Source organism: Deltaproteobacteria bacterium (assembly GCA_019309545.1).
GTDB lineage: Bacteria > Desulfobacterota > Desulfobaccia > Desulfobaccales > Desulfobaccaceae > Desulfobacca_B.
The window spans coordinates 1-57,491 of the sequence record JAFDGA010000011.1 but is presented as its reverse complement, the minus strand read 5'-3'; the positions used below and the strand labels follow the sequence as shown (position 1 = coordinate 57,491).

The following is a 57,491-nucleotide window of genomic DNA, read 5'->3' as shown; positions in this document are numbered from 1 at the left end:
GACCTTTACCCTGGCCCTGATCGAGGCCTGGTGCGAAGCTACCTCTGATATGAATTATCGAGAGGAAAAACTGGCCGCGTTAGTGGCCTTTATGGAGGAGGCATTGGGAGGGTAGACCGGAGAGGTAGATAGTGCCCATTCTGCCTTTCGAAACTAGTCAGCGTATTTCATGTTCGATTTCAGCAAAATTTCAGACCAGTTTTTTGGTCAATCAATTTATCAACGGCTATCCTGAGTTGACTATAAGAAATTGGCTTACCGATTTCTTTGCACAAAGAATTATAAGTGATCGAATGCTGGCTTCTAGCTCTATTATCAAAGAATGATGTGTCTACAACCCAAAATTGCCATTGATCAATATTTAAAGGATCTATTTTTTTGCGGTCTTTTTCAGCCAAGAGGCTTAATATGTAGATATCCGCTTGTCTTTTTGACACTGTGTCAAGCTTATTGGTATCTGCATCCCAGCCCTTACGCTTTGGAACAGTAAATGAAATTTTTGATAAACTTTTTTGGTACCATCTCTGATGATAAGATGCTGATTTTACCTCAATCCCATGACTTCTATAGGTTAGGTCAAATTTTGACCAGGCTTCACGTGGTTGCTTGATGTCAATACCTATGGCCGTAGCAATAATAAATTCAGCAACAATTCCACGGGTTATATTAGTTAAAACGTCTGAAAAGGCCCAGGCCCAAAAGTCTAACAACGTGTACTTAGTGGGAGTACCCTTGAGCATAAAAGGTTTATCACCTCTGTTATATTCTACAGGGATTATATCCATATTAAGTGCCTGAAATAGTTTCTCAATTGGATTTTACTCTTCGGCGTTAGATACAAAAATAGCATGATCGAGTGGTAATGTCAAGAATCCCAAAATCTTTATTAAGTTCAAATATTGTAAAAGTAGTATGGTTAGGTCAAGACAAAAATCTTCCTGAGATCGCACCTATGCAATATTTTTCTTCCCTAGCCGAGGCTACGGCCTGGGCCTTTGATTTGCAAAAATTCGGCATCAAGTTCGGGCTGTCTTCGACCCAGCAATTGCTCGCCGGTTTGGGCAATCCGCATCTGGGCCGACGCTTCCTGCACATTGCCGGGACTAACGGCAAAGGCTCGGTGGCAGCAATGTTGTCGGCTATTTTAACCCAGGCCGGTTATCCGGTCGGACTTTACACCTCGCCGCATCTGATCGACTTTGCCGAACGTTTCCGCTTGCGGGACCAGGAGATATCACATAAACGGCTGCTGGAGTTGATCAACCGGGTAAGGCAGGTGGTCGATGAGCAGGAGTTGCCGACCTTTTTTGAGTTCGTCACCGCCATGGCGCTGCTTTACTTTGCCGAGTCCCAGGCCGATCCGATAATTCTGGAAACCGGCATGGGCGGGCGGCTGGATGCCACCAACATTGTCCAGCCCCTCCTGACGGTGATCACCAATATCGCTATGGAGCACCAGGAACACCTGGGCACCAACCTGAAGAGCATTGCCTTTGAAAAGGCCGGGATCATCAAACCCGGGGTGCCATTAATCACTTACGCCCGGCAAAAACGGGTGTTGGCCCTATTCAAGACCCGTGCCCAGGAACTGGGTGCGCCGATTTATATCGGCGGCGTCGATTTTCGGGTCCGAGGCCAGGGCCAGGGCCGGTTCCAGTATCAGGGCTGGTCGGTCCGCCGGAATCATCTGGTCATGAACCTGAGCGGCCGGTATCAGTATCGCAATGCCGCGGTAGCTCTGGCGGTCATTGAACTGTTACAGGCCCAGGGATTTGAAATCCGGGAAGAAGCAATCCAGAGAGGATTACAGCGCACCTACTGGCCAGGGCGCTTGGAGGTTATGGGCCAGCGCCCCCAGATAATGTTGGACGGGGCCCATAACCCGGCCGCGGCTGCGGCTCTGGCTCAGGTCCTGAAGTCGGGGCTGAAGTTCCGGCGGCTGCTGCTGGTGCTGGGGATCATGGCCGATAAAGATATTGGTGCCATCCTGCATCACCTCTTACCCCTGGCCCAAGTGGCCATCTTTACCCGTCCGCGTTATCCCCGGGCGGCCTCTCCGGAGGTTTTGGCCCGGTGGGCTGATGGCTTTTCCCTGGAAAAACAGGTTATTCCTGAACTGGAGGCCGCCATCGACCAGGCCCGCAAGCTGGCCCATCCAGATGATTTGGTGTTAATTACCGGGTCGTTGTTTACGGTCGGCGAAGCCAAGGAATATCTTTCCCGGTCCCTGAGCGCGAAAAATTGACCTAAATTTCATCTGATATTTCCCGCCAGGCAGATTTGCCGCCCCTCCCCATTAAAACAACTTGACAGCGATTAAGCGGATTGTTAAAAATTATTGATTTTATAGAAATATACGCGGCTGACCGGTCAAGAGCAAAAAAGTGAGTTGATTATAATGCTTGCCATAAGTTTGTTGCCCTTGCTTAGTATGGCTGGGCCAACTTTATCTTCATAACCGGAATTTTTGGGTAGAAGCGACCCGGCGGGCCGCCTACCTCACCTTCGTAAAATTTTTTTATAACCCTGGCCGAGGGCTACAGGAGGGCAGAGATGACATTTCAGGAATTGTTGATGACCCTGGAACGCTACTGGGCGAATCAGGGCTGTGTGATCCAGCAACCCTACGATCTGGAGGTCGGGGCCGGGACTTTTAATCCGGCTACCCTGTTACGGGCGCTGGGTCCCGAACCCTGGAATGTCGCTTATGTGGAGCCTTCCCGCCGCCCTACCGATGGCCGCTATGGAGAGAATCCCAACCGCCTGCAGCATTACTATCAATACCAGGTGATTATGAAACCCTCACCCCATAATATCCAGGACCTCTATTTGCAGAGCCTGGAGGCGCTGGGGATCGATCCTTTGGCGCACGATATTCGCTTTGTGGAGGATGACTGGGAATCCCCCACCCTGGGGGCCTGGGGCCTGGGCTGGGAGGTATGGCTGGATGGCATGGAGATCACCCAGTTCACCTATTTCCAGCAGGCCGGTGGCATTGACCTGAGTCCGGTAAGTGTCGAACTTACCTATGGGCCGGAACGGATCGCCATGTATCTCCAGGGTATTGACAATGTCTTTGATCTGGTCTGGACCGAAGGCATCTGTTATGGCGATATTCACCACCGCGGGGAGGTGGAGTTTTCAATCTATAATTTCGAACAGGCCGACGTGGAGATGTTGTTCAATCTTTTTGACCAGTATGAAAAAGAATCCGAGCGCATCATTGGTTTAGGGTTGGTATTGCCGGCCTATGACTATTGTCTAAAGTGTTCCCACACCTTCAATCTGTTGGATGCCCGCGGGGCGATCAGCGTGGCCGAACGTCACCGCCTGATCGGGCGGGTTAGAAATCTGGCCCGGCTGTGCGCCGAGGGTTATTTAAAACAGCGCCAAGAGATGGGCTTCCCTTTGCTGAAGAGGGCAGCTTGACCAGAGATATTGCGCTGTTCATAAAATAACTGAATTAGAAGCAGATAAAAACCGATCTTGGGGAATGGCGGGTGGCTGGCGGTCCCCCGGCTCTCCCCTCTGATTAAACTTTTAAAGGCTCGGAGTAATAAAAGAGAGGCAAGATGGCGACGCGACTGCTAGTAGAGATTGGCACCGAAGAAATACCAGCCGGTTTTATTCCGCCGGTCCTGGAAGAAATGAAATCTTCTCTCCGCAAACGCCTGGAGCAGGAACGCCTTAAGGGGGGAGAGATAACCACCATGGCCACTCCCCGTCGGTTAACTGTGGTGGTCCAAGACCTGGCAGAAAGGCAGGAGGAATTTACCGCCGAGATTATCGGCCCGCCGCAAGCAGTGGCCTTCGATGCCGAGGGACGGCCTACCCAGGCAGCTCAGGGATTTGCCCGGGCCCAAGGGGTGGCAGTGGAGGATTTGGTAACGGTAGCTACGGACCGCGGTCCCTATATGGCGGTAAAGAAACGCACTCGGGGCCAGCTTACCCGGGACCGTTTACCAGAGATTTTGCCCGAATGGATTCTGAGCCTGTCTTTTCCCAAATCTATGCGCTGGGGCTCGGAGACCATCACCTTTGCCCGCCCCATTCACTGGATTGTCGCCCTGCTGGGGGATGAAGTAATCCCTTTTACCCTGGGTGGGGTTGCCAGTGGTGCCGTAACTTATGGCCACCGTTTCCTGGCCCCGCAGGCCATTACCTTAGCGGATGCGGGTCTTGAGTCTTATGTCAACGCCCTCCAACAGGCGTATGTGCTGGTCGACCCAGCGTTGCGTCAGGGAAAATTAGTCGAGGGACTGGAACGCGCCGCGGCCCAGGTTAATGGTCAGGTGGTCCCGGACCCGGATTTAATACAGGAAAATACCTTTTTGGTCGAATATCCTTCTACCTCCTGCGGCAATTTTGAGGAAAAATTCTTGGAGCTTCCCGATGAGGTTTTAATTACCGCCATGCGGGAGCATCAGCGTTATTTTTCTTTGCGAAATGCCTCTGGGAAACTGCTGCCGCATTTTATTGCCATCAACAATACCCTGGCCCGAGATCCCCAGGTGGTGCAACAGGGACATGAGCGGGTGCTGCGGGCCCGTCTCAGTGATGCCATGTTTTTTTTCCAGGAAGACTCGAAAGTCCCCTTGGATAACTGGGTGGAAGAGCTTAAAGGGGTTGTGTTCCATTCTTTGCTGGGCACTTCCTATGAGAAAATGGACCGTTTTCGGGCCTTGGCCCGCTATCTGGCCGAACATTTGCTGCCCGATAAAGTGGAGCAGGTGGCCCGTGCCGCGACCTTGTGCAAGGCCGATCTGGTCAGCGGCATGGTGGGGGAATTTCCCAGCCTGCAGGGAATCATGGGGCGAGAATACGCGCTTCGGGCTGGCGAGTCTCCAGAGGTGGCAGAGGCGATTTTTGACCACTATTTGCCCCGTCATGCCGGGGATCGGCTGCCGGACAATCTGGTCGGAGCGATGGTGGGCCTGGCCGATCGCCTGGATACCATCTGTGGCTGCTTTGGGGTGGGGCTGATCCCCACGGGGGCCGCCGATCCTTATGGTTTGCGGCGTCAAGCCCTGGCCATCATCAATATTTTGGTGAATAAAAAATTCTATTTAGATCTGTTCGGGGCCATTGGCTACAGCCTCGCCCTTTTGAAAGACAAGTTGACTGAACCGGCTGACCAAACTTTAGAAGAAGTACTGGAGTTCTTCCGCACCCGTCTGCAGCATCTGCTGACCGGGGAAGGCTACAGCTTCGAGGTAGTCGATGCAGTGTTATCCACCGCCTTTACTGATGTGGTGGAGGCCATGGAGAAGGTCCGGGCTCTGGAGGAAGTGCGCCGCAGCGCGGATTTCCCGGCCCTGGCGGTAGCCTTCAAACGGGTGATCAATATTTCGCGGGGCACTGCACCCGGCCCGGTAGATGCCGCCCTGTTCGAACACCCGGCGGAACATGACTTGCTGGCGGCCACCGAACAGATGGAAGCGACCGTCAGCCAGGCCTTGCCGGCCCGCGATTATCCTCAGGTCTGCCAGGCCTTAGCCGCGCTCAAGACGCCGGTGGACCGGTTTTTTGATGATGTCTTGGTGATGACCGAAGACCTACCCCGGCGGCATAATCGGCTGGCGCTGCTGGTGCGCATCAGCCAGACTTTCTTGAAAATGGCCGATTTTTCCCGGATTACTATCTGAATGATAGTTTTCGGCTTGCGGTTTTCTATAGAAAAAAACCAACAACCAAAACCACCAACGAAAACCAACAACTTCTGAAAGAGGATTTGGATGGAAAAAACCAGAAAATTCACCGGTAAAATCCGAGATAATCCCATTACTGCGTTGGAGCGGGGTAGTTGTGAGGTGATGGCCAGTCTCTGGAAGGAATATTTTACCGAGCTGTTGGGGATGGAACCCAAGTCGGGGCGTTTTCGAGAGTTGGAGGCACGGATTAAGCAGGAAGCCAATTTTCAACGCTTATACCGGGAGTGGAATGACCTGCGGGTTCCTGAAAGAAGCTTCCGTTGGTATCAATTACTGGAGATCACTAAAAAACATAAACGCAACACTGAGGGCCTGTGCGTCCGTTGCGGCGAATGTTGCCAGCGGCATACCCCTACCTTGATGTCCAGCGATCTGTATCTCTTTCAGAACAATGTCTTGACCTGGACGGATGTTTATACCTTGAGGAAAGGGGAAAGGGTGTCCTCGCCCCGGAGCGGTGAGGTGTTCGCCCTGCCCGAGGAACGCCTCAAGATCCGGCACCTGCCCGGCACTCGCCAGTGTCAGTTCTATCGCGAAGAACCGAACCGCTGCCTGATCTATGATCAGCGCCCCCAACAGTGTCGGGACCAGGCCTGTTGGCTGAAGGAAGAGGAACAGCCGGCGCGGTCGGAAACTCCACTCAGCCGCCAACAGCTATTTGGAGATCTCCCTGAGTTATGGGAACTGATTGAAGCCCACGAACAGCGTTGTGCCTATGACCTGTTTGAGACTGCGGTGCGGGAACTCCCGCAGGGCGGCGAAGAGGTACACAAAACTCTGTTTGACCTTCTCCATTTCGATCATTATCTGCGTCAGATGTTAATCGACGACTGGGAGGTCCCGGCTGCGGCCACCGAATTGTTGTTGGGGCGGTCGCTAAGCCAGCTTCTGGGTCAGCTGGGCATTAAGGCCAGTATGACGCCAAACGGAATTTTCCAGCTGGAACTAGCTACTTAACCTTGTCCAGCCCCCTATCGCTGCCAAAATCTTCTCGATAGCAAAATTAATGACAAATTGGGGAGGGGCCGGGACTGATAGCCCCTGCCGCATCCCCAACCCCTCAAATGGGGGAGAGGGGATAAAGGATAAAATTACTCATTTGAAAGCTAATCGGTATTAGAGACCATTCTAGAGAAAACCGGAAAATTTTTCTTGGGAGCCTATTGATTACCAGTTTGTAATAATAATATATTTATTACTCATCCAAAATCCGCTCAGCAGGAAAACCCATGTGTGAATGCGGTTGTAAAATGAAACAACCAGATAAGAACGAGGAAACCCTGCGCTATTACTGCCCGCAGTGTAATGCCTATAAGGAAACCAAAAAAAGGCGAGCCCCGACCTGAGTGCTGCGGTAAGAAGATGTTGGAAATGGACTAGAGCCATCCTCTAATTCTGTCTAGGCCGGGTCGATATACGATCCGGCCCAGATTTCCAGGCTCACTGCCAACTTTGAGCCTCACCCGTCATTTGATCCAGCCATGGAAATTTTCCTCTCTTCTTATCTAAAAGTTTAACATTTTATTGCAGCCAGCAATGAGTTTGACAAATCGGGGTTTTTTGATGTAATTATTATTAATTCAAAAAAATTATGGCGGCCGCTGACGGCCCTAAAGGACAACGCAATGGAAGAATTTCCCCGCATGCAACGGTTGCCTGAGTATGTTTTCGCCACCGTCAATGCTTTGAAAATGGAGGCCCGGCGGCGGCAGGAAGACATCGTCGACCTGGGCATGGGCAACCCTGATCTCCCCACTCCCCAGCATATTGTTGACAAGCTGATCGAGGCGGCGCAAAAAGCTCACAACCATCGTTACTCGGCCTCCCGGGGCATTACCAAACTCCGGGGGGCCATTGCTGATTGGTATAAACGCCGCTTTAATGTCGATATTGACCCGGAAACCGAAGCCATCGCCACCATCGGGGCCAAGGAGGGGCTATCTCATTTGGTATTGGCCACTATCAGCCCTGGCGAGGTGGTTTTGGTGCCCAACCCCACCTATCCGATCCATGCTTATTCGGTGGTCATATCGGGCGGGGACCTGGTGAGCATCCCCCTCGATCCGGAACGGGATTTCTTTGAGGATCTGGTGACCATCACCCGGCTGATCCGGCCCCGGCCCAAGATGCTGATCATCTCTTTTCCCCATAATCCGACTACCGCGGTGGTCGAGCGGGAGTTTTTCGAAAAAGTAGTGGCTTACGCGCAAGAATACAATGTTATGATCGTCCACGACTTCGCTTATGCCGATCTGGTCTTTGACGGCTATGTGGCCCCCAGTTTTCTGGAAATTCCAGGAGCCAAGGAAGTCGGGGTGGAACTGTTTTCGCTTTCCAAAAGTTACAGCATGCCGGGCTGGCGTTTAGGCTTCACTGTGGGCAACCCCAAGATGGTGCATGCCTTGACCCGCATCAAAAGCTACCTGGATTATGGCGTCTTTCAGCCCATCCAGATCGCCGGAATCATCGCCTTAAACGGTCCCTATGAGCCGGTCCAGGAGATCGTCAATGTTTACAAAGAACGACGTGATGCTCTGTGCCGGGGTCTACAGCGTATCGGCTGGCGGGTGGAGTCCCCCAAAGGGACCATGTTTGTCTGGGCCAAGATTCCCAAGAAATTTCGGGACCTGAAATCGGTAGAATTTTGTAAAATGTTGATCCAGGAGGCCAAAGTGGCCGTCTCTCCCGGCCTGGGGTTCGGCGAATATGGTGATGACTACGTCCGCTTTGCCCTGGTCGAAAACGTCCACCGGATCAACCAGGCGATTCGTGGTCTCAGAAAGGTTTTGCAAGGGAAAAAGCAGTGAAACCCGTCCAGGTGGGGATTATTGGCTTGGGCACGGTCGGGTGTGGAGTGGCGCGTCTGCTCACCGAAAGTGGCAATCGCTTCCACCAGCGTCTGGGGGCCCCGCTGATCCTGAGGAAAGTGGCAGATCTGGACCTCGAGAGACCCCGACCGGTTCAGCTTGATCCCCGGCTTTTGACTAGCCAGGTTCGGGACATCCTCGATGATCCCGAGATTGATATCGTGGTTGAACTAATCGGCGGCGTTGACGCGGCCCGGGAACTGGTGATGGCCGCTATTGCCCGGGGTAAACACGTGGTCACTGCCAACAAACACCTGTTGGCCTTGCATGGCAACGAGATTTTCCAGGCCGCGGCCCAGGCCGGGGTGGAGGTGGCCTTCGAGGGCAGTGTCGGCGGGGGGATCCCGATGATTCTTTCTCTGCGCCAGGGACTGGCGGCCAATCGCATTAAGGAAATGTTTGGCATCTTAAATGGCACCGCCAATTATATCCTGACTCGCATGTCGACCGAGGCCGCCTCCTTTCAGCAGGCCCTACAAGAGGCGCAAGATCAAGGTTATGCCGAAGCCGATCCCACTCTGGATGTCGAAGGTATTGATACCGCCCATAAACTGGCCATTCTGATGGCTCTCGCTTATGGGGCTCCGATCGATTTTACCGCCATTGCCGTAGAGGGCATTTCTGAACTTGAGTTGGTGGATCTGCAGTTTGCCCGAGAGTTCGGCTATCAGATCAAGCTATTGGCTATTACCCGAGATGATGGCCAGCGTGTGGAGGCCCGGGTTCATCCCACCATGATTCCGGTGGATCATATCCTGGCCAATGTCAACGGCCCTTACAACGCCGTATACATCATCGGGGATGCTGTCGGTCCCATTCTGCTCTATGGGCAAGGGGCCGGGATGATGTCCACTGCCAGTGCTGTAGTCGCTGATCTGATTGAGCTGGCCCGCAATCTGACCCACGGCATTAAGAGGCGCATGCCGCCTTTGGGCATTGAAAATTTCAGCCAGAGAAGACGGGTGATCAAACCCCTGGACGATCTGGTCACCAATTACTATTTTCGCTTTGCGGCCCAGGACCGCCCCGGGGTTCTTTCCCAAGTATCTGGAATATTGGGTAAAAACCAGATCAGCATTGCCGCCGTGATTCAAAAGGGTCGAGGGTTGCAGGAATCGGTGCCGATCGTGATGATTACTCATGAGGCCCGCGAAGCCGATGTCAACCAGGCCTTAGCCGAAATTGACCAACTGCCCGAGATCAGTCAAAAGACCGTGCTCTTACGGATTGAAGATCCTGGTCTTGATTCCGCCCAGATCTGAGCCTTTGCTAGCTGCCCGCAAGATTGATAATTTTACCCAAGGGCTTGATGCAAAGAAAGTTACGGTAGATGAAATAATGGAAAAAGTCCCTGATAATTTTAACTGAGCCTTTGGTGGCACCGAAACATTCATAAAAAAGCGCGCTGCCAATGAAATAACAGGATGACTTAAACCAAATCACCAACCAGAGCTAATCGTGACCTGAGGGTTAAATGAAATATGTAATCCTGATCGGCGACGGTATGGGGGATTATCCCCTGCCGGAATTAGAGGGGCAAACTCCGCTGCAGGCAGCGCCGACCCCGAATATGGATTTTTTGGCCACCCATGGCGAACTGGGACTGGTGCGCACCATCCCGCCAGGAATGGAACCCGGCAGCGATGTAGCCAATATGGCCATCATGGGCTATGATCCAGGCCGCTACCATACCGGCCGGGCCCCCCTTGAAGCAGCCAGTATGGGGGTCTATCTGAAACCGGAGGAGGTGGCCTTTCGCTGCAACTTGGTCACCCTGCGCCATGCCCCGGGCGGCGACATCTTGATGGAGGATTATAGCGCCGGGCATATCAGCAGCGAAGAGGCCCGGGAGCTGATCGTCACCATCAATCAACATCTGGGGAATACCACCCGGCGCTTTTACCCGGGGGTGAGCTATCGTCATCTGCTGGTCTGGCAGGGAGGACAGGATAACTGGCGCACTTATCCGCCCCACGATCTCACCGGCCAGAGCGTCCGGGACTATCTGGCCGGCAAAGGGCCAGAGAAGCCAGTGCTGGATCTGGTCAAGGCCTCGTGGCCGTTATTGGCGGAGCATCCCATCAATCGTCAGCGTCAGGAACGGGGTCTGAAGCCTGGCAACTCGATCTGGCTCTGGGGGCAGGGGCAAGCCCCACAAATGCCCACTTTGAAGGAACGTTTCGGTCTCCAGGGCGCAGTCATTTCTGCGGTGGATCTAATGCGCGGCCTGGGCATCTATGCTGGCTTGCGTCCGGTTCAGGTCCCTGGGGCCACCGGCTACCTGGATACCAATTACGCCGGCAAGGTAGCCGCGGCCTTACAGGCCTTGGAAACTCTGGATCTGGTTTATTTGCATGTCGAGGCTCCGGATGAAGCCGGCCATAGCGGGGAATTGACCGATAAGCTCAAGGCCATTGAAGACTTCGACCGCCAGGTGGTGGGCCCCATGCGGGCAGGACTGGCCTCCTTGGGGGTGCATCGGATTCTGCTGCTCCCCGACCATCGCACTCCCGTCCGGGTGCGGACCCATACCACCGAGCCGGTGCCCTTTACCATCTATGACTCCCGTCAGGCCCGAAGCAGTCAGCCCCGGGGCTTTGATGAATTCAGCGCCCAAGCTACCGGCCTGTTTCTCGATCGGGCCGAGATCCTGCTGGAACGCTTGGTCGTCCAAAAATCTTAGGGCAGGTTCCCCCCCCTTTTTATTAAGCATTGAAAGCTAATCGGTATAAGGGCATTAACGGTGGGTAGGACGAGCCTTATCGATGAGATCAGGCCGGGGAGGCGGTAAAGGTTTCCTCCAGATAATTAACCGCGTTGCGGAATAATTGCATGCCGGCCCCTTCCAGATGGGGAGGGGGTTGATGCTGCCGCCGCCAAGTTTCTTTCTGGCGGGTCCAGGTCGGATGTTGGACGAAGCTGATATGGGCCTCAGGGTGAGGCATCAGACCCAGGACCCGGCCGGTGGGATCGCAGATGCCGGCGATATCGCCCAGGGAGCCATTGGGATTGTCCGGAAAGCGTCCGTGGGCCAGTTCACCCGCCCGGTTTGCATATTGCAAGACTACTAGTTCCCCGGCAAATAGTTCGGCCAGAATATCCGAGGGAGCAAAAAACTTGCCCTCGCCGTGGCGCACCGGCAATTCCAGATGATTGATGCCACGGGTAAACACCGAACGCTCGGGGTTGACCCGGAGATGCACCCAAGCATCCCGGAAGTTGCCGCAATCGTTGGGAATAAAAGCTACCTGGCGCTGATCGTAGCGTCCGCCCAAGCCGGGCAGCAAGCCCATGTTGACCAGCACCTGGAAACCGTTGCAGATGCCCAGGATCAGTTTCCCGGCCTGAATGAAGTCAACCACCTCGGATTGTAAGGCCAGCTTCAGCCGCAGCCCCAGAATGACCCCGGCGCCGTGATCATCGCCCCAGCTAAAGCCGCCCACCAAGGCCAGTAGATGAAAATCAGTGAGCCGCGCCTCGCCGGATACCAGTTCGTTGACATGCACCCGTATGGCCTCGGCCCCGGCCTGGGCCAGGGCAAACTGGGTCTCATAATCACAGTTCAAGCCGTAGCCATAGAGGACCAGCGCTTTGACAGGTGACATCGGTCTAACGCCGTGAGCCTTTCTTACGGCGGTTGGCGGTTTCCCGCTTCTGGGCCTTTTTCTGTTTCTGGGCCGCCAGTTCGATGACCTTTTCCTTTTTGACTGTCACCTTCTTGCTTTCCTGGCGCCAGCCATAGATGATCGGGCTGGCTACAAAGACCGAGGAATAGGAGCCGACGATCACGCCGATCAACAGCGCCAGGGCAAAATCGTGGATTACCACGCCCCCGAAGAAGAGCAGGGCTACCAGCACCAGAATAACAGTAAGGGAGGTGATGATAGTCCGGCTTAAGACCTCGTTGATGCTGTTATTAATGGTATTATACAAATTTTCCCGCCGCCGGGCCAGGTTTTCCCGGATGCGATCAAAGACCACCACGGTGTCGGTGAGGGAGTAACCGCCCAGGGTAAGCAGCGCAGTGACCACCAAGAGGGAAATCTCTTTATTTAATAGGTAAAAAATCCCTAATACGGCCAGGACATCATGAAAAGTAGCGATGGCCGCGGCGATCCCGAAGATTAATTCAAAACGCCAGGCCAGATAAAGGATGATGCCGATCAGGGAAATGCCAATGGCCAATAGCGCCCGATTGCGTAAATATTTGCTGACCGAAGCCCCGATCTCGGAAGTGCCTTCGATCTTGAAATTATTGCCGGGCAGACTCTGGTTGAGTACCGCGCCGATATCCTCAGCCATCCGGCCTACCGACTCGTTAGATTTTTTTAACTTGACCATCAGGCCGCGGCCGCCCTCGATGGACTGAATCTCCGCCTGTCCCCAGCCTTTTTGGTCCATGGCCTGGCGCACTTCACTCACCGTAAAGGGCTTTTGAGCTTTAAACTGCACCATGGCCCCGCCCGCGAAATCGACTCCCAGATTGCCGTGCCCACGGCAAAGCTGGACAAAGGCAAACAGACCCAATAAACAGATCAAGGCGGAAAACCCAAAGGCAAATTTCCGATAGCCAAGAAAATTGATATGCGGTCGTTTGAAAAATTCCATAAAATATAGTTTTTGGAGCCAACGTTTGATCAGCAGGTAGTCATAGACCACCCGGGTGCCGAACAGTGCGGTAAACAGGTTGAGGGTGACGCCGAGGCTGAGGGTGACGGCGAAGCCTTTGATAGGCCCGGTGCCAAACAAAAACAGCGCCAGGGCGGTAATCAGAGTGGTAACATGGGAGTCGATAATGGTCCAAAAGGCCTTGTCATAACCCCCGTCAATCCCGGACTTTAAAGGCTTGCCGGCGTGAAACTCCTCTCGCATACGTTCATAGATGAGCACGTTGGAGTCCACCGCCATGCCCACCGAAAGGATGATCCCGGCAATGCCAGGCAGGGTCAGGGTGGCATTAAACAGGGATAGGGCACCCAAGATCATGATCAGGTTCAGGATCAGGGCATAGTTGGCCACCAGACCGGATATCCGGTAATAAATAAACATGAACAATACCACCAGAAAGGTTCCTAAAAGCCCAGAGAAAATCCCTTTGTGGATGGAGTCCAACCCTAAGGTGGGGCCAACGGTGATATCCTGGACGATCTTGACGCTGGCCGGCAAGGCCCCGGCGCGCAGCACGATGGCCAGGTCAGAAGCCTCTTCGGGCGTAAAGGAGCCGGTGATCTGACAGGTACCACCGGAGATTCTTTCCTGGATTACCGGGGCCGATTGCACTACGTCATCCAGGATGATGGCTAACCGGCGTTTGACATTGGCCCCAGTAATCTGATCGAACCGCCGGGCTCCCTGACGGTTAAAATCGACTAAGACTTCCGGCTCATTATACTCGCCATAGCGCACCCGGGCCCCTTTAATGGCGGCCCCGGTGAGCAGCACTTTCTTTTCCAGCAACAGCGGGGTCCATTTAATGCTGCCGGTCTGGCGATCGATGCGTTTCCATTTGTAGATTTCATCGCCAGGGGGAATCTTATCTGCTAAGACTCGGTTAAGTTCGTCGCTGCTATAGCCTGGCTTTAAGCGGCCGTCGGCCAGAGCCTGCTCAACCAATTCTTCTAAATTAACCTGAGCCTGATCATCGACCAGTTTAAATTCCAGTTGGGCGGTCTTGCCAATCAGGTCCATGGCCCGCTGCGGGTCCTGGATGCCAGGGAGCTGGACCACGATCTGATAGGCCCCCAGGATAGTCTGCGGGGCAATCACCGGCTCCCGGACCCCGAATTGGTCAATACGGTTGCGCAGCACCTCCAGGCTCTGGGCCTGGGTGCGCTTTTCCAATTCTTCCCGGGCGCTTTCCCGCATGGCTAGCAGATATTTGACGCTGGTCCCTTCCCGCTCGGTGCTTTTGACCTCTAGTTGACTGAACTCCTCTTTGAGCAAGCGGTTAAAAACCGCCTGTTCATCTTTATTCAGGAGGGTAACCGCCAGAGTCTCCGGGGAGACTGCCCCGATCTGCAGACTTAAGCCCCGTTTTTCACCGAGTTCTTTCAGGTCCTGAGAACTCATGGACAGAAAATTCTGCACCGCCTGCTCCACATCCACTTGCAGGATGAGATGCATGCCGCCTTTTAAATCAAGCCCCAGGTTTAGACCCCTGCCCACGTAAGTTTCCCACCATCCCGGCAACCGGCTGGTAAAGGAAGGCAATACAAAGGCTATCGAAACCAAAGTCAGAGTTAATAACAATAAGAACTTGAGACGGATTTTTCTCAACATTTTATGGACTCCTGAGTCGAATTTCCCGGGTCTTTGCGGGGTCTAACGAGACCAGTAAAAGATCTCTTCCGGCAGTTTTAAGCAGGTCAAGTAATTGCCATAAACGGCCCCGGTATCAATGCCGATTTTATTGGGCCAGACAAAGGGCTTAGGAAACGGCGTATGGCCAAAGATCACCCGTTTACCGAAGTCATCCAAACAAATCAGAAATTCCTCGCGGATCCAGAGGACATCCTCTTCCTGCTGCTCGGCCAGGGGAATCCCGGGCTTGAGACCGCCATGCACAAAGATATAATCTTCTGTTTCATAGATTAACTTAAGTTGCTGGAAAAATTCCCAATGCTCAGAGGGCAATTGCCGGGGTTGGTTTTCCCAATTCTCCCCCCAATAACTCTCCAGCGTTGCTCTTCCCCCGTTGATAAGAAACAGCAGTTGGTTGTCACCATTTAGAAAATCCAAAAACATGCGCTCGTGGTTGCCCATCAGACAGATGATATTTTCCGGGGGATAGTGTTTCTTCAGATGGATGATGTAATCGATCACGCGGCGCGAGTCAGGACCGCGGTCAATATAATCGCCGATAAAGATTAGCTTGTGGTGATCGAGATCCGGTTTAACTTTGGCCATCAGACGTTTCAGGGGTCCCAGGCAACCATGAATGTCGCCAATGACATATATTTGAGACACTTTGCGTTCCTAGAGCCAGCGGAACAGCTTTTCCCGCTGATCTAACCGGGTCAGCCCGGCTTCCCGAGCGATTTTTTGGGCTTCGAGGTGCTCCAGTCCGGTAATAAAGCGATTCAACGAGGGATGTTCATGGGCCCGACCACAAGGGCGATACTGGCCCATGACATTGATATAGGTGTTGGGAGAAATTTCCTCCGCCAAAAACTTCATGATCTCTCGGGTCCCGGCCAGGCCATCCGGCAGCACCAGATGCCGCACCAATAGACCCCGGTAGGCTATACCCTCCTCGTCCATCACCAGATCCCCGACCTGGCGATGCATCTCTTTTAAGGCCGCCCTCGCCACTTCCGGATAATCCGGCGCCGAGGTCAGTTGCGCGGCAATCTTCGCATCCCAGAATTTGAAGTCAGGCATATAAATGTCAATAACCCCATCCAGGAGTTTCAGAGTAGGCACTGCGTCGTAGCCGCCCGAGTTATAGACCAGAGGGACGTGCAAGCCTCCCCGGATAGCCGCAGGCAGCGCCGCCAGAATCATCGGCACCTGGTGGGAGGGGGTTACGAAATTTATATTATGGCAGCCCCGCTTTTGCAGGGCAAGCATAATCGCCGCCAGATTCTCCACCGAGATCTCGGTTCCCTCGCCGCCATGGCTGATTTCCCAATTCTGGCAGAAAATGCAGTATAAATTGCAGTTAGTGAAGAAAATCGTCCCTGACCCGTTTTTGCCGACCAGCGGGTCTTCCTCGCCAAAATGCGGCCCATAGCTGGCGATAATGGGCTTATCCCCGGTTTTGCAAAGGCCCAGCTCGCCGTGCAACCGGTCCACATGGCACTGATGCGGGCAGATCTCGCACTGGGACATGATCTCATACGCGGCACTAATGCGCTGCTCCAGGATGCCCCGGCGATAGGTCTCCAAGTAGGCAGGTTCCCAGTTGTTCATGGATCTATCCTCATCTTGGTCAGAATCCAATCCGGCAAGTCCTGGACAAAGCGGGAGACCTCGTTATAGGTGGTCCCCAAATATCTATTATAACTAACCGCGGGGAAAATGATAAATAGGTACGTGCGGGCCCGAGTGGCGGCGACATACATCAGCCGCCGTTCCTCCTCCAGGTCTTCCTCATTATCCTGTGAATAGCTGGACGGGAAACGTCCTTCCGCGGCCCAGATGATTAATACCGCCTCCCACTCCAGGCCCTTGGCGGAATGGATGGTGGACAGGTTTAAATAGTCCCCCCGTTCCTGAGTAACATCGGCCAGGCTGGTGGGCGGCTCCAGGGTAAGGTCGTTTAACAGATTACCCAGTTGCCGATATCGGGCGGTAATGGTCACCAGATGTTCCAGGTCTCGGAAACGCTTGGGATAATCGTCAAAACGGCTCTTGAGAATCGGCTCATAATGGGCGAGGGCCAGGTTGAGCTGGGTAGCCGGGCTGAGCGTCGGCTCGTTCAACTGGGCCAAAAGTTCGGCCAATGATTTAAGACCCTGCCTGGAACCTTTCTGGGCATTCAACCAGGCTAGGGCGGAGAGTAGGGTAAAATCCTCCTGCTTCAGCAGGGTCAGCAATTTCTGGCTGGTTTTTTTGCCTACCCCCGGGACCAGTTGCAACAGGCGATTCCAGCTGATGGGGTCGCGGGGGTTGGCCACCACCCGCAGATAGGACAGGAGATCTTTGATATGGGCGCTTTCCATGAACTTAAAGCCGCCGAACTTCATGAACGGCACCTGATGGCGCAACAGTTCGATCTCCAGATCAAAGGAATGATAAGCGGCCCGAAACAGCACTGCCATCTGGCTCAGCGACAGGCCCTGGTCCAGCAGTTCGGTAACTAAGTTGCAGACCTGTTGGGACTGCTCGTTTTCGCTGCCCGCCCTTAACAGGTACGGTTTGGGACCTTCTTTCTTCTGGGTGAACAGGCACTTGGTATATTTCTCATGCGCCTGGGCGATGATGGTATTGGCCAGATCCAGAATCGGCTGGGTACTGCGATAATTTTCCTCCAATTTGATGATCTGGGTGCCGGGAAACAGGCGCGGGAATTCCATGATATTCCTAAAGTTTGCCCCCCGGAAGGAATAAATCGACTGGGAGTCGTCACCCACCGCCATGACATTATCGTGGCTAAAGGCGACCAACCGCACCAGTTCGGCTTGCAGGTGGTTGGTGTCCTGATATTCATCAACCATGATGTAGCGATAACGTTCCGATAACCTCTGGCGCAGGTCGGGATGCGCTTCCAGCAGGCGCTTGCCTTCCACCAATAGATCATCGTAATCCAATAGCTGATGTTCCCGTTTATGACGCCGATATAATTCCTGCAGTTGTTGTAAGGGCTCGGCCAGATGCAAAAACTGAGGATAATTCTGAGCCAACAGGGTTTCTAAAGGAAGATTTTTATTGACCATGGCCCCGAACAGTTCGGCAATGGTCTCTTTACGGGGAAACTGGCCGGGACCGGCCTTAATTTTTAATGGCTCCCGCAGCAGTTGCAGCAGGTCGCCCTGGTCGCTGCGGTCTAAAATGGTAAAGCCGGAGTCATAGCCCAGCCGTGTCCCATAGCGCCGCAGCCAACGATGACAGACCGAGTGGAAGGTGCCGCCTGCCACCTCGTGAAGCGGCCGGTCAATCAACTGCGCGGCTCGAGCCAGCATTTCTTGAGAAGCCTTGCGGGTAAAAGTGAGCAAGAGAATCGCCCCGGGGGGCACGCCCGACTCCACCAGATAAGCCAAGCGGTATACCAGGGTCCGGGTCTTGCCGCTGCCGGCACCGGCAATCACCAAAACCGGCCCTTCCAAAGTGGTCACCGCCTCAAATTGAGCCGGGTTCAGCTCCCGGCGATAATCGATATGGGGAGGAGACGGCCCAATGATTGGGCCAGGCTGGTTACCTCTATTACTCAAAGACTTAAGGTGTTTCATCCCTGGCCATTTTGAAAATAGGCGACGATCGCCCTGGTCAGGTCCGGAATGGTGTAGTTCTGGGGCTGAATCTGAGCATGCAGACCATATCTTTCCAGAGTCTGGGCGGTGATCGGACCGATTGCCGCGATTATCGTATCCGCCGCCAGTTCGGGAAAACGCGCCTCTCCGACCAGGGCGGCAAAGTGGGTCACCGTTGACGAACTGGTAAAGGTCAAAACGTCCACCTGGCTTTGCTGAAACAGGACCTCGGCTTCGGGAGGTAAACCCGGCGCTGGAACGGTTTTATAGGCTGGCACCACATGTACCAGCACCCCCCGTTTCTCCAGTTCCTGAGGCAATAGTTCCCGGGCTACCTGGGCCCGCGGCAGCACGATCATACTGCCAGGGCGAATCTGGGGGGTCAGGCTTTCTACCAGACCCTCAGCCCGATAATCAGTGGGCACACAATCCGCTATCAGCCCATATTCCCTTAAAGCCTGGGCCGTAGCCGCGCCGATGGCAGCGATTTTCAGGCTGCCTAAAGCCCGGACATCCTGTCCGGACTGGAACAGGCGGACCATAAAGGCCTTGACCCCGTTGGTGCTGGTCAGAATCAGCCAGTCATAGCGGCTTAGCTGACGCAAGGCCTGATCCAGGTCGGCATAGCTATCCGGGGGTTGAATCTGGATGGTGGGGACCTCCAGGCAGGTTGCTCCCTGTTCCGCCAGGAGTTTGACAAAGGCGCTGGCCTGGTCCCGGGAGCGGGTCACCACGATGCGCTTGCCCCACAGCGGCCGCGTTTCGAACCAGTTAAGTTGCGGCCGCAACTGCACTACCTCGCCGACCACCAGAATGGCCGGGGGCGCCAGGCCCGCGGCCTGTACTAGGTTGGCGATGTCTTCAAGCGTGCCGGTTACCGTGCGTTGCGCCGGTGTCGTACCTCGCTGAATCACCGCGGCCGGGGTCTGGGCCGATTTGCCCCTGGTTTGTAATTGCCGGGTAATTTCCGCCAGGTTTTTTACTCCCATCAGAAAGACCAGGGTGCCGGGGCTTTGGGCCAGAACCTCCCAGGGGATGGCGCTTTCCGGTTTGGCGGGGTCTTCGTGGCCGGTAATAAAAGATACTAAAGAGGCATAGCGCCGGTGAGTCAGGGGAATGCCGGCGTAAGCCGGTACCGCTACGGCTGAGCTGATTCCCGGCACCACTTCAAAAGGGATGCGGTGTTGAGCCAACTCCTCGGCTTCTTCTCCCCCGCGGCCAAAAATATAGGGATCGCCGCCCTTGAGGCGCACGACTTTCATACCAGCCCGAGCCTTTTCCACCAATAACTGGTTGATTTCGTTCTGGCTCCGGGTATGATCGCCGCCGCGCTTGCCGACAAAGATGATTTCAGCCTCGACAGGCGCGGCCGCAAGCAGGCCCTCGTTGGCCAGATAATCATAAACCACACAGTCGGCCTGCTGCAGCACCTCTAGCCCCCGCCGGGTAATCAGCCCCGGATCGCCCGGACCAGCGCCCACCAGATAGACTATGCCTTTAGTGTGTTCGGTCATTTCCGCTTACGCTAACACGCCAAGGGGGTTAGAATCACTTCTCCTCATGGCATCTTTGCGACTTGGCGTCTCGGCGTGAAACTATCCTTTCGGGATGATAGTACCGATCCCGTTCGCTGTAAATACAACCACAGTAACTCTGGCGATAAAGCCCGAGTCGCTTAGATTCCTCTATGCCTTGCTTCCAGCCCGGTCGAAAATCCTGATAGTAAAAGGGCACCCCCAATTCTTGGCCGACCTGTTCGCCGATCTCCCGGATCAGCTCATGTTGCTGCTGTTTGCTATAGAGCAGGGTGGTGGTAAAGGCATCGAACTTGCCATGCCGGGCAATGTGGGCAGTACCCTTGAGTCGCAAATGGTAACAGATCCGGCAGCGCTGGTGTTCCCGGAAAACCATGAGGCGCAGAAATTCCTCCAGATCATAACGCCGATCAACGATCAGGGGCAGATGCGAAGACATCGCGTAATCTTCCAGAGCTTTCAGTCGCCGCTCAAACTCCTGATAAGGCTGAATGTTAGGGTTATAAAAATAGCCGTGCACCCCCATCCCGGCGGCGCTGAGCACCTGCTGCGGGTAAAGGGCGCACGGCGCGCAACAGATGTGTAAAAGAATTTTCATGCAGCGGTCAGGTGCCCATTACCTTCTTGCAGATAGCCCCTAGTTCGCCGATATTGCGGACTACGCTAACCCCGGCGGCTTCCAGGGCGGCAATTTTATCCGCGGCCTTGCCGCTGCCTCCGGAAATGATGGCCCCGGCGTGGCCCATGCGTTTCCCCGGCGGTGCGGTCTGCCCGGCAATGAAGGCCACCACCGGCTTGGTGACCTGCGTCTGGATTAAGGCCGCGGCCTCTTCCTCGGCCGTGCCGCCGATCTCGCCGATTAAGACAATGCCCGTGGTCTGGGGATCGGCCTGAAACAATCGAAGCATATCAATAAAGCTGGTGCCGATGATCGGATCGCCGCCGATGCCCACGCAGGTAGATTGCCCCAGCCCCTGCAAAGTCAACTGATAAACCGCCTCATAGGTCAGGGTGCCGCTGCGGGAGACCAACCCGATGGGGCCCGGTTGATGGATCGGACCGGGCATGATGCCGACCTTGGCCTGACCCGGAGAGATGATCCCCGGGCAGTTGGGGCCGATCAGCCGAATATCGGTGCCCTCCAGATAGCGGGCCACCTTTACCATGTCCAGGGTGGGAATGCCCTCGGTAATGCAGACAATTACCCTGATCCCGGCCTCCGCCGCCTCCAGGATGGCGTCAGCGGCAAAGGCCGGCGGCACAAAAATCATCGAAGTATTGGCCCCGGTCTGGGCCACCGCCTGCTTCACGGTATTAAAAACCGGGATGTCGTCCATCTGCTGGCCGCCTTTGCCCGGCGTCACCCCGGCCACCACGTTCGTGCCATATTCCACACACTGCCGGGTATGAAACGACCCTTCCTTGCCGGTAATCCCTTGCACCACCAGTCGAGTATCTTTATCTACCAAAACGCTCATTTTGTCGCCTTCTGCTCTTATCCAATAGTCGTTAGAGAATGCGCCCCACGACACCGGCTATTTCGCCAACGCCGCCACTTTATGCGCCGCGTCCAGCATATCGCTGGCCACCGTGAAATTCAGGCCGGAGTCTTTCAACAGATCGCGGCCGATCTCGCAGTGGGTGCCTTCCAGGCGGATGATGATCGGCACCTGGACCTGGACCTGTTTGACCGCCTCCAGCACCCCCTGGGCCAGGACATCGCAGCGCAGGATGCCCCCGAAGATATTGATTAAAATGGCTTTGACCCGCGGATCGCCCAGAATAATCCGGAAGCCGTTGGTTATCATATCGGCACTGGCGCCGCCGCCGACGTCCAGGAAGTTGGCCGGTTCGGCTCCGGCCAGCTTGATCAGGTCCATGGTGGCCATGGCCAGGCCAGCGCCGTTGACCATCGCCCCCACTGTGCCATCCAACCGGATATAGTTGAGATTGTGTTTTTTGGCCTCCAGTTCGAGGGGATCCATTTCATTCGGATCTTCCAGCTCCAGCAGTTCCTTATGGCGATACAGGGCGTTATCGTCGAAATTGACCTTGGCGTCCAACGCCAGCATCTGACCGTCAGTAGTGACTACCAGTGGGTTGATTTCCACCAGGGAGCAGTCGTAAGCCATAAACATCCGGTAGAGATTGGTGATAAAACCGGAGGCGGTGCGAATCAGGCCGCCTTCCAGCCCCACCCCAAAGGCCAGGTTACGGGTCTGATAGGGCATCAGGCCGACTGCCGGGTCGATGGCTTCTTTGATAATCAACTCCGGGGTGCGGGCCGCCACTTCCTCGATCTCCATGCCACCGGCGGCGCTAATCATGATGACCGGCCGGGCCTGGGCCCGGTCGATGACGATCCCCAGATAGAGCTCCTGCTTGATGTCCAGAGCCTGTTCCACCAAGACCTTCTTGACCACCCGGCCTTCCGGGCCGGTCTGATGGGTTACCAGGGTCATGCCCAGGATGGATTCGGCCAGTTGTCGGACCTCATTTAGGTCGGCCGCGACCTTGACTCCCCCCCCTTTACCGCGGCCGCCGGCATGGATCTGGGCTTTGACCACATAAGTCATGCCCCCGATGGCTTCGGCAACCTGATAGGCCTCGTGGGGATCCGCCGCCACCCCACCCTGGGGGATGGGAACGTTGAACTCTTGAAGCAGCTGTTTGGCCTGATATTCGTGTATTTTCATGCTTAATCGTCTCCCCCTGCGGGTTTCCGTTTAGTGAACAAAATTACAAAAATTTCCCTTTATTCAGAGCTACTAACGGCGCCGACCTGAAATTGGCCTTAGCACCGAGCCCCGGTAAAACGCGGTAATTCGCCTCAGAGGCGCTGTTTAAAGGAAATTTCCAGTCCCTGTCGATCCAGATACTCCAAAAACAGATCCACAAAATGGGCCGCGGAAACTTTCCAGGCATCGGCATAGGGCTGGAATTCCGGGGGGATTAATTTCATGTTCTCTTTGATAAAATCCTCTTTCAGCCGCGTCATATCAATAACTTGCGTAAATGGCATGTCATCTCACAGTTAGCGGACCGACCCCCCAATAGTCAAGGTTAAAGGATCAGGTTGAGATTATAGGTTTTCTCGGTCTCTTTTTCTTTCAGTTGCAATCTCAGGATCTCCGGACGGCCGGCTTCGGCCGGAAACAGGATAATGCCTTGGGCCACTTCCTGCGGCTTGATAGGGTTGTTGGAAAGGGTACGGTTATAAAGGTCCTCGGTTATGGTGCGGCCTAGTTCTGAGCTGCCCCCGGCCCCGGCTCCCAGGACCGCGCCAGAAGCGGCCCCGGCCACTGCCCCGCGCATGGCGTATTCTCCCGCCTCACGTCCGGCCACCACACCAACAGCCGCGCCGATGAGAGCGCCAGCAGCCCCACCTAATAATGCCCCTTTGGTAAAACCGCGTACCGCTTCCGGGAAGTCAGTAGCCTGGCTGACCCGATCATAAGCAATCTGGTCCTCCAGTACCGGGAATAATTCATTATAATTATTAACTAAAAAAGTCTGGCCAGGATTGATCTGCAAAGTTTGGGTACCCTGGTTGTCAAAAACCACTTGCACCGGCAACAGCCCGGCCTTAATGATGTTGAAGCCAAAGGCGGCCCGGGCTTCTTCCTCCTGATTCCAGGCCCGGGCGGCGACAAAGGTACCATTAATTTGCTGCACGTTGGGGTAAGCCTGGGGCAACTTAAACGGAGTCACCCGGGGCTGATAGGTGGCACAGCTCATAATGACCAGGGCAGTGATCAGAAGCCAAACAATCAAGGGTTTTTTCATTTTAATTACTCCGGCGATTCCCTTTAAAATATTTATCAGTCCAGGGGTAACTGAATCCTGGTCAAATCAAGGCATCGCCCCTCGGGACTGATGGTTAAAACCACCCCCTGTAACTGAATATTTTGAGTGGCTACTTTAAATTGTTGGGGGCGTTGAGTCAAGAAGCGTTCGATAATAACTTCTCTCTTCATGCCGATCACCGAATCGCAGGAACCGGTAAAACCCGCATCAGTGAGGTATCCGGTGCCTCGTGGTAAAATACGCTCATCCGCGGTCTGGACGTGGGTATGAGTGCCGATTACGGCACTGACCCGGCCATCCAGATACCATCCCAAGGCCTGCTTTTCGCTGGTGGCTTCGGCATGCATATCCACCAGAATAACCCGGACCTGTGGGGGGAGAGTGGCCAGCACCTGGTCCGCGCAGCGAAAGGGGCAATCCAGGGCGCTCATAAAGACCCGGCCTTCCAGATTGATGATGGCCGCCGGTTCTCCCGCGGCGGTTTCGACGACGGTTAATCCCTCTCCCGGGGTTCCCGGAGGATAATTGGCCGGCCGCAACAGTCGGTTATTGGCGGCCAGATACGGGAGTATTTCTTTATGCTTCCAGAGATGATTACCGCTGGTCAGGATATCAATGCCTTGCCCCAGCAGTTGGTCCGCCAGCACCGGAGTAATGCCGATGCCACCGGCCACATTTTCACCATTGGCCACTACCAGATCAATCTGATATCGGTCAACCACTTTGTGGAGCAGCTGGGCAATGGCCCGCCGTCCCGGCGCTCCCATGATATCGCCGATAAAAAAGATTTTCATAAAAGGGCACGGCTCAGTTTAAAGTTTTTAGTTCAAAGTTTTAAAGGAAATAACCAAAACTAACAATCAAAAACTCCTTAACGGGCATATTCCACGGCCCGGGTCTCGCGGATGACCGTGACCTTGATCTGGCCGGGATAGGTCAGCTTCTTCTCGATTTCTTTGGCCACTTCGCGGCTCAACAAGACCGCCTCCTCATCGCTGAGCTGGTCGCTGTCGACGATCAGGCGGACTTCCCGGCCCGCCTGGATGGCATAAGTCTTACTGACCCCGTTAAACGACCGGGCGATCTTCTCCAGGTCCTCCAGGCGCTTGACATAAGACTCTAACATTTCCCGCCGTGCTCCAGGACGGGCCCCGGACAGAGTGTCGGCGGCCTGCACCAAGACAGCCAACAGACTTTCGGGAGGGGTATCCTCGTGGTGAGCGGCGATGGCGTGCACCACCTTGGCAGATTCGCCATAGCGTTTCGCCAGTTCGGCCCCAATCAGGGCATGTGGCCCTTCGATTTCATGATCCACCGCCTTTCCCACATCATGCAGCAGTCCGGCCCGTTTGGCCTGCTTGACATTAACTCCCAGTTCGGCGGCCATGATGCCGCACAGAAAGGCCACCTCCTTGGAATGCTGCAGGACATTTTGAGCAAAACTGGTGCGATATTTCAATTTACCCAGTAATTTGATCAATTCCGGATGAAGACCGTGCACCCCGACGTCGAAAGCCGCTTCCTCCCCGGCTTCCCGCACATTGACCTCCATCTCCTGGGTTACCTTTTCGACGATTTCTTCAATGCGGGCAGGATGGATGCGACCATCAAAAATCAGTCGTTCTAAAGACAGACGGGCTACTTCCCGACGGACCGGGTTGAACCCCGAGAGGATTACCGCCTCCGGGGTATCGTCAATGATAACGTCAATGCCAGTGGCAGCTTCGATAGCCCGGATATTGCGGCCTTCCCGACCGATGATGCGTCCTTTCATTTCCTCATTGGGCAGATTCACCACCGACACCGTCTGTTCGGCCACATAATCACCGGCATAGCGTTTAATGGCCAAGGCAATAATCTCTTTGGCTTTTTTATCCGCCAGTTCCCGGGCCTCAGCCTCGATTCTTTTGACTAGGCGAGCGGCATCGCTGCGCACTTCCCGTTCCAAAGCCTGAAGTAAAAGACTGCGGGCCTCTTCCGAACTGATGCCGGCCAGCCGCTCCAACTGGTTTTTTTGTTCCTGAATTAATTGTTGATATCGGTTCTCCTGGTCCTGGAGCGCCTTCTCGATTTTGGCCACCGCTTTTTCTCGCTTGGCCAATTCTGAGTCTTTGCTGTCCAGGGTAGCGGTTTTGCGTTCCAGGTGCTCTTCCTTTTGCAGAAGCCGCTTTTCCAAGATATTAAGTTCCAGTCGACGTTCCCGAGCCTCCTTGTCGAAATCAACTTTTAATTGGTAAAGCTGGTCTTTTGCCTGAAGACTGGCTTCCTTCCGAATACCATCGGCCTCTTTCCTGGCCTCGTCCAACATTTTTTTAGCCAGGCTCTCCACAGATTTGATCCGGGATTCCAGGATAATTTTGCGGAGGTAGAAGCCGGCCAGCAGACCCAAGCCTCCAGCCACTACTAAAAAGAGCAGTGTGGTCGATGCCACCGGCCAACCCATAAGATTTCTTCCCTCCTTGATTATTACTACTGCTCCTCAGCAAGTCTTGAGGACAGATTATGTGAAATTTATTTCAAAACTTTTTATTATGAATTTAAGAGAAGGGATAGACGCGATAGAAAGCCGCGCGAGGCTGGCTAACAGGGGCGGGTAATTAAATAGACAAGCGGTTCACCGCTCATAGTTAAAATTAACTCGGGTCTATGAACTGCACGAAGATATTGCTCGAGGTAAATGATACCCCGGCGCGGTACAGACTCTTATTTCCCTCCTTTCTTAAGCCTGACCTTGCCTGGGTGAGGATAGTATCCCTCAACCCGGGTGAGGTTTTTACCTCCACAAGATCTTATTAGGTATTTTGAACCATCCCCGCAGGTGGTAATAGAATAACTGGTCTGTCGGGGCCAGATTGTTCTCCAAACCGCCCCCGGGCACTTCAAATCCCGTTTTTCCAGTCTCGGCTTCCACTTAGATAATACTAGTCCGACCTGGCCTAAATAATTTCGCTTCCCCCACCATTGATGCCGTGTTAACAGGAAGTTTTGAACCTCTAAAGTTCAAGTGGGTCTCTATGGTTGCTCCTTTAGGCTTTCCCTCTCGGGTCGTGCACACCGGAGTCCACCCGAAACCCGGTTTGGTAGTGTTGGAACAACAACTAATCTGTTAATCACGAGCACTGCAGGGGAAGCGAACTGCGCGTCTCGATTAATTTAATTAAACGTTGTGATTTAGTTTCGACTTCCCTTTGGAGTTGCTGGTATTCCTCCTTGGTTTCTAGATATTCATAAGCCAGATTGAGGGCAGCCATAATGGCTACCTCTAGGGGAGATATAGAGGGCAAGGCCTGCCTGATTTCTTTAATCTTGTCGTCCACCATTTGGGTAATGAGCTCCACCCGGGCGGGGGGCGCGTCGCTTTTCAGGGTGATAGGCCGTCCCAGTATCTCGATTTTTATTGTTTCCGGCACCAGTAAATAATTACTCCTGTGCTTCGGCGCCGAGGCTGCCTAATTTAGCCAAGAGCTGATCTATGCGCTGCCGTACCAGCTCCCGCTCTCGGCCCATTTTTTCCAGGGTTTCCTGACTTTCCTTGAGAGCCTGCTCCTTTTCCTGTAGAGATTTGAGTAGAGAGGCATTATCCGATTTCAAGGTCTGATACTGAGTGAGGATCTGTTCCAGTCTATTCTCCAAGACTTCAAAGAGCTCTATGGACACTCTCGCTTCCCCTTTAATTTGTATGGTTTGATTTTATTCCATGAGGATAAAATGTCAAGGACTTTTAAACCGGTCCGGTCAGGCTCTGACGCAGACGAGCCGCCAGGCCAGAATAGCGTTTTAAAGGCCGATCATTCCTGATGGCCATGCTCAAGGCTTTTTTACTACCCAATAGGATTACCAGCTGTTTCCCTCGGGTAACCGCGGTGTAAAGCAGATTCCGTTGGAGCATCAGATAATGTTGAGTGGTAAGGGCAATGGCCACCGCCGGGAACTCGTTTCCCTGAGCTTTATGGATCGAGATGGCGTAGGCCAGGGTAATTTCATCCCATTCCGCCGGCTCGTAAACCACTTCCCGACCCTCAAAATCAACCCTGAGCAAGTTGTTGACGGCATCAAAGCCGCTCACCCGGCCGATATCCCCGTTGAATACCTCTTTATCATAGTTATTGCGCAATTGCATGACTTTATCATGTAATTTAAATGTCCGACCGCCCCGTTCCCAGGCCGGGGCAATACGATTGAGTTGCTTTTGTAATTCCTGGTTAAGATTTTGAACCCCGACCACCCCCCGATGCATGGGGGTCAGGACTTGAATATCCTTCACCGGATCAAAACCATACTGTCGGGGGAGCCTCTTTACCACCACCTCCAGCAGCCGGTCCCGGAGCACTTCCGGATCGTCAATCTCCAGGAAAAAGAAATCAGCATGTTGGGACTGACAAGGGAAAATCGGGAAATGCCCCTGGTTTATTCGGTGGGCATTTATGACAATCAGACTCTGGCGGGCCTGCCGATAGATTTCTCGCAACTGAGCGACCGGGATGACCCGCGAATCGATAAGATCTTTGAGGACATTACCCGGACCTACCGAGGGCAATTGGTGGGCGTCGCCGACCAGAATGACACGAGCGGCGACCGGCAAGGCCTTCAACAGATGGTACATCAGGATAGTATCCACCATAGAAACCTCGTCGACAATGACCACATCGGTCTTCAAAGGCTGGGCGGCATTATGACGGAAGCCGCCGGTCTGGGGCGAAAATTCCAGGCAGCGATGGATGGTCGAGGCCTCGCCGCCAGTAGCCTCAGACAACCGCTTGGCGGCCCGGCCGGTAGGGGCCAATAGGGTCACCCGGGCCCCCAGGGACCGGTAGATATCCCGGATACAGCTGATAATGGTGGTCTTGCCGGTTCCCGGCCCTCCAGTAATCACCAGCACCTTTTCGGTCAGGGCACTGGTCACTGCCTGAGCTTGCTCCGCTGATAACTCCAGGCGGCGGCGATTTTGCGCCCATTCCAGGGCCTGATCCAGGGCCAGCGGCCGCTCTAAGCCAGGTCCCTGCTGCAGCCGGGCCAGCAAATGGGCAATGCCGGTTTCGGCCACAAAAAAGGGTCTGCGGTAGATGCGTTCCTCTCCACCTTCCCAAGACTCAATCACCAGGTGGCCTGTTTGCGCCTGGCTTTCCAAGGCTGCCTCCAGGGGCGGAGCTTCGGCTTCCAATAACTCTTGGGCCTTATCAATCAAAAGTTGGCGGGGAGCATAGACATGCCCCTGCAAAGCCAGTTGGTCCAGGGTATAGATGAGACCGGCAGCCAAGCGGAGCGGGGACTGGCGATCGATGTTGAGGCGGGCGGCAAGACGATCAGCAGTGAGAAAGCCGATGCCATAAACGTCGGTAGCCAATTGATAGGGGTTGGCACTGACCACCTGAATGGCCTGAGAACCATATTGTTTGTAGATCTTAGTGGCATAGGCCACCCCCACCCCATGCTCCTGGAGAAACAGCATAACCTCGCGGATGTCTTTTTGGGTTTCCCAGGCCGCCTGGATCTGGGCGGCCCGTTTGCTGCCAATACCCTCTACTTCCTGTAATCGTTGGGGGGCATTATCGATGACCTCGAGGGTCTGGTCGCCGAAGTGTTTGACCAGACGCCTGGCCAGCTCTGGCCCGATGCCGTGAATAAAGCCCGAGGCCAAATATTTTTGTATTCCGGTAGCGGTCGCCGGAACCACCGAGGTCCACCAGACTACCTGAAACTGCTCACCAAAGCGGGGGTGAAAGACCCAACGACCCTTGAGGCGCACCTGTTCCCCTGCCTGGATGCCGGTAAGCCGCCCTACCACCGTAACCAAGTCCGGACGGTCCCTGGTCTTGAGGCGGGCCACGGTAAAGTGGCTTACCGGATGCGTATAACTGATCCGCTCCACCTGTCCGGTCAAAGTGGCTAAATCATGATGATCCGAGGGTTCCGGGAAAGTTGACGTCACCGCGATAGCCTAGCCAAGCAAATAGAGTATTTCTTCCATGATAGCAGAATTCGACAATTTCCAGAAGAGAAGATTGCCGCCCGGCAGCCGCCTTTGAACTTTTTAGCCCCGGTCACCAGGTTTGGGGCATAAAAAAGCAGGGAGGACTCCCTGCTCAACAAGTTTCTATCTAATTGCCTAAGGAAAACGCTCAACTAATAAATATATCGGCCGCCTTTCGACAGGACCGAAGCGGTTGCTTAAAATCTGCTCCGCTTCGGTTCGGGTTCTCTAATCATTAGCCGTCATTGCCGGTTATCCACTTTTCCTGACACTTGGGGCAAATACCTTGAACCTCCAGGTTGTGGGTTTTGATATGGTAGCCGAACCGCCAGGCCAGTTTCTGCTCCACACAGGTGAGCAAGGGATCCTCGAATTCGACAATAGCCCCGCAATTCAGACAGCGCAGGTGGCAATGATGGGGCTGACCATAGATGGACTCATAATGCCAATGACCATCGGTGAAATCGACTTCGCGGATCAATCCGCAATCCAACAGCAGCGGCAGGGTTCGATAAATAGAGGCCTTGGAAACCTTGATCCCCTGACGCCGGAGGCGAAGATACAGGCCATCCACATCAAAATGTCCCTGGATAGCGGCGATTTCCTGCAGGATCTTTTCCCGCTCCGGGGTTTGCCGCAACCCCCGTCCCCGGATGTACTCCTTGAAGATTTCCAACTCAGATTTCATATGAATTTTTAATTTATTGAGATTCAGATACAAATATAAAGGACAACGGGGGATTCTGTCAAGAGATTCTGGGAAGATAATATCTTTGCAGCTGAGGAGCAACGAGTAGGTTGGCACGTTTCCCAGAAATTGCAGGTTCCGGAAAACCTAAGACTGATCAAACTTGCGCTCCGCAGCCCTAGTTAAATCCTGCCGAACATATCTCGGAAGCCCTGCGGAAAAAACATTTGGCCAATAAGGCCTTTAGGAACTTTGATGACGTGGAGGATAACCTTCCGGCTTGCCACCTTAGAGACCAGGATAGAAGAACCCCAGCGTCCAGCCGGTTGCTAAAATGTGTTAGGCACCAACAGCGGATTTAGTGTATAAAAAAAAAGCTGATTTGTCTCCGAGCCAGGATGGCGGATATGATCATTTGACGGGGGAGAGCGAGTGGAACGGATAACGGTCAGGGAATTTCTGAGTTCTTTGGGTCATCAGGCCCAACTTGGGGTAGTCACACCAGGAGCTTCCTTGAAGGATGTAGTCCGGGCCATGGTCAAAGGGCACCGGCGGCGGATGGTCTATGTAGTTGATGGGGAGGGGAAGCTCATAGGTGCGATATCATTGGATGTGCTTAAGGATGTGATCTTCCGATTTTATCTGTCCGATCGAGTCAGTGACATCATGGTAGTCAGTGAACATATTACCGAACTTTTCACCTCGGAAAAGGCCGAAGATGTAATGGACCCCGACATCAGCAGCTGTCAGGAGCAGGAAACCCTCCACGAGGTGTTAGCCCGAATGATTGAACGTAATATCCGGGACTTGCCGGTCCTGGATCAGCAGGGCCGGGTCATTGCTGACCTCGATATCCTGGACCTCTTGGAGTTGTGGCTCAAGAAGAGAGAAAAGGCGCTTCAATGATCAGCCATCCCTTACTGGCGGTAGGTCTATTGCTGATTCTAGGTTATTGGGGAGGCCGGGCCGCTAACGCCATCAATCTGCCCCGGATCAGCGGCTATCTGGTGGCGGGCATGCTGCTTAGCCCCTCTTTTTCCAATATCTTGTCGCGTCGGGTAATCGATGAAGATCTTTATATCATCACCGAAATCGCCCTGGGTATTATCGCTTATTCCATCGGGGGCAGTCTGGTTTACGAACGCCTTAAGCGTTTAGGAAAAATTATACTATGGATCTCCGTCTCCCAGGCGGTCGGGGCCTTCCTGGTCACTGCGGTTCTGCTGACCCCGGCTTTGCCCTGGTTAACCGGTCTTCGAGGGCCAGATTATCAACTGTTTGCTACTTACCTGCCCATGGCCCTGATAATCGGAGCCATCTCAGTAGCCACCGCTCCCGGAGCGGTACTGGCTATAATCGCTGAGCTGCGGGCCAGCGGTCCCTTCACTACTACCTTACTGGGAGTCATTGCCCTAGATGACGGCTTAGCGATTATCTTTTTTGCCCTGGCCGAGACTGCTGCTCATGTCTTAATTAATCCCGAGGCAGTTTCATGGCTCAGGATGATAGTAAGTCCAGTACGAGAGATAGGCTTCTCCCTGCTGCTGGGGGGATTGGCTGGCATGGGTCTGAAATTTATGGCTCGCCTGGTTCGTCGGCGGGAAGCGTTGTTCATGGTGATACTGGGTGTTTTATTCAGTACCAGCGGAGTGGCGATCTTATTAAGACTCTCGCCCTTACTGGCTAATATGGTCGTAGGCTTTATTATTGTCAACCTGGAGCGGCGGCACCATGATTTTTTTATGGTAATCGAACAGATCGAAGAGCCGCTGTTTGGCCTCTTTTTTGGGCTGGCCGGAGCCCATCTGGACCTGGGGGTATTCAAGTCGGCCGGATTGCTGGCCCTAACCATTATCATCTGTCGTATCAGTGGCAAAGAATTGGGGGCCTGGGTCGGAGGGCAAATCTCCCGCGCCCCAAAAGTGATCAAAAAATATTTAGGACTGGCCCTGTTCCCCAAAGCCGGAGTGACGGTCGGTCTGGTGCTGGCGGCCCGGGAGATCTTTCCCCAACCTCTGGTGGCCAGTATCTTAGTGGGCGCGGTGATCGGCTCGGTAATCATTAATGAGCTGATCGCTCCACCCCTGGTCAAATATGCTCTACTCCGGGCTGATGAAATTTCCCATACCAGTAAACCCCTATCACAGGAGGGCTAATGAAGATCGGCGAGGTCCTGGATAAACTCGACAACCTGCCCTATCTGGCGGTCAGCGGTGACGCGACTCTTGAGCAGGTAGCTGATAAAATAACCGATCTGCGGCAGGTGCGTGGAATTTATGTGGTGGATGAGCAGGGGCGGCTGCAGGGGACCATCTCTTTAGGAGCCTTGATCCGCCATGTTATCGAAGCGCGTAATAAACCCAGCTTTTTCGTCCGCTCGTTGTTGACCCGCCTTACTTGCCAGAAAGTAGCCGACATTATGGACAAGCATGTGATCTATGCCCGGAAAAGCGATGCTCTGGATAAAGCTATTGACCGGATGGCGGGGGCTAATATCAAAGAAATCCCCATTGTGGATGATCAGGGCCGCATTATCGCCAATGTCGGCATCCTGGACCTGTGGAAGTTGGCGGGAAAATAGCTCTTTAAATTGGAAGGCGGGGACTGGCTTTCTCCGCCATGCCGCCTTTTATCTGGCCTAACGCCAAAGGCGAACCCTCAGGTTCGCCTTTCGGAGGTATTGTCCGCTGAGCTAGTTAGTGCTCATGATCGTGGACTTCGGCTTCATGAGCCGGATGTTCATGCTCATGAGAGCCATGCTCGCCGGGGTGCTCATGGTCGTGCACGTGGATATCCCCGGCATGCTGATGGGGATGGGAGTGTTCGTGCACATGTTCATGCACATGGGTATGGGAATGCTCATGCGAATGAACCAAATCCCCATGCCGATGCTCATGGGTATGCACATGCGTGTGCTCATGAGCATGTAGGTGCCGATGTTCATGGGTGCCTTGCATTGCGTTCTCCTCCCTTCATAGGATGTTCCAGTCCTTCATGGACTGAGTTACATATATTTTAAAGCTCAGAATAGAAAGTGTCAAGGCTTTTGTGGAGGGCTTTAACAAACTCAAGTTTATAAAATCCTGCTGCTAGGCCGCCCGCAGGGCAGTGACAATATTCATCCGGGCAGCGCGCAGGGCCGGTAACAGTCCTCCAACCAACCCCATACCCAGGGCAAAAAGCAGGCTTTTGATGAAAATTGCCTGGGACAGGGCAAAATTAAAGGCAATTTCCGAGAAGGTCTGCCAATTCGTGGTGGAAATATTGATAAATTGCAGAAAGGAGGCCGCTCCCAGACCGCCCAGGCCGCCGATCAGACCGATCAGCAAGGATTCGATTAGAATGGCGGTCAAGATATTGCCCCGGCTAAACCCCAAAGCCCGCAGGGTGCCAATCTCCACGGTGCGGCTGGCCACCGCCGCGTACATAGTGATCATCGCACTCAACACCGCGCCGACGCTAAAGATGCTGGTCAGGACCATGCCCAGCAGGCGGATGAACTCGGCCAGGCGCTCGGACTGCTCCTCATAAAAAATCACCTCCCGCTTGACCTGGACGGTCAGCCGGGGATCGCTCTCCAGGCGCTCCCGCAAGGCCTTAAAATCACCGGGATTCCTCAATTTGAGCACCACATCGGAATAGGCCGGGCGCCGAAAGGCCTGCATCAGTTGATCAACATCACCCCAGATCTCGGAACTGAAACCGGTATTACCGGCGTCTAAGATGCCGACGATATTCCAGTTGCGCATGGCAAAGCGCAAGGTCTGACCCAGACCGCTGTCGGCAAAACGGCGGGCCACGCTCTCCCCCACGACGATTTCGGTGGACCCGGGCCGGAAAAAGCGCCCCGCCGCCAGTTTAATTTCCGGTCGCATCTCCAGGGATATCGGCTTGACTCCCCGGATGGTGACATTACTGCGTTGGCCGGTGCTCTGTTTGGGCAGGTTGATGAGCACCACCACCTCCGGGGAAACCAGTGGCATTCCCTGGGGGTTGAGAGCGATTTCCGGCTGGGAAGCAACAATCGCCGCCTGATCCCGGTCGATAACGCTTTGCACCTCGGATTCGGCTGAGGACCTCAGAACCAGAGCATTGTCGTAGGAGCCGGTCGCCACCAGGGTCTGCCTGAGCCCTTCGGCCAACATCAACACCGAAGCAAAAACAAAGACCACCAGGCTCATGCCCCCGGCGGTGAGTATGGTGGTCAGCCGCCGGGTCCAGAGATTGCGGAAACTATAGCTCAGCGGAATCTTCATTACCTGGTTGAATTAACTATCCCAACCGCCGCAGACCCTCGGCGATGCTCAGCCGGGCGGCCTGCCAGGCCGGGATGATGGCCGAGACCACTCCCACCCCCAGTGAAGTCAACAGTCCGGCGATTAAAGTAACCGAACTAATGTTAAAGATTCGAAAGTACTGCGACAATGCGGTACGGAAGACATGGGCGGCGGGAAAGCTCAAGGCCAGCCCGATTATCCCCCCAACAAGGGCGATGGCGATGGACTCCCCACTGATCAGCCCCACCAAGTGCCAGGGCTGAAACCCCAAGGTCTTGAAGGTGGCATATTCATTTATCCGTTCCCGGGCAGTCATGGCCATGGTATTGGCCAGCACCACCAGGATGACCCCGATGACCAGAAAAGAGACCACCTGGATAGACATCAGGATGGCTTCGGTCATGGCCACAAAGCCCAGATGAAAGGCCTTTTCGGTTTCAGTCAGGGTCTCGGCTAGGGAATTTTTGAACAGGGCGTCGATCCGGCCGGCCACCGGCGCAGCCTGGTCGGGGTCATCGACCCGGCTGATAAATACCCCCACATGATTAGCCAGAGCTGGGGCATTTTTTTCCAGGGTTTCGTTAAGGTAATCCCAGTGAAAAAAGAAACGGCCTTCATCGGTGCTTTTTTCTGCCCCGGTATAGATGCCCCGCAACACAAACTCCAGGTTGACCGGGTAGATTCTGCCTCGAATCGGAATGATATCCCCTAGCTGCCAATCATATTTTTCTGCCAATTGGCGCCCGGCAATGGCTGCATTGCGCTCCTTTAAGAAGGCCAGTTTCTGGTCCTGAGGGATGATGAACTCAGGATAGAGGTCCAGATAATGCCGGGCTTCCACCGCAAATTGGGGGAAGAAATTTTTTTCGTCGATGTAGATGCCACCGAACCAGCTGCTGTAGGAGACTTCGCTCACGCCGGGAACTGCCCTGATCTTGTTCAGATATGCTACCGGCAGGCGATAGATCAAAGAGACGGCGTTGCGGGTCACCAGCCGATAGGCGGAGGAACTCTCTACCCCGGCATACCAGGCGCCTACCACGGTACGCAGCAGTCCGAAAGAGAGGATGGCCACCGCCATGCCAGTGATGGTTAAAAACGTCCGCAGCCGGTGGCGGAGGATATTTCGGAAAATAATTTTAAAAACCATGAACCTAAGTCTTATTAGTCGGAGCAATTAAAAGATTTATTTAAGGGAAGGACTGGAGGACCGCTGACCCTGCCCCCCCCGCTCCCAGGATCAGTTTTTATCTGCCCGGACAAGATGCCGGTGCCTCCTGATAAAGTACCTGGTTTAAAGTTCCGGTGTTTCATAGGGCTGGTCTTTAGAGTTTAAGACCCCCTTGTCTAGATGCCGTACCCAGGAGGCCCGGGACGCGGCCCGGGGGTCATGGGTGACCATAATGATGGTCTTCTGAAATTCTTGATGCAGGCCGGTCAGCAGATCGAGAATCTCTTCCGCCGAAACCTTATCGAGATCTCCGGTCGGTTCGTCAGCGGCGATAATGGTCGGATCGGTAATCAAGGCCCGGGCAATGGCTACCCGTTGCTGTTGTCCGCCGGAGAGTTGCCGGGGATAATGGTGCATGCGGTCTTCCAGTCCCACCAGGCCAAGCGCCACCTCCACATGCTGGCGGCGCTCCAGGCGGGATAAATCGGTTAACAGCAGCGGCAATTCAACATTCTCAAAGGCGGTCAGCACCGGGATGAGATTATAAAACTGAAAGATAAAGCCCACATGCCGGGAGCGCCACACCGCCAGGGCGGACTCGGACAGACTGTGGATATCAATGCCGTTTACCCGGAGAATTCCCTCATCCGGGTGGTCAATTCCGGCGATCAGGTTGAGCAGTGTCGTCTTGCCGGAGCCGGACGGCCCCATCAGGGCCAGAAACTCCCCCTCCGGGATGGACAGGCAAACATCATTGAGGACCGGGATGGTTTGGCTGCCCCGACGATAGGATTTGTACAGATGGCGAATCTCCACCAGACCGCCGTTACTACTTATATCTTCAGAACATTCCCTTACTGTCATTCAAACTTCCTTTACTTTGACTTTGTCGCCGTCCTCCAGGTCGGCCGGCGGCGCAATTACCACCTTGTCTCCATCTTTAAGGCCAGCCTTGATTTCCATCATATCGCCCAACCGAGCTCCGGTTGCCACTGGCACCGTCTTGACCTGGTTCCCTTGAACCACGAAGGCGATTTTTCTGTTCTGGTGCTCAACCAGGGCCTTAGTGGGGACCGCTAAGCGCGGTTCCTCCTCCCCGGGCTGGAGGGGCCGGGACAGAAAGGCTACCTTGGCGCTCATCTCCGGCAAAATGCGGGAGTCAAGAGCCAAGAATTTAACCTTGGTAAGGACAGTGGCCTTGGAGCGGTCGGCGGTGGGCACAATCATGTGGACTTCGCCCTGAAAACGCTCACCAGGTATGGCATCCAACTGAATTTCACAGGGTTGTCCCACTCTGACCTGGCCGATGTTGGATTCCGAAACATCGGCCTCTACCATTAAAGAGTCCATGTCGGCCATGGTCACTACCGCGGCCCGGGCATTGGTTGCGGCCCCGAACGGGGCCACCACTTCACCCACTTCGGCGTTTTTGGTCAGCACCAGACCATCGAAAGGCCCCCGGATCAGGGTGTATTCCAACTCGGTCTGGGCCTTGGCCAGCGCTGCCTTAGCTGCCTTTATATTAGCGGTCGCAGCGGTTACGGCCGCCTGTGCTTTTTTATACCGAGCCTCGGCGGCATCGAAATCCTGGCGAGATACCAGGTCGGCGGCCACCAGTTCTTTAAAACGTCTATAATTGACTGCGGCATCCTCTAACTCGGCTTCTGCTTCTAACCGGTTGGCTTCTGCCACCTTGACATTGGAGGCCCACTGATCCCGGGCCGCAATTAGGTCCTGATTCTCCAGACTGGCAATGACCTCATTTTTTCTGATCCGGCTGCCTTCTTCAACCCCCAGGTAGGCCAGCCGACCCGTGCTTTTGGAAGAGACCGCGGCCTTGCGCTGGGCCACTACATAGCCACTGGCATTAAGCAAAGTAAAGGCCTGAGCCGGATAGATCTTGACCACTGTGGCCACTTCCACTTCCCGGGCCAAAGACAACAGGCCCGCGGCATACAGAACGACCAGAATGAGGAGGAAGGTTGACAGCAGCACCGCGGCGATAACGACTCGGAAACGGCGTTGTGGCCGTAACAGACTGGCGTCGTCAGCACCCCGCTTAATACGCAGAGATTTTAGATCCAAGGATTTTTTTTCTTTTTCCAATGACAGACTCCAGGTTACCGGTCAGTAACAGCCTTGGTTTTGATATTCGATTATTTTACATTTTTTTAAAAATAATACCATAGGCTTAGCTTAGCAAGACCTTACCATCAGTGCTCCTGGATGGGGATCATTTTTTCGCCAATTGTATGTCTGCCTAACTCAAGCTCCCTGGCCGGTATAGAGACGGCCAGGTCCTTGGTTGTTCTCCCCGCATGCCTCTGATAAAATCTAACAGTCGTAAAATTTCCTCAGCTACTGATTTCTAAAAACTTGTTAAACTGGATCTTTTAATCTTATGGAACTCTTGGCCCCGGCCGGGAATCTGGAATCTTTTTTTGCCGCCTTGGAACAGGGCGCGGACGCGGTTTACGTCGGCCTCAAAGCCCTCAGCGCCCGGGCCTATGCCACCAATTTTACTCTAAAGGAGCTTTCTTCCCTGGTGACTATTTGTCGGCAACAGGGTCGAAAGCTCTATGTCGCCTTGAATTCCCTGGTCAAGGAAGGGGAACGGGCTGAACTGCTGGATACCCTGGCCGCCTTGAACGACATCCGGCCGGATGCCCTGATCATTCAGGATCTGGGGGTCCATTACCTGGTGCGCCATCATTTCCCGAGACTGCCGCTGCATGCCAGCACCCTGATGACTATTCATAATTCCCTGGGGGTGGAGCAGGCTGCGGCCATGGGATTCAAACGGGTGGTACTGGCCCGAGAATTGACCCTGAAGGAACTGGCCGCTATTCGCCGCCAAACCCGGATCGAACTGGAAGTCTTTGTACATGGGGCACTGTGCTTCAGCTTTTCGGGACTTTGCCTGTTCAGCAGTTTTCTGGGAGGCAGGGCTGCGACCCGGGGCCGGTGCACGCAACCTTGCCGCCGCGCCTATCGCTATGATGGTGGTTCTGGCTATCTGTTGTCCATCAGCGACCTGTCGGCCCTGGAAATGGTCCCTCAACTGGCGGCGTTGGGAATAAACGCCATTAAAATCGAAGGGCGGATGAAGAGCGGTGATTATGTCGGCTGGGTCGTTCAGGCCTACCGGCGGGTCCTGGATGCGGCTCCGGCCGAACGGCCGCAGACCCTGGCCGAAGCCCGGGAGCTTTTAACCAAAACCTATAGCCGTCGAACCACCACCGGGTTTTTGCGCGCTGCGGTCCCTGATAATCTGTTGGCTCCCCAGGATACCGGCAACATTGGCGAATTGCTGGGAACTTTACAGAATGTGCAGGGGGAACAGGGAACCCTGACCCTGGAGCATGATCTGGCCTTAGGAGACCGCTTGCGGGTTCAGGACGCCGCCAGCGGGGACCGCCGCGCCTTTACCCTGAAAAAACTGGAATACCAGGAGTGGCCAGTCTCACAAGCCTGTTCCGGGCGGGAAGTCCGGATCAGTCTGCCTTTCCCAGCCCACCCCGGAGACCTGGTATTTAAAGTCGGTGAGACCACCACCACCGGAAGCCGTTCCCACCGCAAGTGGCAAGAACAGCTGTTCAGACTGGCTCCTCCGACGTTCACCGGTCCGGTTCAGCTTCCTATGGCGCTTAAGGCTTTCAACCGACCAAAATCCCAGAAACACAATCCGGCTGCGGGTCGGCCCCGCCTGTATGTCCGCCTCCGGTCGCTTCCAGAGGCGGTGGCCCTCAGCCGTCAGGTTAGGACCGGGCTGATTGTCGATCTGGACGAGGCCAGTTATAATGATTATCTCACCCACTACCGCCGCGGAAAATTGCCGCGGCAGCTGATCTGGCGACTACCACCGATCATCCCGGAGACTGCCGTGCCCCGCTACCGGCAGGCCATGGCTACCCTAGGGGATGCTGGTTGCAGCCACTTTATGATCAGCAACCTGGGTCATTTGCCGCTGTTGGCGGGGCGAAAAGTCACCATATTTTCCGATTATCCGTTGCATTGCCTTAATTCCTGGGCCGTTCAGGCCGCCTCGGAACTGGGGGTGGCTACCGTCACCTTGTCGGTGGAGGCTGACCGCCAGACCCTAAAGCAATTATTAAACCGTGTGTCCGGCAACCATCTGGTCAGCTATCTCTTTGCTTACCTGCCCCTGATGATTTCCCGGGTGCCACTGCCAAAAGACAAAAAGAGCTGGCGCCTGCAAAGCCCCCACCGCGAAAATTTCCGGCTAATACCGCAAAACGATTTGACCCTTCTCTATCCGGTGATCCCCTATTTCTTGGGAAAGGCCTATGCTGAACTCCAGGCCGGAGGAATCGGCCATTTTATTATCGATCTGACCCAGAGTGGCATCCCGACCAAGGAGGTGCCGGCGATGATCCGGCAATTAGTCAGAGGAAAAATTTCTGGCCATTCTACAGTTATGAATTTTTATCGTAACTTAGATTAAGTTCTTTTTCCCCGGGGTTTTGACAAATAAATTTTAAACTGTTAATAAATGACTATACTAAAGATAGCCGTCAACTTCATGAATTACTAATTACAGATAAGCGCTAAGTAAAAAATTAAATTTATGGAAACCAAAAGCTTACATTACAAAATTGAATTCAGTTATGATCCGCAGAAAGGACTGTTTACGGCCCGGATTCCAGGATTGAAAGGTCTGAGCGCTGTCGGTGAGACCTTTGCCGAAGCCGAGGCCAGTATCAAAGACGCGGCCTTGCAATATCTGGAAAGTCTGCACCTGGACAAAAAACCCCTGCCCCTGGACGAAAAAGACCTGATTGAAGGCATCTATATTCGCATTCCCCGGCCATGAAGACGCATCCCAGTTTCAGGTGGGCGTGTTCCAGATAGGCTTGCAACTACTGTAAAGAGTTACGTACTAGTGTTTGCTCAGCGAAAAGGAGAAACGAGTGCCTCGCATTGATGACTATAAACAATCCTTGGCCCTGGCCGTGGAAGAACTTAAACTGGCTCCACCCCAAGAGGTTGCGGCCCGCAGCCAGGCCCGTTATGAGGTTCGGGGAGACGGCCAGGAGGGCCTCATCCTGGCATATTTTGGCCGTCCGCATTGGATCAGCTGGCCCGAGATTAAGGTGGCTTATCTTGAGGAGGAGGGTGAGGTAAATATTCAGGAGCAGATTCTCATGCTCCATTATCTGACCACCACCCAGGGGAAACCCTTGACCGGCAAAAGCATTGACTTCCGCCAAGTGCCCGCCGGAGAATTCTACCACCACGCCTTTGTGCAGCGGGCCCGAGTGCCCCTGCTCAAGGTTTTCGGGCATGACCTGGATCTATACCAGAAGGTTGCCGAAATGATGGGAGGCACCCGGATCGAGTTGGGTGATGTGGCTGCCACATATCAGGCCTTTCCCCTGGTCCCCATTACTCATGTGCTCTGGAAAGGGGATGACGAGTTTCAGCCCGAAGTCAATATCCTTTACGATGAAAGCATTGTGACCCACCTGCCGACCGAGGACATCGCCGCCCTATCCGGGTTTTCCGTTTACCGGCTGTTTGGCGCAGCCCGAAAATTGCAAACTTAAATCACCTGATCGCTCCGAAGATTTTATCGTTAGTCTGGTGCTGCCGATGCTGACCGAACTGCGGATCAAGAATCTGGCTATCCTGGACCAGGTCAAACTGGAGCTGGAGCCGGGATTAAATATCCTGTCCGGGGAAACCGGGGCCGGCAAGTCCATGATTATCCAGGCCGTTCATTTGCTGCTCGGAGCCCGGGGCAGCGAAGAACTGATCCGCAACGGCGCTCAGGAGGCTGAAATCGAAGCCCGGTTCTGGGTGCCTCCAGACGACCAGGGGAAACCTGGGCTGGCGGAAATGGCTGAGGCAGCCGACGGCGAGGTCTTGCTCCGCCGCCTCGTTAACCGCAGCGGCCGCAGTCGCGGCTATTTAAATGATCAGGCGGTGACCCTGAAATATTTGACTAATATCGGCCGGGAATTATTGAGCTTATCCGGCCAGCACGAATATCAGGTGCTTTTGGCCCCCGAAAACCACCTGGCCATTCTGGATGCTTACGGCGGCCTCAACGACCAGGTAGGGCATTTCCGCAGCCGGTATCAGGACTGGCAACAGCTTAAACGGGACTGGCAGCAGACCCTAAGCAAGCAACAAGAGTTAACCGCCAGCCAGGAGTTACTTGCTTTCCAGCTTCAGGAGTTGGAACAGGCCCAAATAGCGCCAGCAGAAGATGAGACCCTGGCCCGGGAACGGGAACGCCTGCGGCATGCCTCCCAGCTCTTTGAAGAGACCCGGAACAGCTATGACCGCCTCTATGCCGGAAAAACGGCACTGTTGGGAATGCTGAGCGAAATTCAGAACTCTCTTAATTTTATTAACCGGATTGACCCGGCCTGGCAAACCAGGCTGGCAGAGTTGGAAAATATCCACTATCAACTGGAAGATCTGGCCCTGGCCCTCAGGGATTATCTCCGCACCGTGCAGATGGACCCCCAGCGGCTTCAGGAAGTCGACCACCGCCTGGCCCTGCTGGAACGATTGAAACGCAAATACGGCCCGACTCTGCAAGAGGTGCTGGCTTTTCAGGACTGGGCTCGCCAGGAGGTAGCCCGGCTGGATGATTTTGACTCTCATCTCCAGGCTCTGAAAGAACAACTAGTGGCGGCCGGACAGGAACTTAGCCAGAAAGCCCAGGAACTTTCCCAGTGCCGCCAGGCAGTGGCGCAGCGGCTGGCGGCGGCGGTAGAAACCGAAATCCACAGCCTGGCCATGCCTCAGGCCCGGTTTACGGTCTTCTTCCAGAAATCGTCGGTTGAAGCTCCGGGAGCGTATGAGTTCTCCCCCACCGTCGGCGGCCAACCGGTGACCGCCACCGGCTGTGATCGGGTGGAGTTCTATCTGGCCCCCAATCCCGGTGAGCCTCCTAAACCACTGGCCCGCATTGCTTCGGGCGGGGAACTGTCGCGCCTGGTGTTGGGCCTGAAAAATATTCTGGCCCAGGAGGCTGGAGTGGAAACCGTGGTCTTTGATGAAGTGGATACCGGTATTGGCGGCGCAGTGGCTCAAGTGGTAGGACAAAAACTCCACAATCTGGCCAAAAAGCACCAGATCATCTGTATTACCCATTTACCCCAGATTGCTTGTTTCGGTGATTGCCACTTCCGGGTCGAGAAACAGGTCCAGGACGGCCGCACGGTAACCACGGTCACTAAGCTCACCGCCACCGAGAGGCTGAAGGAGATCGCCCGGATGCTGGGTGGGACCCAAATTACCGATACTACCCTGGCCCATGCCCAGGAATTATTGGCCCTGGCCCGGCAAAGCCAACCATGCCGTTGAACTATTAACTGCCGAAATTCTTTGGTCGAAGCTGGCGCTTAGCAAAGTCTAACAAAGGACTTGCAAAAAAGACTAATCATAATTATAATAAAAATTGAAAGGGGGCGTACTGGCTTCGACGTGGGTAGGGAACTAAAAGTTGCATGCCGAGGTCCTGTCTGCTCGTAAAACAGGTAGGGACTATACAACTGCCGACAATTACGGCTACGCTTTAGCCGCTTAAGGCTAACGCCTGAAGAAGCTAGCCGGGAGGATTCTTCAGGTGACGGCATTCCGGCTAGATCACTACTGATGTCTGCGCTCTAGTGATCGAAACCTTAGTGGGCTAGCGTATCGGGCATTCTGCCGGCGGAAGGCCTGATAGGTGAAAGAAATACACTGGCTAAGCATGTAGACGCTTTTAGGGACTATTTGCGGACGCGGGTTCGATTCCCGCCGCCTCCACCATCTTCATAAACCTCAGCACTGTTAGCAACCAGTCTTTAGTGGCAGACCACCCCCTTGGCTTGCAGATTCAGGCTGTGTGTCAGCCTATGTGCCACAGGCCAGCACCGCGCGGTAGTGGTGAGCCAGAGGAAAGGCGGAGGCCACATGGACGTACCATCTCCGGGCATGATAAGAAATTCTGGCCCCAACTTTGATCAGACGCTTGATCAGCCAATCAATGGACCGCCGCACATAGCGGGGCGGGATCTGATTATCCCAATAACGCTTGATGGTATTTCTGGAAATGCCCAACTCCCGGGCTATCGACCGCATCGATCGACCCTGCCGCTGGAATACTTGGATGGTATGCCATACTTCCATTGAAATCACCTTCCTGTTCCTCCGAGGCCATAACTGGTCCTCGGCATTATTACCCAGGTGGCTCAGTTTTCAGTGTATATCTTCAAGCCGGAAACTATTCAGAGCAACCCAGGCCTCAATCAGGGTGCCGTCCACGGTGAAATGCTCGTCCGACAGCAGTCCGGCTTGGGCCGCCTGCGCCAAGATCCGGGCAAAAAAGGCCGCCGCCAAATCCGATTTTCTGGGGGGATAGACGGGTGTCCCTCTCGGGGATACACGGGCTCGAACTCGCCATCCAGTTCGGCCAGGGCTTGATTCACCATTTTGCGGATCGGCCGGAGGGGATGGTCCTGGTGCACTCGGGCTTCGGGGCAAAGATCGCTGAATATCGTTTGCTGCTGGACAACGTCATCGCGCCTGGTCGCCGCCTCCGGATAAGGTATTGTTGTCATTATCTATAACAGTTTTTAGGCTTTAATGACCACACTTTTTGGCGCTCTCAAGTAACGAGTTTTTCAACAGCCGGTTAAGCCGCCTCGGGACATAAAAAACCACGGCAAGCCGCCGGGCTTCCGTGGTAATTACTCTATCATTATCTATAGGTTAGCAAGACAAAACCGTCCTCCCCCGGGATTAAGGTGATCTAGTAGAGGAGGGCTTTTTATCCCTTGGAGGCAACTAGCTAGATCCTGCAGGCCGACTCACAGATGGGCTGCCACAGTTTCTTCTCTTCCTCGGGGAGCTGGTCATACTCCTCCTGAGTGATGATACAATCCTCCGGCAAGGAATTCATGTCTTCGACAATGACGCAGTCAGGATAGGGGTAGCATTGCTCACAGGCGCAATGCACATATAAAGCCATTTCTTTTCCCTCCTTTTGAGTAACTATAGCAACAAAAAGGGGTGATCGCAACCCCTGGATTCCGGGCAGGCCAACACGTTCTCGACCCTTACCAAACCCTCCCACTGGGCAGCGTTGACTAATCCACAGCCAATGATTAGTTAAAAATTAGTTTAGGGGGGTGATATAAGGCGCGTTTTAAATAACAAGCCAATACTTCTAACAATTAACGCAAATTTAATGCGATTGGGTTCTTACCCGAGGAGGTCCAAATGAAAGATTACATGGAAATTATCCAACTCCCACCGGCTGAATCGGCATGTTTTCCAGGGTCTTAAACGGTGAATGGATGATGCCGATGTATTCCGCCTGGAATAGTTTCATCCGGTTATGTTCCTTGTCTTGATATTTTGGCACCTTTTCCGCCCGATATATACCTTAATCAGGCATGATTTCCCAGTGTTCGTGAAAAGAAGGACCGTTGGCCGTATAATTATGGCTCATGGTTCGGCCCTTCCCCAGCCGCTGTCCCTCCCGGGGTTTCCAAAATCTTAGGTTTATGGCCGGGATCAGGTGGAAACCGCGGTCAGTCTGTTCCTCGAGCCAGATCTCTTTTTCCTCAATGATCTTCCAGATCGTGCCATGCTTTTTATGTCGCACCCGTTGGCCGACCCGGGGCAATTGCAGCTTTTCCCGCAGTGGTTTGAAGCGATAAATCGATTTTTCCTCAACCTCCAGGATCGGCTCTCCCATCAGCATAATGCCGATAGCCCCGATGGGCGCGGTAACCAGAATAGACAGCACCGCCACCGCCAGGATCACCTCGCCTCCAGCCACTCCGGCCTCCAAGGGAATGGCCCCGATCGCCGCCTGCACCGTGGCCTTGGGAATATAAGAAACTACACAGAATAGTTTTTCTTTCCAGTTGAGGCCGGCGCCCAGCACGCAGAGGTAGGTAGCGACAGAGCGAAAGACCAGGCCAAAACCAATAACGGCCAGGCCCGCCAGGCCCGCGTCCCAGGCAACGTGAATATTAACCTCGGCCCCGACGAGGACAAACAGCAACAATTCGGCGAATACCCAGAGCTTTTTGAGTTTCTGGGAGATGATGTGAGCAATGGCCTCCTCTTTTTCGAGAATAATGAAGCCGATGGCCATGACCCCCAGAAGGCTGGCGATGGGCAGATAACGATGGGCCAGATCCTCAATCCACGTCAGGACAATGGCTACCCCCATGATCAGAATGGTCTTCCGGGGGGGCGCCAACTCGTATCTGAGAAAGAGTTTATACAAAATATAGCCGGGAATCAGGCCGACGATGATCCCCAGGACAATGGAGATTGGAATACCGGCCAGTTGCCAGGCCAGATTGATTTGTTGGCCGCCGTACACGCCCAGCAGAATGGTAAAGATCACAATCACAAAGACATCATCAATGGAAGAGGCGGCCAGAATGAGAGTGGGAATGCCTTTTTTGTCCCCCTTGCCGCGTTCCATAAAATTAATCATCAGAGGCACGACGACGGCCGGAGACACGGCACCCAGGATTGTTCCCAAAATGGCGGCTTCCAACCAGTTCAATTCCAGCAAAGTCGGAGCCAAGATAATCACCGCGAAAATCTCAAACAGGGCCGGCACTGCCGACATCAGCAAGGCCGGGCGGGCAGTACGATGCAGGGTATCGCGGCGCAGTTCAAAACCGGCCCGCAACAGAATGACAATCAGCGCCAGTTTGCGAAAATCCGCCGACACCGCCATCATGGCCGGGTCAAGAAGATTGAACACATAAGGTCCGGACAGGATGCCAACAATCAGCATGCCCACTAGGCCGGGCAGCTTGATCTTGCGGAACAGATAATCAGCAGCCAATCCCAAGACAATGATTACAGCGAGACTGAAAGCCATGCGCGATTTCTCCTCAAAAAAAAACTTCTACCGGATTGCACCATTGATATCCAATAGAAGTCATCAGCCTGTTGGCTCCAGCTACAGGCGGTTAGAGGCGGACCTCATCGCCATTAGTTGCTAGCCTTGATAGCATGGTCAGCAAAGTATGTCAAGTGTTTATCCAAACTTAATCTTGCTCCCGGGATAGAAATCATTTTCCACCACACCCAAACCCCTTCTCTCATAAAGTTGAAAGAACCGGCGGATTTCAGGGTTCAGATGGGCTGATCTTCTCCAAAAATTTAAAAGACCGCAGCTCTCGGATCCCATGATGACGGATGAAGCCTTGCACCAGGTCAAGACATTGCTTCTGAGCCAGGGGGGGGAACCGCAGTCGGGAAAGTTTTTCCAAAGGCAGGCTCTGGGCCAGCCGCAGCAGTTTCCAGGTTCCGGCCTGCAGATGGTAAAGACGACCGCCGGCCTTGGCGGTGCATTGAGCGCAGATGATGCCGCCCTGGTCGATGCTGAACCAGAGCTGTCCTTGGGGCACTTGCTGACACTTCAGGCAAGTCTGCCAGCGAGGACCATAACCGGCCAGGACCAAGAGACGGATCAGAAAACTGCATAACAGGGACTCGGGCGGCAGCCCCTGGTCCAACAGATTCAAGGCAAGTTCCAGGGTGGCAAAAGTCTCCGGCACATTCTCCTGAATACCGACGATTTCTCCGGCCAGTTCGCTCAGACAGGCCGCCACTCCCAAGCGGTTCAGATCCTGCCGTAAGCCGGGATAGAAGCCGACCAACTCGCAGCTGTCAACCCACCCAAGGTCCCGGTTCCGGCGTTCGGTATAGATCAGGCTGACCCGGGAAAAGGACTCCAGACTGTTCAAAAACCGACGTTTGCTTTTGCGAGCCCCTTTGGCCAGAGCAGTCAGGCGGCCGACCTCGGGGCTTAAAAAGGTGACGATGCGATCGGCTTCCCCATAGTCCCGAGATCTAATGACAATAGCTGCGGTTTTGCGAGCCGGCACGGCTAGTTTGTTTCTTTATAGACTGAGGGCAACTCTTCGGGGCCGCGGCGCCGAACGGACTGTTCATGATCCAGGAGCCAGCGTTTCCTGTTAAGGCTGGCGCTGAACCCACATAAGGAGCCATCAGCGCTGATGATCCGGTGACAGGGGATGAGGATCGGCAGCGGATTGGCGCGCAAGGCCCCGCCAATGGCCCGGGCCCCCTTACGAAGGCCCAGGTTACGGGCCAGTTCCCCGTATGATACCGTAGCTCCGAAAGGTACCCGCCGTACGGCTTCCCAGACCCGAAGTTGAAATGGCGTCCCCTGGAGATCGAGTCTCAGGTGATCAAAATTCTGAAGGCGGCCGGCAAAATAATCTCGCAAGCCCTGAATCACCTCAGTTTTCCAGTTATTCCAAGAACCCTGCCCACTTGGGCTGATATTATCAGTTTTGGGGGAAATTATCACCTGTTGCACCCCCTGGGGACTGAAAACTACCTCCAGGCGTCCCATTGGAGTCTCCAAAAAGGTTCCCCGAATCTCGGGCGGTGATGCTCGTTTTACCGCAATTGCCATGGACATCCCCTTAGAGATGGCGGGCTAAGACTGCAAACCAGAAGTTGTCATCCAGAATCTTTTCCGGCCCAAGAGGCAACGGCTCCATCTGGGTCAGCAGTTTGTCGACTTCGGTACCCATAAGGCCGGAGAAGATGTACCATTTTTTATCTAAAAAATTTTCTTGGGCCAGGAGGTCCCGTAGCACCCCATAGTAAATGTTGGCCAGCGCCAAATCAGCGGGCGTCCCGCAATACTTCATAACATCATCACAGATCAGGGTAATGCGGTGTTCTTGCCGATTATGCTGGACATTTTTGATGGCAGTGCCAATAGCCAGATTATTATGATCTACCGCCAGAACCTGCAGCGCTCCCAGGGCCACACAGGCCAAGGCCAGAATGCCGGTGCCGGTGCCCAAATCCAGCACCTTGGGCAAATCCTCTCGGGCGTAAACCTCATTGATCAACTCCAGACACATCTTGGTAGTGGGATGGAACCCGGAACCAAAGGCTACCCCTGGATCGATCCAGATCAGTTGTTCCCCCGGGGGTGGGGAACCCGTCTCCCAAGTCGGGCACAGATAAAATCCGCCGATGCTCCGGGGTTTCAGCGGATAGCCCGCTTCCCAATCCTCGTAGTTGATCACTGTTTCGGAAAGATAGCGCTGGGATTGCTCTTCTCCTAAAAATGCTTTCAGCTCGACTTCCTTTTTACTGGTAAAAAATAGATATGAACAGGTCCCTTCCCGCCAGCAGCCCAAATAGTTTTTCAGGTCTAACGGGGGCCCTAAAGCGATCTCACCAGCAATTTCGTAAATGAACAGATATTGATAAGGATTGCCACTCAAAGCGCTGTCCTTTCGGAGATTTTAAAGGCAGTCATCAAACTACATCAATGAGTTTCCATTAATCGCACTTTTTAGATATATATACCTTTAATTAGGGTTATGTAAATTGTTCTTATGATAAAAAGTGCCCGGCCGCGGCACCCTTGACCTCTAGGTATGGCCTGATTTACCCAAGACCTTGTGTTCTTTGCCGGAATATGGATTACTCAAAAACATCATGATTAGCAGCGGCCTATTGCCTCGATCGCGACCTCGGCCACCTTCTCCAGTGCCTCGGCGGCAACCTCTGGATAGATCGGTAAGGCCAAAGTGCGCCCCGCGGCCTGGTGAGCTTCGGGAAAATCCTCGTCCTTGCAGCCCAGATAGGCAAAACATTCCTGCTTATTCAAGGGGACCGGGTAATAGATTTCGGTGCCAATCCCTGCTTTGGCTAATTGCGCTTTAACCTCATCACGCCGGTCTAGGCGCACCACATATTGGTTATAAATGTGATAATGAGGTAATTTTTTGCCGAAATGCTGATAAACTGCCGTCGGAGTTATGACTTCCTGGCCCTCTAACAGCTCATTGTAGCGTCGGGCATTGGCCTGACGGCTGGCGGTCCAGCCATCCAGATATCTCAATTTGACCAGCAGGGCCGCGGCCTGGAGGGCATCCAGGCGAAAATTGCCGCCGATGATCTTATGATAATACTTGGGCTGCGATCCATGCACCCGGAGAATCTTTAATTTTTCATAGAGATCAGGGTCATTGGTCACCACCATCCCTCCATCTCCCAGCCCACCCAGATTTTTAGAAGGGAAAAAACTAAAGCAGCCGGCATCACCCATGGATCCGGCACGTTTTACCACCACGGTGCCGTCCGACTGCGGCCAGGGGTACTCGGCCCCAATGGCCTGGGCCGCGTCCTCGATAACCTTGAGCCCATAGTCCTGAGCCAGGGCCATAATGGGCTGCATGTCAGCACACTGACCGAAAAGATGCACCGGCAACAAAGCCTTTACCCGCCACTCGCCCTGATTGCGCACCTGAGCCAGAAGCTGGGCTAGTTTATCCGGGTCGATATTAAAGGTTACCGGGTCAATGTCGACGAACACCGGTCTGGCCCCCACCCGGGCAATAGCCCCGGCGGTAGCAAAGAAGGTGTAAGGGGTAGTGACCACTTCATCACCCGGGCCGATATTTAGGGCCATCAGAGAGATCAACAGGGCATCAGTACCGGAGGATACTCCGACGCCATACCGGCAGCCACTGTAAGCGGCAATCTGATTTTCCAGCTCTTCTACCTTGGGACCCAGAATGAACTGCTGACTCTCCAATACTTCGGTCAGGGCGGCCTGTAATTCTTCCTTAATGGCCTGATATTGGGCCTTGAGGTCAAGCAGTGGCACGTGCATAACTGTGTTACCTTACTCTGTTCGGCAAATAGGATATCCTGGCAGCGGCAAAGGTCAGGCTTTGAAGATGTGGCCCCCGCTATGGCCCTTAAAAGCATTCCGGGTGTCAACAATCAGGCGCGCCTGAGAGGCAATCCAGTGGTAATCGTAGTCCGAGTGATCGGTTACCAATAAAATGCAATCAGCCCGTTGCAAGACAGCCTCGCTTAAAGGCACTGAGGACATATCGAAACCGGGATAATTACGCATTCCGGTGCAGCGGGAAATATGGGGATCATTATAGTTCACCACCGCCCCCTCCCGCTGCAAAAGATGGATGATCTTAATGGCCGGCGACTCGCGGTTATCATCGACATCCTTTTTGTAGGCCATCCCCAACACCAGAATCTCCGCCCCTTTTAGGGGCTTGCCATGGTGGTTCAGGGCTTCCGCCACCCTCTGCACCACAAAGTAGGGCATATAGCTGTTTATTTCCCCCGCCAGTTCAATAAAGCGGGTCGAAAAATCGTATTCCCGGGCCTTCCAGGTCAGGTAAAAAGGATCAATAGGAATGCAATGACCGCCCAGACCCGGCCCCGGATAGAACGCCTGGAAGCCGAAAGGCTTGGTTTGGGAGGCCTCAATAACCTCAAAGAGATCCAGCCCCATGCGCAGACAGAGCATCTTGAGTTCGTTGACCAGAGCAATATTTACCGCCCGGTAAATGTTTTCCAATAGCTTGCTCATTTCCGCGGCCTGGGTCGAAGACACCGGAATGACCCGCTCCACTACCTGGGCATAGAGGGCGACCCCGCGTTCCAGACAGGCCGGGGTCACCCCGCCGACTACTTTGGGAATGGTGCTGACCTGATATTGCGGATTGCCAGGATCTTCCCGTTCCGGTGAGAACACCAGATAAAAATCCTGGCCGACCTTAAGTTTGCTACTCAGTAGGGGCAGCAGCAGTTCCTCGGTAGTGCCCGGATAGGTAGTGGATTCTAAGGAAATCAGTTGGTTTGGACGCAGACTGGCCGCGATAAACCTGGTGGTTTGATCGACAAACCGCAGATCCGGCTCCCGTTTGGCGGTTAAGGGAGTAGGAACGCAGATAATCAGGACATCCGGCTCTCCCAGGCGGCTCATCTCCTGGGTGGCCTCGAATCGCCGTACACCATCCCGGGGTTGAATCAGTTCCGCCAATCCGCGGCCCGGAATATGCTTTATATAGGATTTGCCCTGATTCAAAAAGTCTACTTTCTCGGCGTCATTATCAAAACCTAATACCCGGAAGCCGACCTCGGCGAAACGCAATACCAGGGGCAGGCCCACATAGCCTAAACCGATAATACCCACCAACGCCTGTTTATTCCTGATTTTAGCAAGCAAATCCAACGGTATCTTCCTTTCTAACGCAGTAAACCCAATTAGCTTCAGGTTGATTTATGACTCGGTTGCAGAGCCAAATTCTGAATTATCATATCTTGCCTTAAAAGCAAAACATTAAATAGTATTAAAAACGTAGGCTTGATTTCATTGTGCAAATTATTAAGATTATAATAACCAGAATAAAAAAGGAAAAAAATTATGTCAACGCCGCAGTGGCTAGAGATTCGCATAGAAATCCCGGAGCGGATTCAGGAAGAGGTGTCTTTATTCCTGACCGAATGGAGCGGCCGTGGGGTTATTCTGGAGGACGACCCTTTGGCATCCAGACCAGCCGCCAGAATGGGCATTAAGGTTTATTTTCCCGCCGAGGAATTCGGTCCGCTCCAGGAAATGGAGTTGCAGCAATATCTGCAGCGCCTGGAGTCGCATGGCTACCAGATCGGCCCGGTAGTCCGGCGCTACCTGGTGGAAGAGGATTGGGCCCATGCCTGGCAGGCGCACTTCAAGCCCCGCAAACTCACCCGGCGCATTGTCATCCGCCCGCCCTGGGAGGATTATCAGCCCGCCCCGGAAGAAATCGTGCTGACCATCTATCCTGGCATGGCTTTTGGCACCGGCCGCCATCCCACTACCAGGTTATGCCTCCAGGCCCTGGAAGAGATTCTGGAACAATGGCCTAGCCCGGGGACGCCAGGCTGGTGGCAGGCCCTGGATGTGGGCACCGGTACCGGCATTTTGGCCCTGGCCGCAGCTCGCTTCGGCGCCCGGGTCCTGGCCATCGATATTGACCCCGAGGCAGTCGCCGCTACCCGGAAAAATATCCTCCTCAATCAGCTTCAGGATCGGGTCCGGGCCGAGGACCTGACGCTAGACTCTATCCGACAGCGCTTCGGGCTGATCCTTGCCAATCTCACCGCGGTTGATCTGCAATCTCTGGCCGAATCGCTGGCCGGACGGGTGCAGCCCGGCGGTTGGCTGATCGTCTCCGGCTTCCTCCAAGACGATGTCCCCCGGCTGCTGACCCAATTCGCCACGCAAGGTTTAGCGCTGACCCACACCTATAGCCAGGAAGATTGGGTGGCTTTGGTCTTTAACAGATATTATTACTAAGGTCATAAAAATGAATTAGGGTTATAAATTAATAATTTTTCAAACCCACTCCCCCAACCCCTTAAGGGGGGTTGGGAGGGGAGCTTGAGGGGAGGGCGGGGGGCCAGCGGTCCTCCGGCCATCCCCTCAAATTAACTTTTAAATGCTCATGGTTACTTAATCTTGATCTCTAACAATAACCATCAACCGCTATCTCACCAGGCCGGACGGCGGCGGTTTTTTGCCCCTCCGGACCAGATCACCGGCTCCGAAATCCGGCTGTCGGCTTCCGAAACCCACCACCTGGCCCGCGTCCTGCGGCTCGGCGTCGGGACCCGGGTAGAAATTTTTGATGGCCAGGGACAGGAATATGAGGCTGAGGTCATGGCTCTGGAAGCCGAGGAAGCTCGTTTACAGATTATCCAGAAACTACCCGACCGGGCCGTTGCTTCGCTATCTCTGACTCTGGGGCTGGCCCTGGCCCGCGCCGAAACCTTTGACCTGGCAGTAAGGCAAGCCACTGAAATGGGGGTCACCCGGCTGATTCCTTTTTACTGTGAGCGCTCCCTGGTTAATCCGGCAGTTCGGCAGCCCTCTCGCCAGCAGCGCTGGCAGCGGCTGGCCCTGGAAACCCTGAAATCGTGCCAGCGCTCCCGCCTGCCAGAAATCCACTCGCCCCAAAGTTTTGCGGAAGTGCTGCAATGCCCGGAAGCGGTGAAAATTATGTTTTGGGAGGAGAAGCGCTCGCAAGCCCCTGGAATGCTGCTCAGAATGACCCCGGCCCCGGCGTCCGTGCGCCTGCTGATCGGCCCGGAAGGCGGTTTTACCGCGGCCGAGGCCGAGCAGGCCCAGGCCGCGGGTTTCGCGCTGCTCGGTCTGGGGCCTTGGCGGCTGAAAGTGGAGACCGCGGCCCTGGCCGCCCTGGCCATTATTCAATATGCCTGGGGAGATCTGGCCGGATGACTGCTTTACCCCATCCCACTAAACCCTATCGCGACCTGAACTCTTACCTGTTATCGCAATTCGGCGAACGGGTGCAGAAAATCACCCTCGATGCCGGGTTGACCTGCCCCAACCGCGATGGCCGGGTAGGCACCGGCGGCTGTATCTATTGTAATCCGCGCGGCTCCGGCACCGGCGCTTGGGTTCAAGGCAAAAGCATCACGACTCAGCTTCAGGAAGGCCTGGCGCGGCTGGGGAGGCGCTATCAGGCCAAAAAATTCATTGCCTATTTCCAGAGTTTTTGCAATACCTATGCGCCGCTGGACCAGCTTAAAAGCTTGTATGAGGAAGCCCTGGCCTTCCCCGAAGTCGTCGGTTTGAGTATCGGCACCCGCCCCGATTGCCTGTCAGAAGAGATTCTGGAATTGTTAGCCCATTATGCCCGCACTCACCTGGTGTGGCTGGAACTGGGTCTGCAATCGGCCCATGATGCAACTCTGCGGCGGATCAACCGCGGTCACGATGTCGCCTGTTTTAGCCGGGCGGTGGAGCAGGCGGCGGGGCGCGGGCTGCATCTCCTGGCCCATGTCATCCTGGGGCTGCCCGGCGAGGGCCGGGCCGAGATCTTAGCTACTGCCGATTACTTAGCCGCTCGGCCCCTGATGGGGGTAAAAATTCACCTGCTCTACATCATCCGCGGCACCCGGCTGGAGCACCTCTATCGCCGCGGCGACTATCAGCCGCTCACTGAAGATAAATATGTGTCGCTGGTGGTGGACTTCCTGGAACGCCTGCCGCCGCAGATGGTCATCCATCGGCTCACTGGCGACCCCCACCGGGAAGAATTGGTGGCCCCGACCTGGTGCCTGCATAAGGCGGGGGTCCTGGAGGGCATCCGGCAAACCTTTGCCGCCCGCCGGAGTTATCAGGGGAAGCTCTGGCACCCGGAAAATGCAAGGTCTTCATCAATCCTGGCTTCTTGACCCTGGCCAGACGTCATTGCCCGACCGGAGTGGTTGAGTGATTAATACCCGACGACCTCTATCGATTGCCCTGCTGGCCCTAACTTTTATGGTTGTCCTCGGAGCGCTGGTCTATGCCGGGTGGCCCACCCTGTCGCCCTACCTCCATGCATGCTACGATTTCCTGAGTTGCAAGGAAAAAATCAAGGACTTTGTCGCCTCGTTCGGGCCGCTGGCGCCGGTGGTTTTCATCCTGATTCAGACCTTCCAGGTAGTGGCGGCGCCGATACCGGGGGAGGCCACTGGCTTTCTGGGCGGGTTCCTGTTCGGTGTCTTCCCCGGCTTCCTCTATTCCACCATCGGCCTTACCTTGGGCTCGACCCTGGCCTTTCTGATCGGCCGCTGGCTGGAAGTGCATGTGGTGGCCAAAATCGTCAGCCCCGAGACCCTGGAAAAATTTGACTTTATCATCGAACGGCAAGGCACCCTGGTCGCCTTTCTGCTCTTTCTGTTTCCCGGCTTCCCCAAGGACTATCTTTGTCTGATCCTGGGTCTGAGCCCGATGCCGATCAAGGTCTTCCTGATCATCGTCACGCTCGGGCGGATGCCCGGCACCCTGATGCTGTCGCTGCAGGGAGCCCAGGTCTTCCAAGGGAATTATTATGGCTCGGTGATTATCCTGGCGCTGATCATCGCTGTAGCCCTCCCGATGTATATTTACCGGGAAAAGCTCTATCGCTGGCTCCGCAAGTTAAGCGGGCCGCGGCAATCCGAATGATGGTACCCTCCCCTAGCCGGTCAGTCTTACTAATTTATGCCAATGTTTGTGAGAACTCGAGCCTGATCCGGGAACATCTGGCCGCCGCCCGGATTTCCTCTCGCTCGGACAGTTCCCCGGCTCTAAATTCTACCCCCAGAACTTCCTGAAATCCCTCAAGCAAGGCGGTCTTAAGAGCCGCAAGAGAAACGGGATGTTTCAAGATTTCCGCTAAAGAGACCATGGGCCAGAGTTGAAAAGACCCGGCTCGGCAGTAGGAGAGCAGCCGCCGCCAGATTTCTTCCTGGGATTCCAGGATAATGGAGCCGTGTTGCAGAAAAGATTGGCCTCGCCAAAGCTGAGCGCTGCCGATAAATTTCCTCCCCTGCCAAGTGAGGTCAGCCGGGGTAGCCCGGGCAAAACAGGCAAAGGAGGGCGCGGACCGGGAGGCCGCCCCCGACTCGACGACAATGCCCAGTTTTTTCAAACCGGCCTTAAGGGCCAGTCCCAGACGCCGGTAGATTGCGGTGGTCGAAACTGGGAACCCATCCCGTGTTCCGGCCACCAGGCAATAGGTCAGGTCGCCGCCGTGGAGTACCGCCCGGCCGCCGGTCGGCCGCCGGACTAGGTCCAGCCCCAATGCCTGGAGGATCTGGTCACAAAGGTGAGCTGGCCATTCCTGCCCCGCTCCCAGAGATAAGGTCGGGGCTGACCAGTGATAAAACCGCAGGCTGGCAGGGCCGCAATCTTCGACATGCGCTACCAGCAAGGCCTCGTCCACGGCCATATTCCAGTCGGCCGGACCCGGGCCGTGGTCTAACAGGCGCCAGACCGGTTTCATACCCCGGATTGAGGCTCTTCAGCAGAGGAGCTAAGCTGTTCCAGTTCGGGAATCAGCTCTTGATGCTGGGCATCCCGGACCTGCCGAAAAATCGCAATGTTGCCGGCCTCACTACCTTCCTGAGCCGCGAGGTCAGGAAATTCCCGGTGTAGTCGGTGACCGGGACCGAAATAGAAAGGGCACTGCTGGGCACCGGAACACAAAGAGATCACGTAATCAAATTCCTGGCCAGCCAGTTCAGCCAGGTACTTGGATCGGCGGCCAGAGATGCCAATTCTAATTTCCGCCATGACCTGAGTAGCAAAAGGATTGACTCCGGCCGGAGCAATACCGGCCGATTGTGCCTCAACCTGACCTTTCAGATAGTGATTAGCCAGTCCTTCGGCCATCAGGCTGCGAGCACTGTTCTGAGTGCAAATAAACAGGAAACGTTTCATGACTAGGTTATCCCAGTTTATTCCGCCAGCCAGCCTCTTATAAAATCCAGGTGGATATTCAGAAGCCTGCCCACCTTTTGTTGCCGTGGGTCAATGAGCCTGACTTGTCGCTTCAGGATCGAGTCCAGCACTAATTTATCTAAATCTGTTTCCCCGAGCAACTTAAACCTGGCAGCCGCAGCAATAACCGGCCGGTAAAAAGAGCCGAACAGCCTTTAGACTCCCTTGACAAACTAGTTTGCAAAGTTTATGTATAAACATTGCGGGCCGTTAACTCAGTCGGTAGAGTATCTGCCTTTTAAGCAGAGAGTCGCTGGTTCGAGTCCAGCACGGCCCATTTACAAGTTGCGTCCCCATCGTCTAGCCTGGTCCAGGACACCGGCCTTTCACGCCGGCAACACCGGTTCAAATCCGGTTGGGGACGCCAAAGTAAATCAAGGGGTTGGGCTCGGCTGCCCGGCCCTTTTCTTTTAGACAGCTTCTCGTTGCCAA

General features: G+C 54.4%; 52 protein-coding genes, 2 tRNA genes, 2 other RNA genes and 1 pseudogene. 22 read left to right on the top strand and 35 right to left on the bottom strand.

Going from position 1 to position 57,491, the window contains the following annotated elements; all coding sequences use genetic code 11:
* Nucleotides 1-179: 179 nt before the first annotated feature.
* Nucleotides 180-785, bottom strand: coding sequence for a hypothetical protein (locus tag JRG72_04995; GenBank protein ID MBW2134574.1), 606 nt, complete (start codon nt 783-785; stop codon nt 180-182).
* Between the two features lie 167 nt (nt 786-952).
* Here JRG72_04995 and JRG72_04990 point away from each other — a divergent pair, with 167 nt between their 5' ends.
* The 7 genes from JRG72_04990 to JRG72_04960 all read left to right on the top strand — a co-directional run bounded on the left by JRG72_04990 (nt 953) and on the right by JRG72_04960 (nt 11,261).
* Nucleotides 953-2,245, top strand: a complete 1,293-nt coding sequence (locus JRG72_04990; GenBank protein MBW2134573.1) for a bifunctional folylpolyglutamate synthase/dihydrofolate synthase — start codon at nt 953-955, stop codon at nt 2,243-2,245.
* Nucleotides 2,246-2,553: 308 nt separating this feature from the next.
* Nucleotides 2,554-3,429 (top strand): glycine--tRNA ligase subunit alpha, encoded by an 876-nt coding sequence (glyQ, locus tag JRG72_04985; GenBank protein ID MBW2134572.1) that lies wholly within the window; start codon nt 2,554-2,556, stop codon nt 3,427-3,429.
* A 143-nt stretch (nt 3,430-3,572) separates the two neighbouring features.
* On the top strand, nt 3,573-5,645 hold the full coding sequence (locus JRG72_04980) for a glycine--tRNA ligase subunit beta (protein MBW2134571.1): 2,073 nt from the start codon (nt 3,573-3,575) through the stop codon (nt 5,643-5,645).
* Between the two features lie 90 nt (nt 5,646-5,735).
* Nucleotides 5,736-6,668: a YkgJ family cysteine cluster protein gene (locus JRG72_04975; GenBank protein MBW2134570.1), complete on the top strand. Its 933-nt coding sequence runs from the start codon at nt 5,736-5,738 to the stop codon at nt 6,666-6,668.
* Between the two features lie 668 nt (nt 6,669-7,336).
* Nucleotides 7,337-8,518, top strand: a complete 1,182-nt coding sequence (locus tag JRG72_04970; protein MBW2134569.1) for an aminotransferase class I/II-fold pyridoxal phosphate-dependent enzyme — start codon at nt 7,337-7,339, stop codon at nt 8,516-8,518.
* Nucleotides 8,515-9,840 carry a homoserine dehydrogenase gene (locus JRG72_04965; protein ID MBW2134568.1) on the top strand — a complete coding sequence of 442 codons (1,326 nt, stop codon included), beginning with the start codon at nt 8,515-8,517 and terminating at the stop codon, nt 9,838-9,840. The genes JRG72_04970 and JRG72_04965 overlap by 4 nt, the downstream gene beginning before the upstream one ends.
* Before the next feature lie 212 nt (nt 9,841-10,052).
* The gene (locus tag JRG72_04960) at nt 10,053-11,261 is read left to right on the top strand and encodes a cofactor-independent phosphoglycerate mutase (protein MBW2134567.1); all 1,209 of its coding nucleotides are present in this window, start codon (nt 10,053-10,055) and stop codon (nt 11,259-11,261) included.
* Nucleotides 11,262-11,349: 88 nt separating this feature from the next.
* Here JRG72_04960 and JRG72_04955 read toward each other — a convergent pair whose 3' ends face one another.
* From JRG72_04955 to JRG72_04870, 18 genes and pseudogenes are all read right to left on the bottom strand, one after another.
* Nucleotides 11,350-12,183, bottom strand: a complete 834-nt coding sequence (locus JRG72_04955) for a phosphoribosylformylglycinamidine synthase subunit PurQ (protein ID MBW2134566.1) — start codon at nt 12,181-12,183, stop codon at nt 11,350-11,352.
* A gap of 4 nt (nt 12,184-12,187) precedes the next feature.
* The gene (gene secD / locus JRG72_04950) at nt 12,188-14,857 is read right to left on the bottom strand and encodes a protein translocase subunit SecD (GenBank protein ID MBW2134565.1); all 2,670 of its coding nucleotides are present in this window, start codon (nt 14,855-14,857) and stop codon (nt 12,188-12,190) included.
* Between the two features lie 42 nt (nt 14,858-14,899).
* Nucleotides 14,900-15,544: a serine/threonine protein phosphatase gene (locus JRG72_04945; protein ID MBW2134564.1), complete on the bottom strand. Its 645-nt coding sequence runs from the start codon at nt 15,542-15,544 to the stop codon at nt 14,900-14,902.
* Nucleotides 15,545-15,553: 9 nt separating this feature from the next.
* Complete coding sequence (locus JRG72_04940) at nt 15,554-16,489, bottom strand: radical SAM protein (GenBank protein ID MBW2134563.1); 936 nt, start codon at nt 16,487-16,489, stop codon at nt 15,554-15,556.
* Complete coding sequence (locus JRG72_04935) at nt 16,486-18,468, bottom strand: ATP-dependent helicase (GenBank protein ID MBW2134562.1); 1,983 nt, start codon at nt 18,466-18,468, stop codon at nt 16,486-16,488. Before JRG72_04935 ends, JRG72_04940 begins: the two co-directional genes overlap by 4 nt.
* Entirely contained in the window at nt 18,465-20,003 is a 1,539-nt protein-coding gene (gene cobA / locus JRG72_04930; GenBank protein ID MBW2134561.1) for a uroporphyrinogen-III C-methyltransferase, read from the bottom strand. Before cobA ends, JRG72_04935 begins: the two co-directional genes overlap by 4 nt.
* Nucleotides 20,004-20,037: 34 nt before the next feature.
* Nucleotides 20,038-20,622, bottom strand: a complete 585-nt coding sequence (locus JRG72_04925; protein ID MBW2134560.1) for an epoxyqueuosine reductase QueH — start codon at nt 20,620-20,622, stop codon at nt 20,038-20,040.
* Nucleotides 20,623-20,629: 7 nt separating this feature from the next.
* Nucleotides 20,630-21,502, bottom strand: a complete 873-nt coding sequence (sucD, locus tag JRG72_04920; GenBank protein MBW2134559.1) for a succinate--CoA ligase subunit alpha — start codon at nt 21,500-21,502, stop codon at nt 20,630-20,632.
* 57 nt (nt 21,503-21,559) lie between these two features.
* Nucleotides 21,560-22,720: an ADP-forming succinate--CoA ligase subunit beta gene (sucC, locus tag JRG72_04915; protein ID MBW2134558.1), complete on the bottom strand. Its 1,161-nt coding sequence runs from the start codon at nt 22,718-22,720 to the stop codon at nt 21,560-21,562.
* Nucleotides 22,721-22,854: 134 nt separating this feature from the next.
* Nucleotides 22,855-23,046, bottom strand: a complete 192-nt coding sequence (locus JRG72_04910) for a hypothetical protein (protein ID MBW2134557.1) — start codon at nt 23,044-23,046, stop codon at nt 22,855-22,857.
* 41 nt (nt 23,047-23,087) lie between these two features.
* Nucleotides 23,088-23,810 (bottom strand): hypothetical protein, encoded by a 723-nt coding sequence (locus JRG72_04905; protein ID MBW2134556.1) that lies wholly within the window; start codon nt 23,808-23,810, stop codon nt 23,088-23,090.
* A 35-nt stretch (nt 23,811-23,845) separates the two neighbouring features.
* A complete protein-coding gene (locus tag JRG72_04900) occupies nt 23,846-24,625 on the bottom strand; it encodes a TIGR00282 family metallophosphoesterase (protein MBW2134555.1) in 780 nt (259 codons plus the stop codon).
* Nucleotides 24,626-24,702: 77 nt separating this feature from the next.
* On the bottom strand, nt 24,703-26,274 hold the full coding sequence (gene rny, locus JRG72_04895) for a ribonuclease Y (protein ID MBW2134554.1): 1,572 nt from the start codon (nt 26,272-26,274) through the stop codon (nt 24,703-24,705).
* 505 nt (nt 26,275-26,779) lie between these two features.
* A non-coding RNA gene (gene ssrS / locus JRG72_04890) (6S RNA) lies at nt 26,780-26,962 on the bottom strand.
* Nucleotides 26,963-26,977: 15 nt separating this feature from the next.
* Nucleotides 26,978-27,244 (bottom strand): annotated as a pseudogene (locus tag JRG72_04885) (cell division protein ZapA).
* Nucleotides 27,245-27,251: 7 nt separating this feature from the next.
* The gene (gene zapB, locus JRG72_04880; protein ID MBW2134553.1) at nt 27,252-27,488 is read right to left on the bottom strand and encodes a cell division protein ZapB; all 237 of its coding nucleotides are present in this window, start codon (nt 27,486-27,488) and stop codon (nt 27,252-27,254) included.
* Between the two features lie 64 nt (nt 27,489-27,552).
* Nucleotides 27,553-29,760 carry an ATP-dependent RecD-like DNA helicase gene (locus JRG72_04875; protein MBW2134552.1) on the bottom strand — a complete coding sequence of 736 codons (2,208 nt, stop codon included), beginning with the start codon at nt 29,758-29,760 and terminating at the stop codon, nt 27,553-27,555.
* 277 nt (nt 29,761-30,037) lie between these two features.
* The gene (locus tag JRG72_04870; GenBank protein ID MBW2134551.1) at nt 30,038-30,478 is read right to left on the bottom strand and encodes a transcriptional repressor; all 441 of its coding nucleotides are present in this window, start codon (nt 30,476-30,478) and stop codon (nt 30,038-30,040) included.
* Nucleotides 30,479-30,922: 444 nt separating this feature from the next.
* Here JRG72_04870 and JRG72_04865 point away from each other — a divergent pair, with 444 nt between their 5' ends.
* Genes JRG72_04865 through JRG72_04855 form a run of 3 tightly spaced genes read left to right on the top strand, consistent with a single transcriptional unit; the run spans nt 30,923 to nt 33,071 of the window.
* Nucleotides 30,923-31,396, top strand: coding sequence for a CBS domain-containing protein (locus tag JRG72_04865; GenBank protein MBW2134550.1), 474 nt, complete (start codon nt 30,923-30,925; stop codon nt 31,394-31,396).
* The gene (locus JRG72_04860; protein MBW2134549.1) at nt 31,393-32,646 is read left to right on the top strand and encodes a cation:proton antiporter; all 1,254 of its coding nucleotides are present in this window, start codon (nt 31,393-31,395) and stop codon (nt 32,644-32,646) included. Before JRG72_04865 ends, JRG72_04860 begins: the two co-directional genes overlap by 4 nt.
* Nucleotides 32,646-33,071 (top strand): CBS domain-containing protein, encoded by a 426-nt coding sequence (locus JRG72_04855; GenBank protein ID MBW2134548.1) that lies wholly within the window; start codon nt 32,646-32,648, stop codon nt 33,069-33,071. Before JRG72_04860 ends, JRG72_04855 begins: the two co-directional genes overlap by 1 nt.
* Before the next feature lie 115 nt (nt 33,072-33,186).
* Here JRG72_04855 and JRG72_04850 read toward each other — a convergent pair whose 3' ends face one another.
* From JRG72_04850 to JRG72_04830, 5 genes are all read right to left on the bottom strand, one after another.
* Nucleotides 33,187-33,396, bottom strand: coding sequence for a hypothetical protein (locus JRG72_04850; protein ID MBW2134547.1), 210 nt, complete (start codon nt 33,394-33,396; stop codon nt 33,187-33,189).
* 183 nt (nt 33,397-33,579) lie between these two features.
* Nucleotides 33,580-34,746 carry an ABC transporter permease gene (locus JRG72_04845; GenBank protein MBW2134546.1) on the bottom strand — a complete coding sequence of 389 codons (1,167 nt, stop codon included), beginning with the start codon at nt 34,744-34,746 and terminating at the stop codon, nt 33,580-33,582.
* Nucleotides 34,747-34,762: 16 nt separating this feature from the next.
* On the bottom strand, nt 34,763-35,917 hold the full coding sequence (locus tag JRG72_04840; protein ID MBW2134545.1) for an ABC transporter permease: 1,155 nt from the start codon (nt 35,915-35,917) through the stop codon (nt 34,763-34,765).
* Nucleotides 35,918-36,061: 144 nt separating this feature from the next.
* Entirely contained in the window at nt 36,062-36,802 is a 741-nt protein-coding gene (locus JRG72_04835) for an ABC transporter ATP-binding protein (GenBank protein MBW2134544.1), read from the bottom strand.
* Nucleotides 36,803-38,023, bottom strand: a complete 1,221-nt coding sequence (locus JRG72_04830; GenBank protein ID MBW2134543.1) for an efflux RND transporter periplasmic adaptor subunit — start codon at nt 38,021-38,023, stop codon at nt 36,803-36,805.
* Nucleotides 38,024-38,339: 316 nt separating this feature from the next.
* Between JRG72_04830 and JRG72_04825 the strand changes: the two genes are divergently transcribed.
* The 5 genes from JRG72_04825 (at nt 38,340) to ssrA (ending at nt 43,726) form a co-directional block, all read left to right on the top strand.
* Nucleotides 38,340-40,403 (top strand): U32 family peptidase, encoded by a 2,064-nt coding sequence (locus JRG72_04825; GenBank protein MBW2134542.1) that lies wholly within the window; start codon nt 38,340-38,342, stop codon nt 40,401-40,403.
* 123 nt (nt 40,404-40,526) lie between these two features.
* Nucleotides 40,527-40,772 (top strand): type II toxin-antitoxin system HicB family antitoxin, encoded by a 246-nt coding sequence (locus JRG72_04820; protein MBW2134541.1) that lies wholly within the window; start codon nt 40,527-40,529, stop codon nt 40,770-40,772.
* A gap of 97 nt (nt 40,773-40,869) precedes the next feature.
* Nucleotides 40,870-41,505 (top strand): DUF3786 domain-containing protein, encoded by a 636-nt coding sequence (locus JRG72_04815; protein MBW2134540.1) that lies wholly within the window; start codon nt 40,870-40,872, stop codon nt 41,503-41,505.
* Nucleotides 41,506-41,551: 46 nt separating this feature from the next.
* A complete protein-coding gene (gene recN / locus JRG72_04810; protein ID MBW2134539.1) occupies nt 41,552-43,279 on the top strand; it encodes a DNA repair protein RecN in 1,728 nt (575 codons plus the stop codon).
* A 100-nt stretch (nt 43,280-43,379) separates the two neighbouring features.
* Nucleotides 43,380-43,726: a transfer-messenger RNA gene (gene ssrA / locus JRG72_04805) on the top strand.
* Between the two features lie 84 nt (nt 43,727-43,810).
* Here ssrA and JRG72_04800 read toward each other — a convergent pair.
* Both JRG72_04800 and JRG72_04795 read right to left on the bottom strand, forming a co-directional pair.
* On the bottom strand, nt 43,811-44,086 hold the full coding sequence (locus JRG72_04800) for a helix-turn-helix domain-containing protein (GenBank protein ID MBW2134538.1): 276 nt from the start codon (nt 44,084-44,086) through the stop codon (nt 43,811-43,813).
* Between the two features lie 69 nt (nt 44,087-44,155).
* Nucleotides 44,156-44,296, bottom strand: a complete 141-nt coding sequence (locus JRG72_04795; GenBank protein ID MBW2134537.1) for a hypothetical protein — start codon at nt 44,294-44,296, stop codon at nt 44,156-44,158.
* Between the two features lie 26 nt (nt 44,297-44,322).
* Between JRG72_04795 and JRG72_04790 the strand changes: the two genes are divergently transcribed.
* Nucleotides 44,323-44,526, top strand: coding sequence for a hypothetical protein (locus tag JRG72_04790; protein MBW2134536.1), 204 nt, complete (start codon nt 44,323-44,325; stop codon nt 44,524-44,526).
* Between the two features lie 221 nt (nt 44,527-44,747).
* Here JRG72_04790 and JRG72_04785 read toward each other — a convergent pair whose 3' ends face one another.
* From JRG72_04785 to JRG72_04755, 7 genes are all read right to left on the bottom strand, one after another.
* Nucleotides 44,748-44,927 carry a hypothetical protein gene (locus tag JRG72_04785; GenBank protein ID MBW2134535.1) on the bottom strand — a complete coding sequence of 60 codons (180 nt, stop codon included), beginning with the start codon at nt 44,925-44,927 and terminating at the stop codon, nt 44,748-44,750.
* Nucleotides 44,928-45,344: 417 nt separating this feature from the next.
* Nucleotides 45,345-46,811, bottom strand: coding sequence for a cation:proton antiporter (locus JRG72_04780; protein MBW2134534.1), 1,467 nt, complete (start codon nt 46,809-46,811; stop codon nt 45,345-45,347).
* Nucleotides 46,812-47,061: 250 nt separating this feature from the next.
* A complete protein-coding gene (gene recO / locus JRG72_04775) occupies nt 47,062-47,823 on the bottom strand; it encodes a DNA repair protein RecO (GenBank protein MBW2134533.1) in 762 nt (253 codons plus the stop codon).
* Nucleotides 47,824-47,825: 2 nt separating this feature from the next.
* Complete coding sequence (locus JRG72_04770) at nt 47,826-48,380, bottom strand: methylated-DNA--[protein]-cysteine S-methyltransferase (GenBank protein MBW2134532.1); 555 nt, start codon at nt 48,378-48,380, stop codon at nt 47,826-47,828.
* 10 nt (nt 48,381-48,390) lie between these two features.
* Nucleotides 48,391-49,209 (bottom strand): 50S ribosomal protein L11 methyltransferase, encoded by an 819-nt coding sequence (locus tag JRG72_04765; GenBank protein ID MBW2134531.1) that lies wholly within the window; start codon nt 49,207-49,209, stop codon nt 48,391-48,393.
* A 221-nt stretch (nt 49,210-49,430) separates the two neighbouring features.
* Nucleotides 49,431-50,606 carry a DegT/DnrJ/EryC1/StrS family aminotransferase gene (locus tag JRG72_04760; GenBank protein ID MBW2134530.1) on the bottom strand — a complete coding sequence of 392 codons (1,176 nt, stop codon included), beginning with the start codon at nt 50,604-50,606 and terminating at the stop codon, nt 49,431-49,433.
* Between the two features lie 54 nt (nt 50,607-50,660).
* On the bottom strand, nt 50,661-51,983 hold the full coding sequence (locus JRG72_04755) for a nucleotide sugar dehydrogenase (protein ID MBW2134529.1): 1,323 nt from the start codon (nt 51,981-51,983) through the stop codon (nt 50,661-50,663).
* A gap of 186 nt (nt 51,984-52,169) precedes the next feature.
* Here JRG72_04755 and JRG72_04750 point away from each other — a divergent pair, with 186 nt between their 5' ends.
* The 4 genes from JRG72_04750 (at nt 52,170) to JRG72_04735 (ending at nt 55,742) form a co-directional block, all read left to right on the top strand.
* A complete protein-coding gene (locus tag JRG72_04750; protein ID MBW2134528.1) occupies nt 52,170-53,081 on the top strand; it encodes a 50S ribosomal protein L11 methyltransferase in 912 nt (303 codons plus the stop codon).
* Between the two features lie 162 nt (nt 53,082-53,243).
* The gene (locus tag JRG72_04745) at nt 53,244-54,023 is read left to right on the top strand and encodes a 16S rRNA (uracil(1498)-N(3))-methyltransferase (GenBank protein ID MBW2134527.1); all 780 of its coding nucleotides are present in this window, start codon (nt 53,244-53,246) and stop codon (nt 54,021-54,023) included.
* Complete coding sequence (locus JRG72_04740; GenBank protein ID MBW2134526.1) at nt 54,020-54,985, top strand: TIGR01212 family radical SAM protein; 966 nt, start codon at nt 54,020-54,022, stop codon at nt 54,983-54,985. The genes JRG72_04745 and JRG72_04740 overlap by 4 nt, the downstream gene beginning before the upstream one ends.
* 37 nt (nt 54,986-55,022) lie before the next feature.
* Entirely contained in the window at nt 55,023-55,742 is a 720-nt protein-coding gene (locus JRG72_04735) for a TVP38/TMEM64 family protein (GenBank protein MBW2134525.1), read from the top strand.
* A gap of 34 nt (nt 55,743-55,776) precedes the next feature.
* On the opposite strand, the gene JRG72_04730 is transcribed toward JRG72_04735, so the two are convergent.
* Both JRG72_04730 and JRG72_04725 read right to left on the bottom strand, forming a co-directional pair.
* Nucleotides 55,777-56,562, bottom strand: coding sequence for a lipoate--protein ligase family protein (locus JRG72_04730; GenBank protein MBW2134524.1), 786 nt, complete (start codon nt 56,560-56,562; stop codon nt 55,777-55,779).
* Nucleotides 56,559-56,999: an arsenate reductase ArsC gene (locus JRG72_04725; GenBank protein MBW2134523.1), complete on the bottom strand. Its 441-nt coding sequence runs from the start codon at nt 56,997-56,999 to the stop codon at nt 56,559-56,561. The genes JRG72_04730 and JRG72_04725 overlap by 4 nt, the downstream gene beginning before the upstream one ends.
* A gap of 264 nt (nt 57,000-57,263) precedes the next feature.
* Between JRG72_04725 and JRG72_04720 the strand changes: the two genes are divergently transcribed.
* A tRNA-Lys gene (locus JRG72_04720) sits at nt 57,264-57,336 on the top strand.
* A gap of 12 nt (nt 57,337-57,348) precedes the next feature.
* A tRNA-Glu gene (locus JRG72_04715) sits at nt 57,349-57,426 on the top strand.
* The last annotated feature ends 65 nt before the right edge of the window (nt 57,427-57,491 follow it).

Coding starts and splice junctions, on each gene's coding strand:
- JRG72_04760 (MBW2134530.1), bottom strand. CDS start 50,606: ATGCACGTGCCACTGCTTGACCTCAAGGCCCAATATCAGGCCATTAAG.
- JRG72_04960 (MBW2134567.1), top strand. CDS start 10,053: ATGAAATATGTAATCCTGATCGGCGACGGTATGGGGGATTATCCCCTG.
- JRG72_04780 (MBW2134534.1), bottom strand. CDS start 46,811: ATGGCTTTCAGTCTCGCTGTAATCATTGTCTTGGGATTGGCTGCTGAT.
- JRG72_04935 (MBW2134562.1), bottom strand. CDS start 18,468: ATGAAACACCTTAAGTCTTTGAGTAATAGAGGTAACCAGCCTGGCCCA.
- sucD (MBW2134559.1), bottom strand. CDS start 21,502: ATGAGCGTTTTGGTAGATAAAGATACTCGACTGGTGGTGCAAGGGATT.
- JRG72_04835 (MBW2134544.1), bottom strand. CDS start 36,802: ATGACAGTAAGGGAATGTTCTGAAGATATAAGTAGTAACGGCGGTCTG.
- JRG72_04905 (MBW2134556.1), bottom strand. CDS start 23,810: ATGAAAAAACCCTTGATTGTTTGGCTTCTGATCACTGCCCTGGTCATT.
- JRG72_04900 (MBW2134555.1), bottom strand. CDS start 24,625: ATGAAAATCTTTTTTATCGGCGATATCATGGGAGCGCCGGGACGGCGG.
- JRG72_04770 (MBW2134532.1), bottom strand. CDS start 48,380: ATGGCAATTGCGGTAAAACGAGCATCACCGCCCGAGATTCGGGGAACC.
- sucC (MBW2134558.1), bottom strand. CDS start 22,720: ATGAAAATACACGAATATCAGGCCAAACAGCTGCTTCAAGAGTTCAAC.
- rny (MBW2134554.1), bottom strand. CDS start 26,274: ATGGGTTGGCCGGTGGCATCGACCACACTGCTCTTTTTAGTAGTGGCT.
- JRG72_04940 (MBW2134563.1), bottom strand. CDS start 16,489: ATGAACAACTGGGAACCTGCCTACTTGGAGACCTATCGCCGGGGCATC.
- cobA (MBW2134561.1), bottom strand. CDS start 20,003: ATGACCGAACACACTAAAGGCATAGTCTATCTGGTGGGCGCTGGTCCG.
- JRG72_04975 (MBW2134570.1), top strand. CDS start 5,736: ATGGAAAAAACCAGAAAATTCACCGGTAAAATCCGAGATAATCCCATT.
- JRG72_04980 (MBW2134571.1), top strand. CDS start 3,573: ATGGCGACGCGACTGCTAGTAGAGATTGGCACCGAAGAAATACCAGCC.
- glyQ (MBW2134572.1), top strand. CDS start 2,554: ATGACATTTCAGGAATTGTTGATGACCCTGGAACGCTACTGGGCGAAT.
- JRG72_04740 (MBW2134526.1), top strand. CDS start 54,020: ATGACTGCTTTACCCCATCCCACTAAACCCTATCGCGACCTGAACTCT.
- JRG72_04990 (MBW2134573.1), top strand. CDS start 953: ATGCAATATTTTTCTTCCCTAGCCGAGGCTACGGCCTGGGCCTTTGAT.
- secD (MBW2134565.1), bottom strand. CDS start 14,857: ATGTTGAGAAAAATCCGTCTCAAGTTCTTATTGTTATTAACTCTGACT.
- JRG72_04820 (MBW2134541.1), top strand. CDS start 40,527: ATGGAAACCAAAAGCTTACATTACAAAATTGAATTCAGTTATGATCCG.
- JRG72_04785 (MBW2134535.1), bottom strand. CDS start 44,927: ATGGCTTTATATGTGCATTGCGCCTGTGAGCAATGCTACCCCTATCCT.
- JRG72_04730 (MBW2134524.1), bottom strand. CDS start 56,562: ATGAAACCGGTCTGGCGCCTGTTAGACCACGGCCCGGGTCCGGCCGAC.
- JRG72_04955 (MBW2134566.1), bottom strand. CDS start 12,183: ATGTCACCTGTCAAAGCGCTGGTCCTCTATGGCTACGGCTTGAACTGT.
- JRG72_04995 (MBW2134574.1), bottom strand. CDS start 785: ATGGATATAATCCCTGTAGAATATAACAGAGGTGATAAACCTTTTATG.
- JRG72_04925 (MBW2134560.1), bottom strand. CDS start 20,622: ATGAAAATTCTTTTACACATCTGTTGCGCGCCGTGCGCCCTTTACCCG.
- JRG72_04910 (MBW2134557.1), bottom strand. CDS start 23,046: ATGCCATTTACGCAAGTTATTGATATGACGCGGCTGAAAGAGGATTTT.
- JRG72_04970 (MBW2134569.1), top strand. CDS start 7,337: ATGGAAGAATTTCCCCGCATGCAACGGTTGCCTGAGTATGTTTTCGCC.
- JRG72_04750 (MBW2134528.1), top strand. CDS start 52,170: ATGTCAACGCCGCAGTGGCTAGAGATTCGCATAGAAATCCCGGAGCGG.
- JRG72_04825 (MBW2134542.1), top strand. CDS start 38,340: ATGGAACTCTTGGCCCCGGCCGGGAATCTGGAATCTTTTTTTGCCGCC.
- JRG72_04855 (MBW2134548.1), top strand. CDS start 32,646: ATGAAGATCGGCGAGGTCCTGGATAAACTCGACAACCTGCCCTATCTG.
- JRG72_04845 (MBW2134546.1), bottom strand. CDS start 34,746: ATGAAGATTCCGCTGAGCTATAGTTTCCGCAATCTCTGGACCCGGCGG.
- recN (MBW2134539.1), top strand. CDS start 41,552: ATGCTGACCGAACTGCGGATCAAGAATCTGGCTATCCTGGACCAGGTC.
- JRG72_04800 (MBW2134538.1), bottom strand. CDS start 44,086: ATGGAAGTATGGCATACCATCCAAGTATTCCAGCGGCAGGGTCGATCG.
- JRG72_04840 (MBW2134545.1), bottom strand. CDS start 35,917: ATGGTTTTTAAAATTATTTTCCGAAATATCCTCCGCCACCGGCTGCGG.
- JRG72_04725 (MBW2134523.1), bottom strand. CDS start 56,999: ATGAAACGTTTCCTGTTTATTTGCACTCAGAACAGTGCTCGCAGCCTG.
- JRG72_04860 (MBW2134549.1), top strand. CDS start 31,393: ATGATCAGCCATCCCTTACTGGCGGTAGGTCTATTGCTGATTCTAGGT.